Here is a 56,281-nt window from a genome sequence, read left to right as displayed (position 1 = left end):
TTCGGCTTCACCCATCTCAATGACGCTGCCGCCCGTCTCGCGGTTGGCCGCCTGAATAGCCGTCCTCAATTGTGCAAGTGTTATGTCATAGGCACGTAGTTTGTTTGGGTCGACGACGACCTGGTACTGTTTGACCATTCCGCCGATGGTGGCGACTTCTGAGACGCCTTCCACGGCTTGTAATTCGTATTTCAGAAACCAATCCTGCAGAGTCCTGAGCTGAGCCAGATCATGATTTCCGGTTCTGTCAACCAGCGCATACTGATAAATCCACCCGACCCCAGTCGCATCTGGGCCAAGTTGTGGTGACACGCCTTCAGGCAAGCTGCCGGTAATCTGGCCCAAATATTCGAGCACACGCGACCGAGCCCAGTAGAGGTCCGTCCCGTCCTCAAAGACGACATATACAAAGCTGTCTCCAAAGAACGAGAACCCGCGAACGTCTTTTGCACCGGGTACGGCCAATAGGGCTGTCGCAAGTGGATATGTGATTTGGTTTTCGACAACTTGAGGTGCTTGCCCGGGATATGGCGTGCGAACAATTACCTGGACATCCGAAAGATCCGGGATTGCATCAACCGGCGTCTCACGAATGGCCCAAATACCCGCAACTCCTATCATGAATGCGAGGGCCAAGATGACGAACCTGTTGGCAAGAGAAGAACGAATGATGGCCGTGATCACTGCGTAACACTCCCATCAAGCGCGACCTCTAACAGCGTCATCGAAAAGTCGGGATTGCGGCGAAGGATCAAAGAAACATCAATCCCTACAGGCAAGTTAGAAACCTCAATCCCCTCCGCAACCGGGAAATCCATGGTCATGCCCGGCATGCCGATCTCAGTCATCGGACCGTGTGTTACATTCGCGGTCCGCGCGTTTGCGTCGATACTGTTAATCCGGCCAGAAACCTGAAGCGGCGGCGCAATAGGCGTTGCCTCGGCCAATACCATTGTCATGCCATCTGCACGCGCGAAAGTCAGAGTCATTTCAGAACCGACTTCGAGCATGTTAGGGTCCAATGACGGCTCTAATGGGAAATCCATGGTCATCCCCGGCATACCAATCTCAGTCATCGGCCCGTGAGTGATGCTTGCAGTTCCCGCCTCAGCATTAACGAGGTTGATCGTGCCGGTGACCACAATCGGTGGAGCAGAAGGCGTCTTGGTTTCTTCAGGTTCAACAGAATCCGTTGGCGTGGAGCCCTCTTCGCGAATTGCCACAATCGAGAACATCCCCCCTTCTCCCTCAGCCAGATCAAACTCAATTGGCATGCCGATAGGCACGGTAGTGAGATCTACTCCGACAACCGACAAATCCATTGTCATGGCCGGCCAACCGAGCTCGGGGATTGGTCCGTGCTCAAGCGTCAATTTGCCATCGGAAGTGACGGCGCGCGCAACACCAGCTCCAGTTCCGGCAATACCGTCGTCCGGCGCAAGCTCCATCAGGCTCAGAAGCCCATCCGCACCCCGCGCGATCACGAAAGCAACCGCGTCGCCAGCATTCAAACGGTCGAGCGAAACACCAGACCTAACCGGAAACTGCGAAGTCATTGCGGGCCAATCGAGGCTTTCGAGAACATCGTGACGAACAGTTGCCATACGATTTTCGGCATCGAGTGAAACCAGGGTGCCTGCCCCGCGTGCTGGTTCGGTATCCGTTGGTGCCATTCGGGTGAAACCGGCGCTCAAAGCACTTTCACTGTCGATTAGAAACTGTGCGGATGCGACAACTTCCTCACCGGGTTCAAGCCCTTGCAGAACTTCTGTTCGACCCCCCTCGCCGAAACTGTCTCGAAGACCTGTGGTCACCAGTCTCGGGCGAAAAGTACCATCGCCTGTTTTCAAGATGACGCGTTCCGCCGAACCAGTACGAATTAGCGCCTCTGATGGAACAGTGAGAACATTCCGGCTTTCATCCGGTATAAGGCTAACGCTGCCAAACATGCCCGGCCGAAGAACGCCGTCGGTGTTATCGAAACTCAGTCTGACGGGAAGAGTTCGGGTTTGCGGATCAAGCTCAGGGTAAACATAGTCGATTTCGCCTTCGAAGGTGCGACCGGGTAGGTGCTCGAACCTTGCTATTGCGCGCATGTCCTCCGACAAACGTGCAATATCTCGTTCGAAAACATCGACGATCAACCATACTTCAGAAAGATCGGTGACCGAAAACGCAAGCGTGCCTGGCTGCAGGTACATTCCATCAGCGGCATTCAGCGCTATGACAACACCGTTTTGAGGCGCCTCAATTTGCACATTTCGAACCAACTCACCGCCCGCCTCGATCTCTGCAACCTGACGTGCGGACATACCGTGGCTGATCAACTTATTGCGCGCCGCGTCCAAAATCCGCGGGTCACCGGCTTCAACTGCGCGTACAAGATCGCCGGTCGCAGCTGCGATCAATGGTGAAAAGAGTTCAAATAAAACTTGCCCCTTCTCAACCCGATCACCGACCGCGCGAACTTTCAGTTGCTCAATCCAACCTTCAACACGCGTATGAACGTGATTGGTCAGGTGTTCGTCAAAGCCGACGAAACCCACCGTCTCGATGCGAGGTTCGATATCAGTCATGCGTGCAACCGCAGTCCGCACACCAATTGCGTTGATTTCCGCAGCGCTTAGGGTGACTTCTTCAGGGTCGCCGGTAGGTTCCTGCCCAGAATAAACCGGGATCAAATCCATACCCATCGGCGATTTTCCAGGTCCAGGCTGCCGAAAATTCGGATCCATCGGTGCTACCCAATAAAGGACCTCTGGTTCGTTCGACTGGCCCTGATCAATTGGATTCAGGTACAGTCTTTCAAGAATGACACCTCCACCCAGGCCAAACGCCAAGGCAAGTACTGATAGTGCCGCATATCTTCCACGCATAATAATCTCCCGACGGTCGCATTGAATGCTGGAACCGAAACAACATGAATGCCCGCGCTTGCGGGCCTGAGGATGTCAGGAGATTTGAGGAGGACGATCGGGAGTCAGAGGTCCCTGAGACAGATGGGTTTCCGAATCCATGTTTCGGTTTTGCTGCCCGAAAGCTGTAGCCAACACAGCAACACTCACTTGGGTAGGATATTCACCAACGCAGCAGATGCCGGAATGACATTCTCCGCTGTGATTTACGTGGCTATCAGTGTGGATTTGGCCAGTCGTCGGATGCAAACCGCTATGGTCGTGTTTGAAGTCTGATGACTTTGCAGCCATTGAAACGCCGTGAGGCTCAGAGGTGCTACTGTTTTTGACGTCACTGCTCGCGACCACAACAGTGCCGACGAAGGTCATCGCCAAGCAGACGCATGTCAGAAACGTCATTCGCAACACTGAGAAGAACTTCCACTCCATCCCGTGCAGTTAGGACGAACGTAACGTGTGTTCAAGCCAGTCGGAGAAAAAAACAGGTGAGTTGGTGCGCTGCATCGAAATGAAGCTGATTCCCGCGAATACACGTAACAAACTGCCAAAATCGGAGGCAGTTCATACGATGAGCGCATCTAAGTTTGGCCGAGGTTCTTCAGGATCGGGCAGTCAGGGCGGTGGTCGCCAGCACATTCGTCGATCAGATGAGACAGTGTAGCATGCATGGCCTTCAGGTCCGCGATCTTGGCATCTATCTCTTTTAGGTTCTGTTTGGCGATATCCTTCACGTCCGCGCTTGCGCGTTCTTTGTCCTCGTACAACGCCAGTAGTGAACGGCAATCCTCAATGGTAAAGCCCAAGGAACGGGCCCGCCCGATGAAGGCCAGTTTGTGCAGTTCCTTTTCGTCGAAATGTCGATACCCGTTCAGACTGCGCCTGGGTTTGATGAATCCGATATCCTCGTAATAGCGGATGGTTTTGGCAGGCAGACCCGAACGTTCTGCTACATCTCCGATATTCACAGCGGTTCTCCTTTTCTATTCAGCAGGCGCTGATCGCAGCGCCTGCTCTTCATTCTGCGAGATCTGTTCTCGCCCAACTTTGATCGGCTTAACCCAGCGCAACCGCAGCGCGTTGGTCAGGACAAATACACTGGACAGCGCCATGGCACCTGCAGCCAGAACCGGCGACAGCAACGGGCCGCCAAACGGATAGAGCACCCCCGCTGCAACCGGTATGAGCAGCGTGTTGTAGCTGAAAGCCCAGAACAGGTTTTGTCGGATGTTACGCATGGTGCGCTGACTAATATCGAAGGCGTTGACCACGCCTGTCAGGTCGCCTGACATCAGAACGACGTCGGCCGCCTCGATGGCGATGTCAGTGCCTGTCCCGATCGCAATTCCTACGTCAGCCGCCGCCAGAGCGGGGGCATCATTGATGCCATCACCCACAAAGGCCAGTTTTCCGCCATTTGAGCGCAGATCTTGCAACGCGGATACTTTACCTTCGGGCAGAACCTCGGCCACGACATGATCGATGCCAAGCTGCGCCGCGATGGATTTGGCTGTAGCGGTATTGTCGCCGGTAATCATCGCTACTTTCAGCCCCAGTCCGTGCAAAGCTTCAATTGCGTCTGGCGTTGTGGTCTTGATTGGGTCCGCCACGGCGATGACGGCTGCGATAACTCCGTCTACGGAGGCATAAAGTGGAGTCTTTCCGTTGATTGCGAGTTCAGCGCCCCGATCAGACAACGCGCCCATTTCAACCCCTTCGCGACTCATCAGGCGGTCGGCCCCGATCAAGATTGTATGGCCTTCGACCGAGGCGCTTACCCCGTAACCGGTGATCGACGTGAAGTCTTCTGGCTTCGAAAGCTCCAGACCACGGGTTTCAGCCGCGCGCACGATGGCCGTGGCGATCGGATGTTCGGATGTGACCTCAACGGCAGCAACAAGGCGCAGAACCTCATCCTCGGCCAATCCTTCGGCCACAATAAGGTCGGTCAGCTCCGGGCGCCCTTCGGTCAAGGTCCCTGTCTTGTCTACCGCAACAACAGTGGTTTCCTGCAGCATTTGCAAGGCGTCGCCCTTTCGGAAAAGGACACCCATCTCGGCCGCACGGCCGGTGCCGACCATGATTGAGGTGGGTGTGGCCAACCCCATGGCGCAGGGGCAAGCAATGATCAGTACCGCAACCCCGGCTACCAACGCCAGGCTGAGCGCGGGATCGGGTCCGAACAACATCCAAACCAGCACAGTCACAACGGCCACAGCGATCACTACCGGCACGAACCACAGCGTGATGCGATCGACCAGGCCTTGAATCGGAAGCTTGGCCCCCTGGGCTTGTTCGACCATTTGAATGATCTGGGCCAACATAGTGTCTGCGCCGACCTTTTCAGCCCGGTACGTCAATGCGCCCGCGCCATTGACTGTTCCGCCGACCACAGTTGCGCCCTCGGTCTTTTCGGCAGGAACCGGCTCGCCGGTGATCATGCTTTCATCGACATATGACGCGCCGGTCACTACGGCACCATCCACCGCGATTTTTTCGCCCGGTCGAACGTGCACAATATCCCCTACAACGATCTGCTCGATCGGTAGCTCGACAACCGATCCGTCGCGCTCAACTCGCGCTGTTTTTGCCTGCAGACCGACCAATTTTCGGATCGCTTCACCAGTTCGCCCCTTGGCGCGCGCCTCGAGGAACCGCCCCAGCAATATGAGAACCACGATCACCGCTGCGGCCTCGTAGTAGACGTTTGCGGTGCCGGCGGGAAGAACACCCGGCGCAAAGGTGGAAACAAGCGAGAACCCATAGGCCGCCGAAGTGCCCAGGGACACCAGAGAGTTCATGTCCGGCGCGCCTTTGAACAAGGAAGGGAAGCCCTTGGTGTAGAACTGCAAACCTGGCCCAAAAAGAACGATCGTGGTCAGAAGGAATTGCAGGTAATAGCTTTTCTGGATGCCGATCGTGCTCGCTATCAGGTGGTGCATGCCCGGAATAACATGCGAGCCCATTTCAAGGATAAAGACCGGCAAAGCGAGCAAGGCGGCAAAGCTTGTTCGCCGGGCCAATTGGCGAATCTCTTTGGCTTTGCGGTCTTGTGGTTCGGTCTGCGTCGCGGATCGCAGGCTCGCCGGATAGCCAGCAGATGCCGCAAGCGCCGCGATGGCTTCGGGTGTTGTGACTCCCTCAGCATAACGTACAGTTGCACTTTCGGTGGCCAGATTGACCGACGCGGACAAGACGCCATCATCTGCTTGCAATGCCCGCTCAACGCGCCCCACGCACGATGCGCAGGACATGTTCTGAATATCCAGCGTTACCTCTTCCGTCCGTGCCGGATATCCGGCGCTGTTTAACGCATCAGCAATGGCCGCTTTATCGGCTGGATCGCGGAAATCGACCTGAACGCTTTCGCTGGCGAGATTAACCGAAGCGGCATCTACCCCTGGCACATCTTTCAACGCGCGCTCGACGCGCCCTACGCAAGAAGCGCAGCTCATACCCTGAACTTGAAACCGTGCATGTGAAATTTCAGTCATATTGTCACCACAAATGTTCTGCTGACGGGCAACATAAGGGTTCCAGCAAGTGGAAGGTCAAGTGATGGGGTTGACTTTCTTTTCCACTAATTTTGGCGATCCAATTTTCACGACTTGACCTTCCTGTGCTGGAATACTTTAGCCGGGACAACGGAAAACAGGAGCAAACATCCATGACGACCCTAAATATCCCGGATATGAGCTGCGGGCACTGCAAGTCAGCAATCGAAAAAGCCGTTGCCACGGTGGATTCCTCCGCACAGTTGGACTTTGACATGGAAAACCGCAGGGTACGTGTCTTAAGCGCCAATCCACTTGATCAAATCCTTGCTGCTCTGAAGTCCGAGGGATACGAAGCCACGGTCGCATGAGACACTTAGGGGCGCATTCTGTCGCCGCCTTGGTTTTATCTTGCGTCTCTGACTGCCTCGATTAGCCGGGTCATTTCATCTTCGGCGATCAGCCCCGGGGCAAGAGCATCTCCAATCACAAACGAGGGGGTGCCACTGAAGCCAAGCTGTCGGGCCAATTCCATGGACACCTGAATATGTGCGTCGACTTCCGGCGCCTCCATATCTGCGCGCAATTGATCCTCGTCCAGGCCGAGTTCACGGACAACTTTCAGTACACTGGCCTCAGTGGCACGACCGTTCAGAGCCATAAGCGCCCAATGAAATTCTTCATATTTTCCCTGATTACGTGAGGCAAGCGCGGCGCGTGCCGCGAAGTCGGAACCTTCTCCGAGTATGGGCCATTCTCGATAGACAACTCGTACATCGGAATCGCCTGCGATTACGTTTTTCACGACCGGGGCAGCGCGTTTGCAATATGGGCAGTTGTAGTCAAAAAACTCGACCACGGTTACATCGCCTTCCGGGTTTCCGATGACAGGCGCATTCGGATCCTGTTCCAGCAATTCACGCTGATTTTCCAAGACGCTTCCAATTGCTTCGGCTTTTGCCTGATCCTCGCGCTGTTGAAGCAGTTGAATCGCCTGCATGATGATCTCAGGGTTTTCCAAAATGGCTTCGAGAGCCAGCCGTTTTACATCGGAGTCAGACAGCTCGTCGGCGCGTGCCATAGGAATGCCAATCGACATGGCGATAGCGACTAAGCCTGCAAGTATTCGTTTCACATCAGTTTCCTTCCGTTTGTTCTGCTTCGGTGCGTTGCTCTTGCAGCTTGCGTTCCCGATCCGGCCAACTCTCCTTGATGAAGGCGAGGATGTCCCAGATATCCTGATCCGACAGAGTGTCCCCGAAGCCTGGCATGCCGCTTTTGACGTCAGCGACACCCATCTGTTTCAAAGTTTGGTCCCCGCCAAACTTTGTATAGTCGAACAACAGCTTGTCGCCGTGATGCCAGGTGTGCCCGGTTCGGTCATGCGGGGGCGCCCGCAAGACGCCATCCGGATCAGGTGTTTGCCAATCCGGCTGACCCTCCAAATCTGCCCCGTGGCATGACGCGCAGTTTTCGGCGTACAAAACTGCACCACGTGCCGAATCCGCCGATGAACTGTTCTGCGCACGCCCACCCAGGCCCCAGCCAGCGACCGCGACAATGATCACCACAGCAGCCAGTGACACCCATTTCGCCGCGCTCTTGTTCATCACGCCACGCTCAGCCAGGTCTTCATACCAGCGGCCTGATGCGACAGCATGTGGCAATGAAACAGCCAGTCCCCCGGGTTATCCGCAACGAACGCAATCTCCCGCGTTTCTATCCGGTCAACCAGGATTGTGTCCCGCAGCGGCCCCAGGCTGCCGTTCGGCAGAACTTCCTGAAAGTGCGTCCCGTGCAAGTGCATAGCGTGCGGAAAGACGGTGTCGTTCTGCATCTGAATCCGGACTATGTCGCCACGCGAAACGGCAGCAAGTGGGTTTTCAGGTAACCCGGCGACACCGTTGAATGTCCAGATCTGCCCTTCCTGGACCAATTCATTGGTGCTCATGACCCGGCCGTTAAAAGTGCCTTGACGCAGTCCGCCCATCGCCCCGCCTTCCATCACCAATGGAACTGTCAAAGCGTCAGAAACATCTTCGAGAAAAGAAGCAGGGTTGGGTGGCAGGGCTGCGATCACACCGCGGTTAGCAGATGTGCCGCTTCCCGAAACCGGAATCTCAGCGATGACAAACGATTCATCGCGTTCGTGAAGAGTTATTTGAACGGATTCGTTCGATTCCGCTGTGACATCAACAATTAAGTCTGCTCGCTGTGCAGGCCCGAAAACAAGGGTTTCAAAATCCTCTGGCTGCCTTACAGGCATGCCATCATAAGCGACCAGTTTCCCGTTTGCGCCACCTACTGAGACATACATGATCCGATCAGTTGCCACGTTGACCATTCGAATTCGCAAACGCTGGTTCGTCAAAACTTCGGTCATGGGCGATATACGTGCGTGAACGTAGTTACCCATGCGACCTGCATGGGTCCAATCATGCATTGCACCAAAATCATCTACTATTTGAGCGTCCTTACCCAACCGCCAATCATCCAGAAGGATCGTGATGTCATGGTCCGTGTCCGGCGGGTCCGTTTCGTCGACGATGAACGCGCCGTAAAGGCCCCTGGCCACTTGTTCCGTTGACTGGTTGTGAGAGTGATACCAGAAGGTCCCCGCGTCCTTCAGAGGCAAGTCATACTGAAATTCGCCGCCGGTTGGTACAGCCTCCTGCGTAAGGCCCGGCACCCCGTCCATATTGTTCGGAACCCGCAATCCGTGCCAATGGATTGCCGTAGGCTGAGGCAGTGAGTTCAGGAGTGTCCGGCGAACCGTTTCGCCCTGCCTGGCACGAATTTCGGGGCCCGGAACACCGCCATCATATCCCCATATCTCGGTTTCAGGATAGCTGTCGGGGGCAACACGTGCCAATCCTGAACGCGCCTCGATTATTCGGGGGGCGGTAGCCGCCCTCCCGATAGTCGGCACTGCGATTAGTGCCGACGTGCCTGCAACGAATTGCCTGCGATTGAGCTTCATGAGGACTTCCCTCCAAAGAAAATTTGATCTCTCACTCGATTATCCCCCGTCGTGCACATCCAGCAGATAGGTCGCCATTGCCTTCCGGTCTTCGTCTGTCAGAAAGCTGGTGCCATAGTTTACGACCTCTCCCATGGCGCCGCCGAAGACATCGCCATCAGGCATGACGCCGGTGCGCAACGCGTAGGCCAAATCATCTACCGTCCAACCACGCTTTTGCAGGGTCTCAAAGTCGATGGCCGGTGCCTTGTCACCGCCCGGCAGGGAGTCACTTCCTTTGAAGTGTTCCGTGTCCGAATTTCTTGCGCCAGCCAGGTTCCTCCCGGTGTGGCAGGCCGCACAATGCGTAGCACCTTCGACCAGTAGCCGACCCCGGTTCCACACTTCGTCATTGCCCGGCACGGGATCAGTACGGGGTGGTTCCAGAAAAGCCGCGCGCCACAGCTTCAGGCCCCATCTCTGATTGAAGGGGAACGCCATTTCCTGTTCTTTTGACGGTTCCGCTACCGGTGCAACCGTTTGCCAGGCGGCCCAGAGATCGGCGATATCCTGATCCGTGAAATTGGCATAGAACGGATAAGGAAAGGCCGGGTAGTAGGGTTGTCCGCCGGGTGACACGCCTTGACGCACAGCGCGAGCAAACTCCTCGATTGTCCAGTCACCGATCCCGTGATCGGGATCTGTGGTCAGGTTCGGTGAAAAGAGCGTGCCGAACGGGGTATCCAACTCCACCCCACCGGCCAAGGGCGCGCCCCCTTTGGCAAAATCTGTGTGGCAAGCGATACAGCCACTTGCCCTTGCCAGATAAGCCCCGCGGTTAACGTCACCCTGAATGTCGAGAGCTTGTAAGGGCTGGCCAATTGGCCAAGCCATCACGGCAACAAGTCCCGCTGACGCCGTTACGGCGGCAGCAAGGCCCAATCGGAATATCGGTCTCATGACGCATTCCTATTCCGACCGAAACTGCGTGTGACATGCCGAGCATGTCTGGCTCAGCATCATGAACACACCATCTGCCGGCATTTCAGAAAGTTGTGCCTGGTTTGGACTGCCGCCCATCATTCCGGCACCCATCATGGATGCGCCGCCCATCATGCCCGAACCATGGCCCGACCCGGACATCATCAACCCGTTGTCCGCCGCAAGCACAAGGCCTTCAGAGTAGGTTTCCAACTGCCTGGCTAACTCTGCAAATGAACCCCAATCCTGCCAGATCTCCGATTTGGCCTCCGAGGGTTTGCCATCAGATCCCTCTGGAAACAGCTTTGTCATGCTCTCGCCAGCGTGACGCCCGATTTTCTTGGCCTCGCTTCGTACCGTTTGCGCATTGTAGGGCGTTTTCCCCTGCATCATCGGCGTAAGGATCTTCATGCTGTCCTTCATCGCGGACATACCATCCATGCGTTCTTTGACGATGCCGGTTGCGCCACCATGCGCCAGGGCGGCGGCTGCGAACAGAGAAACCAGGGCAACGCCTGTGGTCATTTTCAGAATGTTCATTGTTTTGTCCTTGTCGTCTGCTTCGACGCGCCCAGGTTGAGCGCAATTCGACTGGTCAGATCAGGACACGCGGCGGTGGTGGGTCAAACGCCGCGATACCGAGAACCCGGTATTGGGCTCGAGGGATCGAGTATCTTTGTTCAGTATCTTGGGGGCCAGGCGGTGGTGGACCCATCGAAAATAGACCAACAGCGTTGCAAATCGTTCCGCCATGACAATGTCCGGGATGACCCTGCTTGACATGCTCAACGTCCGCGGAGTCCGTTTGGTCAATCACGTGCTGAGAACCACTGCCATGTGCATGAGCAGAATTGGCCGTCACAAGCAGCCCGCCAATGGTCAGCACCATTGACAGTATGATGTAACGAATTGCACTGCCCATTCGGCTCGTCACCTTCAGAAAATCCCGTTTTCCTGCTGCAGCTCTCTGATATACGCCACGATGCCCTTCACATCCGCACGGGTCAAGCCATCGACCGGCGGCATATTGCCGAACTTCCAATGGTGTGCCCGAACTCCATTCTGGACTGCCACATAAAATGACTCGTCCGAATGGTGGCTTGGTTCATAGATTTTATGCACCAAAGGTGGTGCAAGGCCTTCCAGACCTGTTGCATTCGCGCCATGGCACGCCGAGCATTTGGCGTCGAATGCCACTTTGCCGACGGCCGCAAATTCGCTTAGCTGGTCCGGCAGAGTGACGTTTTCGATTGGGTCTCCTTGCTCCAGTGCTGACGTATCGGGCGGCGTCATCGAGTGACCTGTTGGTTGCTGATTTAAGTTGTAGACGAACGCGGCGGCGCCTGCGATCACTACTCCGCCGATCAAGAGTGTAAGTTTATCCATCTCTGTTCTTCACATGATTGTCAGTTCTTAGGTTCAACGCGCGCAAAAAAAATCGGCCTGACCAAGGTCAGATCAGTTTTACCTGAGTGCCCACAGTGGCCAGTTCGAACAATTCCGCAATCTGCTCGTTGTACAAGCCAATGCAGCCGTTGGAGGATCTTCTCCCGATCTTGCGCGTGTCGTTGGTGCCGTGGATCCGGTAGTATTGCCAGCTCAAATAAAGTGCATGTGTCCCCAGAGGATTCTCCGGACCCGGGCCCACATAATCGGGCCAAGCGGGGTTGCGCTTTTTCATTGCTGGTGTCGGTCGCCAAGACGGCCCTTCGACCTTGCGAGTAACTGTGGTGTAGCCCAGCCTTGTAAGGTCTTCCGTCAGCGGTACGCTGGTTGGATACATTCGGTAGACGCTTTCGTCTTCCGACCAATATTGCAGGACCTTGGACTGTGTATCGGACAGGATCACACCATTCTTAAGCGTATCAAAGTGGTCCTGCCATTTAGCAACGCGGAATGAGGAAACATTGCGGCGCGTCCCCTCAGTTGCCGTTGATTGGGCCCAAACGGCCGGTGCTGGAAAAAGCGTCGTCGCAGCAAACGCGGCAATCACTCCACGTCGCGTAACAACCTTTCCTTCTTTGCTCCGTTTCATGCCTGCCATCCCAAAGTTTATTCTTTTTTTCCGACTCAAATAACTCGTATGCCCGGTTCCTGCGCTGGAAGGTCAACACGCAAATGACATTTCATATGGGATGTCTCGTCTGAATTGTCGTTGCCGTTGGCGCAGGGATATTTCCTTAGAAGGCGGACCCAAATCATCAAGTCATTGTGGAAAAGCAATTTTTCTTGGACGTAACTCCAGGCTGCTTTAAGCAAAACCTGACTTTCTTGAATCAACCGAACACAAAAAAGCAACGCTAACAATTGCTTAGTTCTTGGTGAATTGATGTGATCACCCGTCGATGCGAGGGTAGCAGGCACTACAAATGACAATCACAGTGGACTAAACACCATGTCCTTCAGGAAAGCTTTCCAAGCACTGGCCGCACTTTTGTTCATCGGCGCTTGTACCGAAACAACGTCAATATCTGCAGATAGCGAGCCCGGAACGCTTTCCCAAGTTCCTGACGCCGTAGCCCAGATTGCTGCTCCGGGCCAGGACCTGAACGCAGTGAAAATCATGCCTGAGGACGGTTGCTATTGGTATCGCTATGTTGGGCCAGTTGAAACAACCTACCTACCACTTAGGACTATTGAAGGGCGCCCAATCTGTACGCGCGCCTGACAAGCGCCTGTCAGCTGGTCGCGGTCAGAAGCCGCTCGGGAGGGTAGAGATGAGCCGTGGACCCTGGCCTGACACGATCATAAAGCCCGATGATATGTGGCATCGCCATCCTTACGCAGCCAGAACTTGCGCGACCTCCGATAGATCTTGGATAAGGCGTTCCGTGAATTCGCAGGTATGTGTCGCGACCACCTTCGAACAGATAAAACGCCCTTGATCCCAATGGGTTTGTCGGCCCACCGGGCACACCATCTGCGAATTGCGCATATTCATCAGGGTCGCGCTCAATCATTTCGGCTGTAGGAGTCCAACGCGGCCATTTGGCCTTTCGCTTGATCGTGTAGACTCCGGGCTCGTAAAGATTGCCTCGGGCAATGGCTACGCCGTAACGCATTGCTGTGCCACCGTCTTCGATGAAATACAGATATCGTGCCACCGCGTCGACATGAATGTCACCCGGAGTAAGTGGTCGATTGGTTTGCACACGCTGAGGCAGGAAACGTGGGTGTAAACCCCAGGGATTGGATGTTGCGGGATCAAAATTGGCTGGAGTTACTTGCGCATCCCACTCCGACCATTGCGAGGCCGCCGCCGACGTCACTCCAAAAACCGGCTGAGAGAAAATGGCGAGCGAGGCTGCAACAAAATGTCGTCTGGTCAGCATTGATAGCGCTCCTATTGGCTGGTTGGTGTCTGGAGTTAGTACCCAGGGGATTAGACAATCCGCGACGGGGGAAGATTTGTCCATTCAATTATTCGTTCGATATCGCTTCGACCCACCCGCGAGTTTTCAAGGCTTAAAGTGACCTAGGCAGCTTCGTGTTTAACCTGAAACTTCACCAGGCGTCGGGACGACAATGCCTGCTGTTCATACCCCTAAAAACTTCCCTGTTCCGGCCGTGTCTATGCACCAAGTAAGGCCCAAGCAAATGCTGGACTGGTTTGACAGCGTCAAATTCGCTTCGCGCCAAAACAGCTTGACCTTCCATCGTGGGAAGGCGTTAGCAGAGGTCTCCAATCCAAATTTTGGAGTTGAATGTGAAAGAAAAACAGACTGCAAACGCGCCGCAGGCGTCAGTACCGGTTAGCGGCGGCAAGATAATGAAATGGGGCATGATGGTATGTTGCATTGCCATGATAACGCCGATCGCTCTCTACTTGATCGCCGGCGGGACGGTTGGTGGGCTTTCTGACTCCTTGGGTCTTTTCGCACCGTTGATCCTGTGCCTCGGAGCCCATTTCTTTATGCACAAGGCGATGGAAAAATCCTGTCATTCGAACAAATCTGAATCGGAAAGACCAAAGGCAACAGACGCCGCGGTCGGACCGAACCCAGTACACCGGCAATAATCTTCAATCATGAAGCTTTGGTGCTCAAGGTTGGCCGCCATGTCGCTGGCCGCTCTTTCGCTGGCGGCTTGCGCACCACGCCCTAAACTATGCCCGCTGCAACCGCCGCAGCCTGAATACGCCCTGCCCCAAGGTTGCCGGGTTCAATGGGAGGGCGCGGATGGCGGGGCCTATTTCATCTGCGAAGACGGGCGCGAAGGTTTCGTGAGCTGATCGTGGGGATGTGACATTCCGGCTCGTTGACCCTCCAGCGCTGGAATCTGGCAGAGACGGGTGCAAAACAACCGATGGCAACGCGCAATGGCAAGAACACTCCTAAATTTATGTATTATGATCTTGGGGTTAATCTTTGGCCAGACTTCCGCCGGGACAAGCCTTGCAGCTACATCCCAAGCGTATGAATCAGAGCCCCTGGTCGCACACATAATTACCGCGCAGGACGGGATCGCGCCTGACGTCAAGACGATCACTGCAGGACTGCATCTGAAACTGGGCGAAGATTGGAAAACCTACTGGAAGTCGCCTGGTGAGGTGGGAATTCCGCCCAAGATCACTTGGAACGGCTCGCAAAACGTCAGCGACGTACAGTTTCACTGGCCCGCGCCGATCCGTTTTCGCGCCTTCGGGATCGAGAATTTCGGGTACAAGGACGAAGTGGTCTTTCCGCTGACCGTCACACTCGAGAACCCCGGAGCGCCAGTTGACTTGAAGGCCGCTGTGACAACGCTGATCTGTTCCGATATCTGTGTGCCGGTCGAGTTTTCGCTGGACTTGTCGCTGACTCAGGGAACGGGTCGGGATCAGGACTCGGCCCGGCTTATAAATGCCTTTCTGTCGCGGGTGCCAACCACGGGAAACACAAGCGGAATGAAGTCCGACGCCGCGACCCTGGATACCGAGTCCGAGATGCTGACGCTGAATTTCACCAGCGACCTGCCCTTTGATGCGCCTGATGTCTTTCCCGACATGGGACGTGACACCGCGTTTGGTGCACCCGACATCCGGCTCGCTGGCGACAGGCGTCAGCTATGGGTGCAGTTCCCGGTCCTCGCTCTGGCACAGGACCCCCCCGCCTTGTCCGTCACGGTTACCGACACCAACCGCGTGGCCGAGTTTTCGCCCCGTACCGACGCTCCCCCTACCCCGCCACCATATGAGATCGCGGCCGCCGAAACTTCAGCCAGCGCGCTGGTCTGGATCATTTTGCTGGCGGTGGGCGGCGGGTTGATTCTGAATGTCATGCCCTGCGTACTGCCAGTGCTTTCGATCAAGCTTTCCTCGGCGGTAAAGGCTCGCGACCGCTCTGCGGCTCAGATTCGCGCCGGGTTCCTGGCTTCGGCAGCCGGAATCCTGACATTCATGTGGCTGTTGGCGGCTATCACCATTGCGGCGCGGTCGCTGGGCTATTCCGTCGGCTGGGGCATCCAGTTCCAGAATCCGCTTTTCCTTGCGGTGATGATCGTGGTGCTGGCGGTTTTTGCAACCAGCCTCGCGGGCTTGTTCGAGATCACGCTGCCGCAGTCGCTGAACACCCGGCTTGCCCATGTCGAAAAGGGCCGCGTGTCGCTGGTCGGGGATTTCCTGACCGGAGCCTTCTCAGCAGTTCTGGCGACGCCCTGCTCGGCCCCCTTCCTCGGCACGGCGGTGGCCTTTGCCCTGACCGGCCGACCGGTGGATATCGTGGCGATCTTCACCGCAATGGGGGTCGGGCTGGCCATTCCTTACCTGCTGGTTGCAGTGCACCCGAAACTTACCGCCGCTCTGCCTAAACCGGGGCGTTGGATGGTGGGATTAAAATGGGCCCTGTCGGCGGCACTGCTGACCACGATCGGCTGGTTGGTCTGGGTGATGGTCGGGGTGGCCGGAGACACTGCTGCAACTGCTACCGTGCTGGCTGCAACTGTTCTGGTCCTGTTGATCTGGAAAAGTACGATGATGCCACCCGTTTTGCGCTGGACAGCCCTGTTGCTGACGCTGACCGCAGCGTTTGCCGCACCGGTTGCGATTGCCGGCAAAGACCGGTCCAGGCTGCTTGAACCAGCCGGAGAGATCCCTTGGATTACCTTCAGCCGCCCCGAAATCGCCCGCCTTGTGTCGCGCGGCGAGGTGGTTTTCGTCGATGTCACAGCCGACTGGTGTCTGACCTGCAAGGCCAACAAAGCGCTGGTGCTGGAACGCGGCGAGGTTCTGGCAACACTGCAATCGGACAAAGCAATTCCGATGCAGGCCGACTGGACCCGCCCCGACGATGTGATCGCCCGTTTCCTTGAGGACAATGGACGGTTCGGGATCCCCTTCAACATCGTCTACGGCCCGTCGGCCCCCGAAGGCATCGCCCTGCCAGAGATCTTGACCACGAACGCCATTCTCGACGCGATGGAACAGGCCGCGCCGATTGCGGGCGGAGCCGTGGAAAGCGGATCCTGACCCCGGAGTTCACATATCCCGGACGCGGTTGCTCTGCTGCGCTAAACGCATGGTCTCGTGCTCTTCCATATCCAGTATCGCCTGAAAGAGTTCGCGTGCCTCGGGTATCTCGGCACGCCCGTGCAAATACCGATATAAGTCGATCACCTGATTGTGAAGATCGAAGACCGCTTCGCAGATCTCATCGACGCTCATCTGTGCGAACGGCCTGTCGCAGGCGCGATGTGGGTCGATCGGCTCATTGCCCAAATAGTCATATACCCAGGTGTTGAGCGCTTTGGGATCGGCTCGTTTCACGAAACCATCGACGATTTTCTCCAGAGCAGCCTCATGATCGGCGAGGTAGGTAAGCAACATCCTGGCCAGCTCCTGCTCTGACTGTGTCGAACAGTGGGCCAAACATTCGGCGAGCCAATGATGCATTTCCCGCGTCCAGACAATTAGATCAGAAAACGTTTCAACTTTCATGGTCTCAACCTCCTAAAGATCGGCATGCGATAGCCTAAACCGGAATTTTCCAGATGGCTCACTGGGCATCAGCGCGAAGTCGGCGCCGGCCCGATCCACGCCGGGCTGCGGGAATCAACCCCCCAGTTCCAGCAATGCCCGGTCGATTGCCACCTTGCGCGGATCCCCCTGCGGCAGGTCATCCGCCAGATCCCTTGCCCTGCCATAGGCGTTCCGGGCGCCGTCGGTCTCGCCCAGCACCGAATAGGCGTTGCCCAGCCGCATCCAGCCGTCCAGATCGCCTGGGTTTTCCTGCATCCGGCTCGCAAGCCGTTCGACCATCGAGCGGATGAAGGCCTGCCGGTCTTCGTCTGACATCTCCTCGGCCGCCGCCACCTGATCGGCAGTTGGGCCGGGCATGGAAGGGGCAAAAGCCGCCAGATTCACCGGAGCCCGTCCGATCGACGGGGCGATGCGGTTAAGCTGGGCCACAAAACTCTCCATCCATGGCCGGAACTCCTCTTCGGCGTCCATCCGCGTCTTCAGTAGGTCATAGGCCTTATCAGGCGATCCAGCCTGCTCCAGACCAATGGCTTTGTAGAATGTCGCTGCTGGGTTCGATGGGTCCAGTTCCAAGGCTCGTTCAAACGCCCGATCGGCCTTGGGCGTAACGACACCGTCATCGGCATAGACCAACGCCTCGCCATATTGCGACACCAGCGCTGAATTCGCATTGGGTCGGTCCAGCAACCCCTCGAACGCGTCTGCGGCATCTCCAAAGCGTCCCATACGCATATAGGTCTGAGCCAACAACACCCATCCCTCGGTTGGCCCGCCGGTTTCATCCGCCTCAAGCCGCGACTTCAGGCGCACGGCAAGGTCGGCGATTTCACGGGCTTCGGCCTGCTCCCCCTCGCGTTGGGCAAATGGCTGGCTGGGGATGTAGGGACTACCCAGTTGCCAATAAAGACCGGCTCCGAGCGCTGGAACTACCAGCGCGGCAAGTAAAATCAGCGCACGCCCGGAATGGCCCATTATCGCTTTGTCGTCCGATTGCCGGTCAATCGCCTTCAGGCGACGTTCTATCTCGGCTCTGGCGGCCTTGGCCTCTTCGGCTGAGATAATTCCTCGTTCCAGGTCCTTCTCCACTTCGCCGATCTGGTCGGAAAAGATGGCAGAGGCGCTTTCGCGTCTCGACAAGTCCGAGGTCTTGCGCCCCAGGCCGGAGAGGGCGAGCGTCAGAAACACCGCCACGGCCATGAATGAAAAGATAATCCAGATCATGCGTGCGGCTCCGTGAGTGAATGGTTTTCGGGATTCCGTTCTTCGCTCGCGCCGCGTTCCGTCTCTTGTTTTCGCGACTTCCGATATCGGCGCGCATTTTGGGTCAATACCGCTGCAGTCGCGATACCACCCAGCCCCAGGATGACGATAGGCGCAACCCACAGAATGTAAGTTGATGGCTTCCATGGCGGGTTGAACAGAACATAGTCGCCATAACGCGCAACCAGAAAGTCCATAACCTGCTGGTCCGTGTCGCCTGCCACCAGCCGTTCGCGCACAAGCAGACGAAGGTCGCGCGCCACGCCAGCGTTAGAACTGTCGATGTCTTGGTTCTGGCACACCACGCATCGCACCTGTTTCGAAATCGCCCGGGCCCGCTCTTCCAATACCGGATCTGCAAGTATCTCGTCGGGCTCAACCGCGAATGCCGGCTGCGACACCAGCATCGCCAGAGTGACCGCGGTAATTACAATGCGACGTATCATGACGCCTCTCCTCCGGCCGCCCGCGCCTGATCCAGCGCGGTGCGCATCTTTGAAATTGCCTCGTCGCCCAGCACCGGGCCGACAAAACGGAATACGACCTTGCCCGCGCCATCAATCACAAAGGTCTCCGGCACGCCGGAAATCCCCCATTCGATCCCGGCTCGGCCGTCCAGGTCGGAACCGATGCGCTCATAAGGGTTGCCCAGATCGTCGAGCCATTTCCGCGCGTCCTGCGGCTTGTCTTTGTAGTTAATGCCCATCAGGCGAATGCCCTCATCGCGTACCATACGCGTCAGCACCGCATGTTCGGCCCGGCAGGGCACGCACCAGGACGCAAACACGTTGACCACGATCGGAGCTGACCCGTCATTTTCCACCAGATCGGTACTGGACAGCCCGTGGGTATCCAGCCCTTCGACCGGCGGCAAGTCGAACTCAGGCACCGGCTGCGAGATCAAAACAGACGGGATTTCGTTTGGATCGCGATCGGGATTCAGTCCCCATAGCAGGAAGGCACCCAGGATGCCGGCAATCGTAATTGGGAACAGTGCAAATAGACGTTTCATTGCCCTACTCCGCCGCCACCGCAACGGAGCTCTGCCCAGTCCGTTTTCGTGGTGCACCGACGCGTAGACGCCGATCGGAGAGTGACAAGACACCACCAAATGCTAACAATCCTGAACCTATCCAGATCCAGACCACCAATGGCTCATACAAGATACGCAGGGTCCATTTGCTCTGTTCTGATTCCGCCGCCGGTTCCGATATTGAGGCGTAAAGGTCCCCTGCCAACGTCGTTCGAATTGCTGACTCGGTCGTACTGGTACCCGCCACGAGATAGGCCCTGCGCTCGGGTTGAAGCGTGGTGACATAAGCGCCATCGCGAAATACCGTCAGTGTGGCCGCGCGAGACAGATAGTTCGGACCGCGAAGCTGTTCCACACCGTCAAAACGCACGTCGAACCCTGCTATCTCAATCTGTGTTCCGGGCTCGGCAAAAGTCACGACCTCGGATTTCCAAGCGCTGGACCCGATAAAGCCGATCATACAGACAGCCAACCCCGCATGGGCCACGACCATGCCGTAATGAGAACGCGGTAGGCTGCGGGCCCGACGCAGGGACTCGGCCAACGGTGCCTCACCCAGCTTAATTCGGCTGGCCCACTCTGTCAGCACAGCGCCCAGCAACCAAACCGCAAGGCCGATCGACACTACCGCCAAGGCTGGGCCGCCGGTATCCAGATACCACACAAGCAACGCTACGAGCAGGCTAACCCCGGCCACCCATTTGAGCCGGGACAGAACACCGCGCAAATCCGCCCGCTTCCATGACAACAGCGGCCCAATCCCCATTACAACGACTAGAACCAGCATGATCGGCACGAAACTGGCGTTGTAATAAGGTGGTCCAACCGAAATCTTTTCACCTGTCACAGCCTCAAGCAAAAGCGGATAAAGCGTACCGAATAGAACCGTCGCCGTTGCGGTGGCCAGCAGCAGGTTGTTAATAAGCAAACCGGCCTCGCGGCTGATCGGGGCAAAAAGACCGCCGCCCTCCATCTCCGGTGCGCGTATGGCAAACAGCGTCAATGAACCACCGATCGCGACAGCCAACAGCGCCAAGATGTAAATGCCGCGTTCGGGATCGACCGAAAACGCATGGACCGATGTAAGCAAGCCTGAGCGGACAATGAATGTCCCCAACAAGGACAACGAGAAGGTCAAAACGGCCAGTAGGATCGTCCAACTTTTGAAGCTGCCGCGCTTTTCGGTCACAATGGCCGAATGGAACAGCGCTGTGCCAGCAAGCCAGGGCATAAACGAGACATTCTCGACCGGATCCCAGAACCACCAGCCGCCCCAACCCAGTTCGTAATAGGCCCACCAGCTGCCCAGAACGATACCAAGTGTCAGAAACACCCAGGCCGCCAATGTCCAGGGTCGGACCCACCGCGCCCATGCCGGATCGACCCGCCCCTCAATCAGGGCAGCCACGGCGAAAGAAAATACGATAGAGAAGCCGACGTAACCCAGGTATAGGAACGGCGGGTGCATAGCCAGGCCGACATCCTGCAACAGCGGATTTAAATCCTGACCATCCAGCGGTGCCGGAAACACCCGGTCAAACGGGTTCGAGGTGAACAGCATGAATGACAGGAACCCCGCGCTGATCCAGGCCTGCACTGCCAGAGTGCGCGCCTTGAGTTTCAGTGGGATGTTCCGAGCCAACAGAGACACACCCAGCCCGAAAATCACCAATATCAGAATCCACAACAGCAGCGACCCTTCGTGGCTACCCCAGGTCGCAGCCACCTTGAAAAGCATCGGTTTCAGCGAATGAGAATTGCTGGCCACATTTAGCACAGTGAAATCGCTGACCACGAAGGACCACATCAGAGCGGCGAAGGCGATAGCAACCAGCGCTGTCAGTAGGACCGAGGTCGCAGATGCCGATCGCATCCACATGACATTGTTCCGTGCTGCTCCAATCAAGGGAAATACGCTTTGCACCAAGGACACGGCCAGGGCAAGCGCCAGGGCGAACTGCCCGATTTCCGGTATCATTCCAATCCCTCCGGATTTCCGGTTTTGCGGCCTTGTCCGACAATCCAGCGCTGGAGGGTCAAGCGCATTATTGCCGCACCCCCTTCGGCTGATGCATGCTTGACGAGCGCAAATCTGGCCGGCGGCCTTGACCTTCCAGCGCTGGAGACCCCCACCATTTCGACTTCACCGATGGACGTACCGAACACTTTGTTTTCAGGGCAGGGACTCAGGAAACAAACGAACACGAGGGCATCATGACACGGAGCAACAGCAAGATTACGTGCGTCTGGCAACGCCTCCAGGCTGTAATACTGGCTGGGGGGCTGAGCCTTGGGTCAACTGCCATGGCCCAACCGGAAACCCGTCCGGCTGACAACGTGGCGATGAACCCGCAAGCCTCCAGCAACATGTCAGGTATGGGAAGCATGTCCAGGATGATGCGCCCCGACGCGGTGCCGCCAACGGGTGTCGTTGGCGGTATGCATCCACCCGAGGGTGTTTTGATGCCTGTGTTCTCTTACATGAACATGGAGATGGACGGAAATCGTACCGGAACGCAGTCGCTGTCTACCTCGAACGTTCTGTCGCAGTATCCGATCGCGCCGCTCAGCATGAGCATGAACATGGCGATGGTCGGCCTGATGTACGGTGTGACCGACGAGATCTCGGTGATGGCGATGCTGCCCTATACCCGCAAGACGATGAAGCACCAGACCCGCATGGGCCAGACCTTTAAGACCAGGGCACAGGGGTTTGGCGATCTGAAGATCATCGGCGGATATGATATCTACAAATCCGACGGGCAGGTGCTGGAACTATCTCTTGGCCTCAGTCTGCCGACTGGCTCGATAGACGAGACCGACACCACGCCAGCTGGGCCGGACCAGCTGCTGCCCTACCCCATGCAACTGGGTTCAGGCACCTACGACCTGCTGCCGGGCGTCACCTATACGGGCCAGAACGCGGATTGGTCTTGGGGCGCCCAGCTGGCCGCCGTGATCCGGATGGGTGAGAATGATGCCGGTTACACCTTGGGTGACGTCTATTCAGCAACAGTTTGGGGTGCACGGCGCTGGAATGACCAGTTCAGCTCCTCGTTGCGGGTGGTCGGCGACATCGTGGAAAACATTGACGGGTCGGATGCGCGCCTGAACCCAGGCATGGTGCCCACCGCTGATCCGACCCTGCGCGGCGGCCAGTTTCTGAGTATCGGAATCGGAGTGAATTACCTTGTGCCGGGGTCGGGCGTTTTGGCGGGCACGCGCCTGGGTATCGAGGGCGTGATCCCTGTGTATCAAGATCTGGATGGGCCCCAGCTTGAACGCGATTACGCAGTCTCCTTCGCGATACGCAGGGCGTTCTGACCCTTCAGCCCCAAACCGACTGTAAACGGACAATCAGCGCCGCCGCGGTGGTCAGAACGACCACTGACACCGCCATCAGTAGCAGGGCCAATGTCACAGGTCCGCCGCGCCCAGGTACGCGACGTGCCAGTTGGGCTGCAAATCCAGTACCGTGGGCGATCTGGCTCTGAACGACGGATAGGTATAGCGGCAGCGCTCCGACCAGCGTGGCGTACAGGTAAACGCCTGAGATGTTCTCGAAGTAGGCGGAGCGTACCAGCGTCGGACCGACTACCCGCAACGCCACTACGGGATCACCGCCGAAAGACCCGAACCAGTCTGCCGAAAGCGCGTAGATCAGCGCGTGCAGCGCGATGAACAGGACGGCCCGTAGCAGCAGGTCAATTAGCAGATACCGGGCCGGGATGGCCCCCCTGCCCCGCGCCCTTACCCCAACGGCGAAAAGAAAAAAGCTGAGATAATTTAAAAGGAAAACGACCGGCAACCCATTCGTCACCACCTGACGCAAAAACCGAACAAACGCGGGACCACTGTTCAGGAGGTGCGTCGCAAAGCCCGGCGTGCGCAAAACGAAGATGGCCAACAGCGGAAACAACGCAAGGCAACTGACGATCAGCGTGTTTCTGGCAAACTTCCAGAAAGGCAATTCAGTGGCAAAATATCTGTTCATTTCATTTAGTTTGCCAACGGTTCCAGCGCAATGTCGATGCCAATTGGTTTACAGACCTGCGACAGAACCTCCGATTTTATTATTCCGCAAGCCCTCTACCTACTTTACGCGCAAAATCTGTTACTTTTGCTCGTTACTTTTGTTGCGCTATCAGTTTCAAGTTACACTCGATAAGTATCTCTTATCAAGTATAATTGATTTTGCGGGAAAATGGGCGCAGAGTGGGCCGTATGAGCACCCCTGAGCCCTATCTCCCCGCCCCCTCCCCTGCCCTGTCGCAGTCTGACCAGGACGCCCTGACCGATCTCTATGTCCGCGGCACACCCGCCAACACGCTCAGGGCCTATGAGCGCGATTTGCTCTATGTAACGGCCTGGAAGGCAGCACGGTTCGGAGTGCCGTTGGACTGGCCCGAGAGCGAGGCCACAGCGCTGGCCTTCATTCTCGATCACGCCCGCGATCTGGGAGATGCCGCGCCCGAGGATGTCGCGCGTCAGAGTGCCGAGATGTTGATCGCGCAAGGGCTACGCAAGTCCCTCGCCTGCCCGGCCCCTTCTACGCTGGACCGGCGCATCGCCTCCTGGCTGGCCTTTCATCGAATGAAGAACCTGACCAGCCCTTTTGATGCGCCGCAGGTGAAGCAGGCCCGTGCCAAGGCGCGCCGCGCCGCCGCCCGGCCCCCTGCCCCAAAATCGCAGCAACCGATTACCCGCGATGTGCTCGAGCAGTTGCTGTCCACTTGTCGGGGGTCCCGGCGGGATTGCCGCGACCGCGCCATCTTGATGCTGGGTTGGGCTTCGGGTGGTAGACGGCGCTCGGAGATCACCGGGTTGATGTTTGAAGACGTCTCGCTGAAGGAGTTCGACGAGAAAAGCCTGGTTTGGATTTCACTGCTGGAGACCAAGACGACAACCAAAGGTGAAACGCCGCGGCTGGTGTTGAAAGGCCGCGCAGCCCAAGCGCTGGCCCATTGGATCGAGGTGGGTGAGATTCAGGACGGCCCCTTGTTCCGGCCTGTTTCAAAAGCCGATCGGGTGTTAACCCGCCGCCTCAGCCCGGATGCCATCGCGCAGATCGTCAAGCGTCGGGCGAAACTGGCGGGCCTGCCGGACGGGTTCGCTTCCCCCATGGGCTGCGCTCGGGCTTCCTGACCCAGGCCGCGCTGGACGGCGCCCCGATCCAGGCCGCGATGCGCCTCTCCCTGCATCGCTCCATGGCCCAGGCGCAGAAATACTACGACGATGTGGACATCGCGGATAACCCGGCGACTGATCTACTGGGGTGAGTAGTTACTGACTATTTAATAATCCCCGCTTGAGGGAAACTCCGGCTGCTGTGCCTATGTCTTGTTTCCTGTCGCATCTGTTAACGTGGCCAGCGCGGAAACATGTCGCGGCAGATCGCAACGGGAATGCAGGATATCAACAATGATCACCGCGTCCGGCTGATCCAGATAAACCAGGAAATGCTCTCCTGCGCGCACATATCTGAGATCCGCCGCCTCTTCGACCAATATAGAACAACTTCGGCTGGCCACCCTGCCCTCTGTGATGGCCTGACAGCGCGCTATTAGTTCTTGTTCATAAAGATCGGCTTGATGCGATCCAAACTTGTCGATGGTCCATCGGGCAATTTCCACCAGGCTGGATTCAGCGCGGCGTGTCAGTCGAAAGGGTCTGGTCACGCCTTGGCTCGTGCCCTTGCAAAGGCACGACGGATCGCATCCGAACCCCTGCCTTCTGCCAAATCTCCGGCCTGAGCCTGCGCTACACCCTCCTGCAAGCCTTGTTTGAGAGACTCCAGCCCCGCTTCTTCCCGCTCCAAAAGCCGAAGGCCGGCGCGCAACGCTTCACTGGCGTTCTGATATCGACCGGACGCAACCAGATTCTGCACCAGTTGATCCTGCAATTCTGTAAGTACAACATTGCGGGTTACCATGGCGTAAGCCTCCTTTTTGGCAATATATGCCAACGAGACCGTCTGTTCAACGATTGAGGAGCCCAAAATCACTAATTCGAGCAAGCTGGTTTTATGGACGCTAATGGGACGTGAACACACGGATCATGTCTGTGATCCCATATGAATCCAATGACGGTAGAGACTTGCGTCAAAAGCCGCGCCGCGCAAGCACAGCTGCACTGGATCGAGGACAGTTCCGTGTTCCGTCGCAACTTACAGGCGCACAATTCCCGAAACCCCGCCCTCACGGTATGCCATTTCTTGGGCAATTGGCGAGCGGCTGACTCTAGCCGGAATGTTCGCGTGTTTTCCTCTGCGCACGGGCTGAGCTCGGTGTATCTGACCCAGATCGCCATGCCATTCTCACCGCATCGTACTCCCGTACTGGCGCAGAAGTATTGTTACGAAGTTGGTATCGCAGAAAACTCGATAACGAAATTGTTGGTGAGAGAATTTGACCAATCAGCTCAACTAGCTCCCTGCCCTTCCCAATTGCGCAATTTGCGCCAAAAGCCGTTCGGCCTTCACTCCAACTCCATGCTAGAGGCGTTCTACTCAAAGCGGAGCATAGGGAGGAGTTTTACAGGAATGCCTTCGCATGCCTACGTTAGAACTTCATCGACTGAAAGAACCCATGATCCCGCTCAACCGAGTTTACAACTGTAAACCACCCTGCTCTGATGCAAAGCGTATGTAGTCCTCCGCGTTGGAAAACCTACAATATAGGCGAAAATCCTTGACTTAGTGCTATGAATCACGGCTGTTTATCTCAAGTGGCGCAAAAATGACCACATTCTTTAATTTGAGGCAACTACATGATTCCCGTGACACCACTTGCGGCAGAAAGACCATCGGCACTCGCCACGGAAATATCTGAGAGATTAAACTCGGCTATCCGGGAACATCTACTTGCTGCATTTGCCCCCGACAACACCAAATCACTGCGAAATTTTGCAGCGCCAGAAGCTGCTGAACTCTTAGGAGTCTCAGGTCAATTCATGCGCAAAGTCCACGCAGAGGGAACAATTCCTGAACCGAATGACGTACGCAGCGGTAGGCGTTACTATACTGCCCAAGAACTTTGGGAGGCTCGCGAAACGCTTGAGAAAACCTCACGCAAAAAAGGGCGCTATGTCCCTCGCCGGACTGAAGGAGAAAAGCTCCAAGTCTGGCAGTTGATGAACTTCAAAGGCGGCAGCAGTAAGAGCACCACAACAATTCACTTGGCTCACTATTTTGCGCTTCGCGGTTACCGTGTGCTGGCTGTTGATCTGGATCCTCAAGGCTCTCTTACATCCATGTGCGGCATAAGCCCCGAAATAGAGTTTGACGGGCTGACGATTTACGATGCTATTCGATATGAAGATCCGGTAGATATGGCGGACGTCGTGCTTCCGACGTACTTCCCCGGTCTCTCTGTGGCTCCGTCACGGCTTGTTCTTTCCGAATTTGAGACAGAATCTGCCGTTCACTCCAACCCAGACCATCCGTTCTTTACAAGAATACGGAATGCCCTGGCCCAGGTGGAAGGAGATTTTGACCTTGTTCTGATTGATAGCCCACCTCAGCTAGGATTCTTGACAATTGCTGGGATGGCGGCCGCCAGTTCATTGCTTGTGCCACTTACACCTTCGATGCTGGACGTGTCTTCGACGGCTCAATTTCTCGAACTCGCTGGTGCTTACATGGCAGTCATTGAAGATGCCGGCGCTACGCTCGAATACGACAACTTCAAATTCCTGATAACGCGTGACGAGCCAACAGACGTACCGTCTCAACAACTGGCTTCGTTCATGCGGGCACTGTTTCAGGATCGCGTTATGTCAGCCACAGCCCTCAAAAGCACCGCGGTCAGTGACGCCACAATGCTCAAACAATCAATTTACGAAGTCGTGCGGTCAGAAATGACACGCGCAACTTATGATCGGGCAAAGAACTCAATGGATGCGATCGGCTCTGAGGTAGAGCAAATGATCCATCAAGCATGGGGACGCAGCTAATGGCTAGAAAGTCGCTTCAGGAGATGTCGGGGATCGCAAACACCATCGCGCGCTCTGGCCCCAAGGCCATCGATAAAACTCCAAAACCCAATGCCCCTGCTCTTGGTGCGCTTCAGGGCTCTCTTGCCGCAATCAGGGAAATTGACCCTGCTCTGATCGACGACTGGGGGCCTGCCGATAGGCTCGGTGAGTTTACAGCTGTAAACATTGACGAAGAAGACGATAGTTTTGAAAGCTTGATGTCGAGTATACAAGACGGTGGCCAACAAGTTCCCATTCTTGTCAGAAGATCGAAATCCGACGGTCGATACGAGGCAATTTATGGACGGAGGAGGCTCAAAGCCTGTCGTGAACTTGGTATTAAAGTCCGCGCCAATGTTCAGGATATCGACGATGCTTCAGCGCTTCTCGCCAAAGGGCTTGAGAATGCTGCGAGGCGCAATCTTTCCTTCTACGAGAAAGCACGTTTCGCCGAGGCGATCCTGACTTCCGGGCATGACACGGCAACGGTGCGGCAAGTATTGAACGTTTCGAAATCAGGGCTGTCTCACCTGACAAAAATTACGCAACATGTTCCTGCAAAGATTGGTGACATGATCGGCGCAGCCCCAAAATCAGGCCGCCCAAAATGGACCGTGCTTGCAGAGCACTTCGTTGCAGGCAAGCTAGCGGAAGATGAAGCTGCAAATCTTCTTGCAACCATTGAGCCATCGATGTCGTCAGATGATCGGCTGGAAATGCTCCTAAAAGCAGCTGCCAAACGCGGTGCAAGACAAAGAGAAGGTGCAGCCGAACTCAACCCAATCGAAGGCGTTACAATCAAATCTACCAACGGATCACTAACTGTTTCGGTCAAAAGGACCGGAGCTAACGCTGGCTTCGCTAGCTGGTTGGACGAAAACATGGCTGAAATCATTAAGCGCTCACACGCTGAGTTTACAGCTGTAAACGCCAAGAAAAAGAACTGAGGACGAGCAGAAAGGAGGAAGGCAAACAAACAAAACCCCCGAAACCGGAGCTTCGAGGGCTGCTGCGCAAAGCGCAATTCTTAGATTAGACACCTAGAATCTAGCAGCACCCGAATCGCCACACAAGAAAAAACGCTCTTGAGCGAACGGGTAATTTTTGTCTGCCGATAGATAATCATGAAAACACTAACAGCATTGGCTCCAATTGGAGCGACCTTGTCGGGAACGGCAGGGCAGGGGAACAGTACGCCCAAAAAATGGATACTTCTTCGCGCCGTTGAAGAGGCCAGAGAACCTCTTGGGTTAAAATCCACAACTCTCAATGTCCTGAGAGCGATGGTTTCCTTTATGGGCGGTGATCAGATTGCTGCGGACCAGGATGATCATCACATCTGTTTCGCGTCCAACGCGGCGATAGCCAAACGAACTCATGTCAGCGTGCAGACAGTTGAGCGTCATATCTCGACGCTGGTGGACCTTGGACTTATCCGCCGCGTCATGAGCGCAAACGGTAAGCGATGGGCGCGCCGGGATCGCCAGGGCAGGGTGGTCACCGCAACTGGGCTCTCCTTGATGCCTTTGTCTGAACGGCACGCTGAGTTCATTCAGGAAGCCCAGAGGCATGCTGATCGCGTTCTCGAGTTCACTGTACTCCGTGACAAAGTTTCCGCCGCTCTGGCGCGCCTTAAGGAACTCGTAGCAAATGACACCGCGATCTCTGATTTGGTGACCACCGTACGCAATGCTCTGCGTCGCAAACCAGATGCGAATGTACTCAGCGAGCTGTTGGCAGAAATCTCTGTGGAAATCTCCGAGATAACACAGACTGATACAGAAAATTTGAGGGCCAGTGACAGTGAAATTGAGGGGCACAAAGAGGACTCTTTGAATCCGGAAGTTAAGAAAGAAAAGCTTTCTCAGATTCAGGTTTCTCCAGACCAAATGGAGCGCAGTTTTCCACGGCTATGCTCAGAACTACGCTTTGCAAAAGATCAGCACCACTGTGATCGGCTTATGGATGATATCGCCGAGTATCTACGGCTTGGCCAAACCTGGTATGCAATGAAATCAACTTTTGGCCCAGCTATTCGCTTCATTGTTCTCGGATACATCTTTCAACGTGCTGAGAACATACAATCTCCAGGGGCTTACCTGATTTCGTTGCTGGCCAAGATCGAAAAGGGCGAATTGTCTCCAAAGGCAATGCTCTCGCGGACATCCAATGCTACGTAAATTTGGGGAAACAGGATGAAATTTACCGTTTTCAGATTACACCTCCAAGTGATGACTGGATCGAAGGGTCTGAAAAAGGTGAGCTATAGGATTGACCTCTATAAATCACGCAACCATAAATAGTGAGTTATAGAAAGGAAGCTTATACCTCACGATGTGGAACTGGCAGAACCCTGACTGGCCTACCTTTCGTTACGACGCCGCAAGACTCGAACCATACGAGCAACAGTTCCTGTTGTCCTCAGGGGAAGTTCTTGGAGCGGTTCATCATGTGAACACATCGGATCGAGATCAATTGCGTATCGACCTGCTAAGCGAAGAAGCAATGAAGACCAGCGCGATCGAAGGTGAGATGCTGGATCGTCTCAGCGTGCAATCTTCCTTGCGCCGACATCTTGGACTGGCTCCCGACAGCTATCCATCCAAACCGCGCGAGCAGGGCGTTTCTGAAATGATGGTGGATGTTTATTCCAACTATTCGGAACCACTGTCACACGACACCCTGTTTCGGTGGCATGACATGCTTCTGTCCCATGACAGGCATCTGGAAACGATTGGATCATACCGGAGCCATGAGGATGCGATGCAAATCGTCTCAGGCAGGCTCGACCGCCCAACGGTGCATTTCGAAGCTCCACCTTCACATCAGGTTCCGGCTGAAATGGACCAGTTCGTAGCCTGGTTCAACCGGACCGCACCGGATGGTCCCGAACCATTGCGCGCACTGATCCGGGCCGGTTTGAGCCATCTGTATTTCGAGAGCATTCATCCCTTTGAGGACGGCAATGGCCGGTTGGGTAGGGCGCTGGCTGAAAAGTCCTTGGCCCAGAATATCGGTCAGCCAAGTCTGATTGCCCTTGCTTTCACGATCGAGCGAGAGCGGAAGGCTTACTACGACCAACTCGAACGCCATCAAAAGACGCTGGAAGTCACACCGTGGCTCGTCTGGTTTGCCGAAACTGTCCTTACAGCACAGCAGGTGACGCTTGAGCGGGTTGGTTTCTTTATTTCCAAGACGCACTTCTATGATCGGTACCGTGATCAGTTCAACACTCGCCAAAGCAAGGTAATCGCCCGTTTGTTCAAGGCTGGGCCGGATGGGTTCACAGGGGGATTGAGCGCTGAGAACTATATCTCGATCACGGGAACATCGCGCGCCACAGCAACGCGGGATCTCCAGAACCTGGTAGAGAAGGGCGCTTTGATCCGAACGGGTGAACTCCGGTACACGCGATATTGGTTAAAGCTAGATCGGGACGGGTAGGGGGCTGAAGTACGGCACGAAGCGCGGGAAGCTGCCGTTCTCTGCAGTCGCGAAACCGTTCACTCGAAAATCAAAAAACGGCCATTCCGGTCTAGAATGACGACTTCGATGATGCCGCAGCCGTACCGATGTCAGTAAAGCGCAGAAGTGACCTTTGCAAAGTCAGTTTTGACACTCGAAACTCCCTTACAGGCGGCAGAGTGAATTCCCTGGGTCGGCCCCAAAATGCACCTAGCATCGCTAAGCAGACCTCACTGTGATATCTATGCACTATGCGTCGTCTGCAAAGTGTCCTACATCTCAAGTAATCAAAGAACAAATATCCAACGGCGAAGCACGGTTTATGTCCATTAAAGTCAATCCAGATGTCCTGATTTGGGCACGTGAGACCGCTGGTTTCACGCTGGAAGATGCTGCGCGCAAGCTGTTTTCTGATGGAGTCCGTGAGACGGCTGATCAGAAGCTTGAGGCACTTGAAAGTGGCGACAGAGAACCGTCCCGTGCACAACTGAATAGCTTTGCCAAGTTGTACAAAAGACCTTTGCTAGCATTTTACATGGAACAGCCGCCACGCACCGGACGCAGAGGGCAAGATTTTCGTCAAAGTCCGGACAGCCGCACAAAGCGCGAAAATGCTATGTTGGATGCTTTGTTGCGTGATGTGAAGGCTCGGCAAGAGGCCATAAAAGACATCCTCATAGATGACGAGGATTTTTGGGAGCACAAATTTGTAGGATCCGTCAATCTCAAAACGAGTGTTGAGGCCACGGTAAAATCCATTTCCAACGAACTTGAGTTTGACTACACGGATGTGAGCTTGCGCCGCGGTGACCCGGACAAGCTGTTTAAGCGGCTGCGTATGGAAGTGGAAGACATCGGCGTTTTTGTATTGCTGTTGTCCGATCTTGGTTCCCACCACTCCACGATCCCGTCCAGTGTATTCCGCGGCTTTGCAATCGCTGATGATGTCGCCCCATTTATTGTGATTAACGCAAAAGAGGCCAAACCGTCCCGCTCCTTTACACTGATGCACGAACTTGCCCATATTTGGCTTGGAACAACCGGAGTAAGCGGTCAAGCCTCTACTGCCACCCCGACGAACCAATCCGCCAAGATTGAACGGTTTTGTAATGATGTGGCTGGAGAGTTTCTTTTGCCTTCGGCGCACTTCCGCAAGGGTATGCCTGACTTTGACCCTGACGATAGCAATAGTGCGGAGGCAGTGGTTGATAGTATTGCCTATAAGTGGTCTGTCAGTGGTCCGATGGTCGCCTATCAACTCTATAGAACAGGTGACCTAAGTGGCGATGCCTATGGCCGTCTTCGTGGGGTGTACTCGGCACGTTGGCAGGCTGCTCTCAAGAGCCAAAAAGAAAAGATGAAAGATAGCGACGGACCAAACCCGCACGTTGTGAAATCTCACAATCTGGGCAACGCACTATTGGAGGTAGTTTATCGCTCCGTTCGCGGCAATGCGCTTACCTACACAAAAGCTGCAAACCTTTTGGGGTCGAAACCATCTGCGGTAGAACCGCTGTTGAGAAGGTACGAGGCGAAACGAAAAAAGGGTGATCTGTTCTCCAACGCAAGCGGAGCGCATTGATGTACCTAATCGATGCCAACGTGTTGATAACTGCGAAGAACACCTACTACCCTTTAGAACACATTCCCCAATTTTGGGAATGGCTCGTTGTTCAAGGTGATGCTGGTAGAATCAAGATGCCGCGTGAGATTTATGAAGAAGTGTCAGGCGGTAGCGATGACTTGGCCGACTGGATCAAGGGAGAAGACGCAAAGGAAGCGCTACTTTTAGATGAGGATGCAGACCCCGCCTTAGTGCAGCAAGCGCTACGTGACGGGTATCAAAGCGATGACGCCAAATTCACAGATAGCGAACTGATCAAGGTAGGTCGGGACGCTTTCCTTGTTGCTTATGGCCTTGTTAGTAGCAACAGAACAGTTGTGACGAAAGAAGTCACAAAACGAACCAAGCGCCTTGGCGCGACACGACTACCAGATGCATGTGACGACTGCGCTGTGTCTTGGTGTGATGACTTCACGATGTATCGCACTTTGGACTTCAACTTGCGTTGACAGATATGCCCGGTCGGAAAACACAGTTTAAATTCTGGATTGGCGGCACTCTGCTGCTGAACCGCGAAAGTTCTCTTAACTGTCCAATTCTCGGGAAAAGCATCCTGAAAGAGCTCTAACGTCTGCTCAGGCTAAACTATGCAAATGCAGCGAATGTCCGAGAAGCGGGCTGCGACCGCGGCATCGGTATGTGCAGGTGAACGGCAGGAATGGGCCGATCTCCTAACAAGTTGTGGAAAGAAATTACGGGATCACCTTAGATCTCAGCGTTATCGCTCAGATTGAACCAAGTTGGCTATGCTAGTTCGCTGATCATCGATTTCAGATGGCGCATGTCGGTACCGCAGCATCCTCCAAATACTTGGATCGACGGATTCTGCCTCGCAATCGCGGCAATCTGTTTACCAAGTTCAGCTGGATCGCCTTCGTCCAGCTCATCTGCTTCGTCAAGTTCCGCATGCGAGCAACTCGAAGCGTTCGCCACAAGGCCTCTCAGCCGGGGGTGGTTGCCAAGCGCTCCGGCGAAATGGGTAGGGTGAGCGCAGTTGACCATAAAAAACAGCGCCGCCGAGTCGGTTGCTGCGTCGATCTGGTCAATTCCGTCCACAAGTTTGGTCCCGTCTGCCAGGCACCCGTCTGTCTCAACAACCAGAGACATGATGATCGGCAGTTCAGCGTCCCGGGCGGCGAGGATGCATCCCGCTGCCTCGCTTGGGCGGTTGAATGTATAAGCGGTGACCAGATCGAGGCTTGTGTCTTTCAGGCTGTGCATTTGAGCGGCGTGGTATTGACGTGCATCTTCGACGGGTACCGGCGGGATGTCGGCGTAAGGATCATGGCGCGGGCCGATGCAGGCCGACACCAGTACATCATCGCGAGCGGCAGCTTGGCGCACGTCTTCCATTAGACTGACCGCATCTTTGTTTACTTCGGCGAGCCGCTCTGCATCGTACCCCAAGGGCGCTGCCCGGTCGGCGTTCGCCATCCATGTGGGCGCATCAAGGATGCATCCGACATTCATTTCACGGGCCAGATCGACAAGAGCCTGCATTTGACCGGCCAGTATCACCCTGGTGCCAGGTTCTTCCAGCAATGGAAACGACGCGAAACCGGGAAGCTCAATTCCATGATTGAAAATCAGGTCGGTGCCAGTGCCGGCGTAAACCAGAAAGGGCTTGTTACCTTCGAGTGGGAGCTGTCGCGCCATTCTGATCCACGCCTATTGCCGTTACCTCTGCACAAGAAACCTACTTTGTCTCGGGCCTCCTGTGAACCTTAGGACTGCGACAGGGTGTATTCCGTCACTCTGATCCCCACGCCAGGCCAAACACCAGGTCATGTCTCGGTCGAAATCACCAGTGGCGACCGGCGCGCTCTGATTACAGGTGATGCAATCCATACAACCGCCCAGTGCTGGCATCCCGAGTGGCATTTTATGTTTGATTCCGATGCTGAGATGGCCGTGACATCCCGTCGGAAACTGTTGGAAAGCGCCTCGGAAACGGGATGTATTGTGCTGGGAAACCACTTCGCTTTGCCGTCTATTGGTCGGGTGAAGGCGGACAACGACGCGTTTCGCTGGGAGGACTAGCCCAGGTTGTATTTTGATGTGCGCGGGTCTGTTGTGGGATGGCGGCTGACGTGAAAGTTCGACGCGCCGCGCAGCTTACAGGCAATGATCGGCGAAACTAAATCTCGAACCCATTGGGCTATGTCACATTCCCTTGAATTCTTGTTTCACAAGCTTTCTCTCTTCACCATTTTGTGAAAGCCTGAAGCAGTTATGAGTGACAGAGTGTGCAATTTTCAGAAAACAGTGGTTCTTTCTGAACTCCAATCAGCTCTCTTGGACGGAATTTGTGATCACTGCGAGGTGACAAGTTCGGAACTGGCCAAGAGTGGAGAGGTGCTGGAAATATGTGGACAAGAGTACTGTTTCGATTATGAAACCGGTGTGTCCACGGAGACTGAAATTTTGTTGTGCCCCAGCTGTCACGAGGCAAACCATCTGGACGCGCAGCGACAGCATAACCCTTGCCACATCTCTGCAAGACGCAGCCGGGAAAACATGGGTTAGTCGATGGGTTCAGGAGGCGAAGCTTTGGAACGGTTTTTGCAAGAACCATCGCTGGTCCAATTTCGGTAGTCTGACAGACCAAGCTCGTCCCACATCCAGCCGAAATCATACTCAGCCACCGGAGAGCCGGTCTGGCGCGCGCTGCGGTTTTCGATTGTCTTCAGCCAGTCTATGACTTTCTTCCTGCCCGCCGTGCTGCGAACGGCCTGGCGCGGGGTCTTGCCATCCAGGGCAGGAATCGGCTGGTCAAGCGTATCGCGGTAATGCTGTTCGAGATATTCGTGGGCCATCTGACGGGCAAGGGCACGGGGGATGTCCTCTTCTTCTGCCACTCCGTTACTCGTGCTGTCATCCGCCATCATCTGTTCGGCGGTCTGGATTGATGTCAGCGGAGATTTCACCAGGTCGCCCAGGAGGTCCCGGACCAGGGCTTCGCCGCGTTCAGCGCGCGCTGTAGAGCTCACAGAAAGTGTGAGTGTCCGACCTTTCAGATCTAGGGACCCAAGCACGGAGGCCCCTGACATTGATTTGTCCAACACGAGGCCGGTGCCGTGCTTGGTGCCGGACGGGGTGTCGAGGTCAAGCCAGGTCCAATCCTTCTGGCCTGAGATCACGAGTTCTGCGGACTGTGTTAGCTTTTCAGATACCTGGCTTTGCGTCACTTTGCTGGCGAGGGGGAAGCGCATGTCGTGAAAGAGCAGGTTGTCGCCATCGCTGTTGCTGATTTGTGGTGGTTCCGGATCCAGTAGGTTCGGCAGATGTGCGAAGAGCCAGGCATTGGTGAAGAGGGGTGCGGAACGGTGTAGCTGATCCTGTGTCAGCCTCAGTTCAACGTCGGGGTTCAATTTCAACACGGAGCGGAGCCCGTCTTCAAAAAACGCGACGGTGTCGGGGTCGAATGGGAGCAGCGCCCCCGAGATCACGTTATAATCCCCCTGTGCGACAACCCGAGCTGCGATGCGATCCCATCGCTGCAGCATCTGCGTCGCGCTGTGTTCCCGGACGGTAACCGGCTCTGCGTCCGAAAGCATGTTGCGCAAGACCATGGATCTGCCGGGGTCTACCTCGCTCACCTCATAAAGGCTGACCGACGCGTCCCGCAATCCTTTGATATAGGCGCGGGTCTGCGCACTCTCCTTGGAACCGCTCCCTTTCAGATAAGCATCCGCAGCGTTTTCGGCGTCCGCTCCGAATGTCCTGCCCAGCAAATCTTCCAGGCCACCACCCCACAGGACCATCGGCCAATCCTCGCCCAGCAAGTCGCCCAGATCCTCGAACTCAAGATCGAAGGCCTCGAGCGCTGGCAGAAAATGCTCGTCCAACACATCAGCGAGCCGCTCATGCCAAATCTCGTCACGGGTGATAAACCCGATGAGCCCACCAAGATCGTTCCCCGTTGTCATCTTCAGCTTCTCCCTGTTTGCCGGACAGGGGCGATTTAGCGCAGATTGCAACCGCCAGCCAGCCCACACGCGTATGCAGACCTGCGTTACATGGAGGGACTTGTCATGGCGAATGCTATGTCTTTGGCTCCCGCCCAAAAAGCTCTGTGAAAAGCTTTTCGGAGCGGCGCAGGCCTTCATCGGTCAGTACCACCGATTTTGCCTTTCCAACCGGGTCCAGGATCAATCCGTTACGGTGCAGGCGATCAAGCGCTCCCCAGTCAAAGCCTTAGGGCCGTCCTGAACCCAGCGAATTCGGGGATGTTGCGAGCCGCTTCGACGACGGGTGTGAGCCCAACTAGTGGATTCGTCAGGGCGTTTCCGCCGGTATTCTATGATTGCTAAAAGATGGTGGTGCTGATCGCTGTCGTATTAGATTTTCCGCAAATATGCCCAAGAGACGTATCCCTTAAGCTTGCGCGCGCGCTCCAAAGAGACGCGGCACCAACGGGTGCCACCGGTCTGCTCACAGCCGTGAACTCGTAGTGCGGTTCCATTTGGAAGACCAACGATCACATTGAACCCTGTTCCAGGCCCACTGCGCATTTTTAGCATGTCACCGTCTTCGACGCCAAAAACCTCATATGTTCCGAGTGACGCGGCCGCCGCCGGTTTAACGTCCATGACGACCCCCAGGAACAAAGCCATTAGGGGTAAAAAGATTGCATTGCGCATCGCGATGTCCTGCTTATTGCCTCAACGACAATCGTAGCAACTCGGGTCACCAAGAGGAACAACTCCAAGACAGAAATGTAGGTGATACCAAAGCTTCAAACGCTACATTTCTTCCAAATGGTGGGGAACCCTGGCCCAGTTGGGGGCATCTTTCACAAAAACCTTGCTCGTTGGCTTGAAGTTGTTTGGCTCATCCAATGTCCCAGCCGCAATGCTCGTCAATCCGAAGGCTGTCACGCCCCACAGGCCTGATCCGCAGGTGCCACAAAAATGCTTGATGACAGGTCGACCTTCCTTTGAGGTCTTCTCAAAGGTCCGTGGTTTGCCTTTCAGCAGCTGCAGGTCTTCCGACTTTATCATGTACCCGGCATAACCGTCCGTTCCGGTCATCGATAGGCAATCACTGCAAAAACACATGAGTTGCATTACTGCGCTGCCAGTGACCTGGTATCGAACCTCACCGCAAAAACATCCGCCTTCCAAGATTTCAGCCACGTTGCCTTCATCCTTCTATTTCGTTTTGCAAGATATGAGAAAACCGTACCTACTCTGGCCAGTGGTCACAACGGTTCCAGCAGCGGAATGTGGAATGGTGCCAATATGAGCTCCTGTACCTGGATGGGTACGAGGCAAGCATCAGACAGATTGAGTTGTCGAATGTTTTCATCACGGTTCTGAATCCTTGCCAATTGACTGTTCCAGCAAAGTCATTGGACAGACGAGCTTTATTGATCGACAATCGCGTCATGGAGCTGACAGACACCACACCTGTGCACCTGATCCATGTGGACCCTGAGATCAACATGGCGCGGTTCTATGGCATCGAGTTGCAGCCGACGTTGTTTGGGGAGGTTTCAGTGCTTCGTACCTGGGGGCGTATTGGCACGAACGGGCAAGCCATGATGGTGACGTATGATGACGAAGCCCTGGCTAGTGAAGCGCTCCACAATCTCGAAAAGCAAAAGCTCCGTCGAGGGTATGTTCCGGTCGGTGAGTGACTTCGGGCTGCAGTCTGTTTCTGTGGCAAATCCCGAGCCTTTCGGCTCGTGAGCAGGCTCTAGGTTTCAGCCGACGTATCGGCTTCCACCCAGAACACCCCAGAATGATCTCCCTGTCCCAGTAGCCCCTGACCCGTCTCTTGCGAGCCGGGGCAGGGGCTTTGGGTCATGGTCGGTCCATGCCGTGGTGATCTGCCCATTCGGGTGACGGTCCCTTTTGCGCTCACGCAGGATCAGAGATCCTTTGTCCTTTCCTTGTGGGTCAGGCGGGATTTGGACAAGCCAAACGCTACCTTCCGTAAGGGGGAAGGCGCGGCCTCCCCCCTCGGACAAGACAAATAGACAATACCGTGTCCTCGCGCGCCTGCGCTGCGGGCCGCACCACTCTTGTCGATTGGTCCTGTCTCGCCCCTCTCCGCGTTCGCCACGGGGCAGGTTTTAGAGACGACGCCCTTTCAGGGCTCGGCTCAAAACCAGCACCAAAGGGGATCAACCCCAGAGGTCGCACCACAAAAGGAGAGACGGTTTTGGACATTGAAAAGACAAAAGACATCGACACTGACACCAGCCTGCAGGCGGCAGAGATTGCGACCCAGAATGACCTATTTCGGAAAGCGCTGATCGATCCGACTGCGGCAATCGAGATGCATTCTAAGGGAATTCAGGGTCAGGTATTTGTCACGCCCGGCGTGTCAGGTGAAGGGATGGAGTTCCAGACTGCAGCTTTGGCAGCGGTGGCGTCGGATGACCAGTTTGACGAGGGCAATGACCCCTATGGCGATCACACCTTTGGGGCGGTGACAGTCCGTGACCAGAAGCTGTTCTGGAAGATCGATCTTTACGACACGGACTACACGTATGGGTCCGACCGGCCGTTTGACACGTCAGTGACGCGCCGCGTTCTGACCATCATGTGCCCCAGCGAATACTGATCTCAATCCCAAACCGGAAAGGAGGTGAACACCATGAGCAATGAAATCTTGCAGCAACGTATCGCAGAAGCGTGGGCGCTAATCAGGAAGGGCGACAATTTCCACATCGCGCGCCGCTTCCTGATCCAACACGCAGCCATCTAAACGGCTCCGCTCTACCCCGGAAGGGGTAGGGCACCCTTAACACGATCTCAAACACTCAAACAAGGATTTGCCCCATGAGCAAAGTCGAAACATTCACCGCACCGGAAACCATCGAAACCGTATCCCTGTCCGATCTCTACCTGTCTGACATCAACCCACGACAGGAGGTTGGTGAGGAAGGTATTGCACTTCTGGCCGACAGTTTGGTTATGTGTGGCTTGATCCAGAACCTCAGCGGGTTGCGCGATACCGATGGCAAAGTCGCAATCGTTGCCGGTGGTCGCCGCCTACGGGCTCTGAACATCGCCGTGACTGAGCGCGCTGATCTGGCACAGGTTCCCGTTAAGGTCACGGACAATCCCTTCGTGGCTGAGCAATGGGCCAATGCGGAGAACACCGCCCGTGAAGAACTGGACCCTGTGGACGAGGTCCGTGCTTATGGCAAAATGGCCGAGAAATCTCTGTCTATTGCCAAGATCAGCAATGCGTTTGGCGTGACCGAATCCCATGTGCGCCGCCGCCTCGCGCTTGCCAGTCTGCCCGCCGCCGTTCTGGATGCGCTCAAAGCCGGTGAGATCAGCATGGGGCTGGCCAAGGCCATGACCGTCAGCACCGAAGAAGAGAAAATTCTGGAGGTTCTGGAACGGGCCAAAGAATGTCGGTGGTTCAGTGAGCATGATGTCAAACAGGCACTGACGTCGGAGGCTGTTAGCAGCACTAGCCGCAAGGCCGTATTTGTCGGGCAGAAGGCTTATGTTGAGGCGGGCGGCACCGTCACCGCTGATCTGTTTGCCGATGAAACCCTATTCAATGAAGGCGCGTTACTGGATCGTCTGTTTGCCGAGAAACTGGCGGTAGAAGCGGAAAAACTGCGCGACGCGGAAGGCTGGGACTGGGTGGACACCCATGAGGAAAGCTACATTCCCTATGGGTTCTCGGGTACGAAAGACATGCACCGTTTGGACATGGTGAGCCGGGACTTCACCGAAGGACAGGCCGAACGGTATGACGAACTTGCCGAACTCTATGAGGGTGAGGCTCTGGACGCGGATGGTGAAAAGGAGCTGGCCGCGCTTGAGGACTATACGGCGCCGTTCTATTCTGACGCGCAGCGCAAGCTGTCCGGCGTGTTTGTCTATGTCACCAACAATGGCGAGATCAAAACATCCCCGGCCTATGTCGCGGCGGAACATGTTCAGGCTGCCATTGAGGCTGGTGTTCTGGCCCCGGTCAAAGAACCGGAGATCAAGGAAGAACCAAAACCAGTTTATTCGCAGAAGTTCATCGACGACATGGTGGCGATCCGGCTGGCAGCGGTTCAAACGGCCCTGCTGGACAAGCCTGATTATGTGTTGAGCCTGTTTGCTTTCTTTGCCACCCCGGCCTCCGGTCTGAGCAGCAATCTGTTTGGGTTTGGCTATGGTGGTGCCGAGCGGAACACACCCGAGATCGATGACCAGTTCATCCTCGACCCGCGTCTTGGCGGAGAACGGGATGAAGCGGCACAGGCAGCCTATGACCAGTTCCACGAGATTGCCGCACAAGGCAGCGTGGAAGCGTTCAAAGCGTTTCGCGATCTGGGCAAGAAGACCCGCAATGGTGAGATCACGGGTTTTCTGGCCCGGCGGTTTCTGACCCAACGCCCGGAGTTCATGGCGGAGATCGAGGCTGAGATCGAGGCTGACATGCGCGCGATCTGGACCCCTTCGGCTGAAAACTGCTTCAAGCGTCTGAAAGGCTGGCAGCTGGATGATCTCTACAAAGACCTGCTGGACCTGCACATCGACGCCGACATGTTCAAAGCCTTCGCGAAATCCAAAAAGGGTGCCAAGAACGAGGCGCTGCACAAGCTCTTCAATGATCCAGAGCATCAAAAGGCACTGGGCGTGACCGAGGCACAGAAAGCCCGGATCGATGCATGGGTGCCGGATTGCTTCTGAAACTGGCAGGGCAGGGCGCAACGCGCCCTGCTTTTCAGCAATGATTTTTGATTTTAGTTCAATGGTATAGGTTGTTTTGACTTGAAAGGTTGTAGCCTGTAGGCTACATATAGGTATGATAGAAATTCGTAAGACGGACCTGTTCGACAAGTGGCTCAAGGGCCTGAAGGACCAAAGGGCGAGAGCCAGGATCTTGGTTCGCATCACGCGGTTGAGCCTGGGCAATCCCGGTGATGTGAAACCGGTTGGTGAAGGTGTGAGTGAACTGCGTATCTCCGAAGGGAAGGGGTATCGCGTTTACTATGTGTCGCGCGGTGACGTTTTGATCGTTTTGCTGTGCGGGGGAGACAAGTCATCCCAGCAAGCCGACATCAAAACCGCCAAGGCGATGGCAAGAGAGTTGGAGTGAAAAACATGGGTGTCAAAACAACGAAGTTTGAAGCGGCTGACTATCTGGACAGCCCGGAAGCCATTCAAGCCTATCTTGAAGCGGCTTTTGAAACCAGCGACACGGCGCTGATCGCGTCGGCACTTGGCGATGTTGCCAAGGCCAAAGGTATGTCGAGTGTGGCCGACAAATCTGGTCTGTCTCGGGAAAGCCTCTACCGCGCACTTAGCGAAAATGGCAATCCCGAGTTTGGCACGGTGCTGAAAGTGCTGAGCGCTGTGGGTGTGACGCTCACCCCGAAAATGCACGTGAATTAACCCACTTTAAAGGCTATCCACCATGTCCACCGATGCAGCTCCGTCTACGGTTGAAAAAGCCGCCCGCCGCGTCTGGAAATCCGCGCAGATGTTCGTCGGGTTTCATACAGACCAGAAGGGCAAGCCGCGCACACAGCCGAAGCTCTGGCCGCCAAAAAACGGGAGCGCGTCGATCCATGGTGATCCCAGCGCGCAGGAGGCCATCGTGGTCGTCAAAGCCGCTGATCCGGACGAGGTACAGGACGTGCAGATCAAGCTGCACCCAAACCGCATTGTTGTGCGCCGCGATGCAGATGCCTGGTGGCAGGGTGTCGCTGTAGATGAGCATACCGTGACGGTCCGAATGGCCGACAACACGATCATCGAAATCCGCCATGACGGATCGGTGAAGCGGCGCTCGGCAGAGGACGAAACCCATGTTGAAGCAGATGGCAGCATCTTCAAGTTCACGGAATTTGCCGAGGCGCATATGACGGGTGACGGGGTGGAAATGACCCGCCGCACAGAGGATCGCATTGCCACGATCACAGCTGACGGTGTTGTCGATCGCGCGCGCAAGCGTTAGCCTGTAAAGAATACCTCCAGATTTTCCTTTGGTTAAACTCGTGGCCCGCTTCGGTGGGCCTTTTTCTTGGCGTACTCATCACTGTATCTGCCCGTGCGCCGGTCTCGCCCCGCGACAGCGCTTGAGAGAGTTCTTGCGGATTACCGGGGCGTCCTACCGAACCCGCCAATCCAAATTGAGTCCGGCTGTTTACCTGATCCGCACAAGCACGGACCAGGGCCGGACCGTCCGGTCTTTGGCCTCCGCCAGTTGGATAGGGCGGTTTGCACCGTCCGTCATTCTTCATCCTTTGCGACGACGGTCATACCGACCCAGAAGGGCAACCCCCAACTTAGAACTGAGCGCCGCGCCTGTGTCGGATCGAGGTGATGTTGCCGCCATCAAAGACATCGTTTTGTTCAGATGTTCCGCGCGCAGCGATCCCAGAAAGCCTTGCCTTTCACCAGGTCTGACAGTTTCAAGTACGTTGCCGGAGAAGATCCTCGGCTGCGGTGTTTCTGAAGGGATGAACATAAGCGGGCAGTCGGGGAAGACGCGCGGCGCCCGGGCCGGGCGCCGCGCTTCAACAAGGAATGTCCCCTGCGCCTGCGGCGCATTCCGCGCGGATCAAATTCCCTGCTGACATCCCCTTGATGCCCGCTTTTCCCTTGTTCATCGAAACACGCCATAGCGAGGATCAAACAATGGCAACTCAAACTCTGAAACTGAGCGTCAAGACCGGTGAAAAAGAAGGCAAGACATTCTGGGATCGATGCGGGGTGCTCTTCGTCAATACCGATGAGACCGGCACCATCACCTCGATCCAGGTCAAGCACAGCATGTTCCCTGGCGTTGAGATGGTGGCCTTCCCGAAGCGCACCGATGACGATCCCGTCACCGAATGACGGGAGGGCAGGGCGGCGCAAGCCGCCCTTTCTTCTGCTCCGGCCGCAGGCCGGACCACATATGCGCCACAGGTGGCGCGCGGTCCTAAGACCGGGCAGGGGTGCCGACCTGCCCCAATGCGGCAGCAGACAACCCTGCCACACCCGCCGCGAAAGCGGCGGGACATTGAGCGCGCTGAGGCGCGCGGAAAATGCCATACTGACCTTGAACGTGCCGGTATGTGACGGGCGCTGTTCGGGCAGCTCCCGCTTTGCGTGATTGCCCTGCGCCGGTCCACCGGCACCCACGCCTGCTGGCTGGAAAAGGGGCAGGACCCTTTTCCCGGCGTGGAGATTGCCTCCAAGAGCAAAACTGTTCCGGGGGCAATTTGAGAAAATACGGATTTCTAAAATCACCCCCGGTTTCCTCTTGGAGAGTATGACAGGATAAGGTAGTTGTGTTACAAATTAAAAATGCAACCAGAGGTATACATTGAGCAAGCCCGCCGACACCACCGTCTTTTCCGTGCGTTTGCCTTCGGATGCACTGGAGCGTTTGGAAGCGGCTGTGACCGTGCTGGGAGCCAAGAGCCGCAATCAGATCATCCAGCGTCTGATCTATCGACTGATTGGGTATCTCGACCCTGACCCCGCTGTTGTGGATCTTTGGCAGAAGCATTTGCGGCAGGTTCAGGGTGGATACACCAACCTCAACCAACTCGCGAAATCTTCCAAACGCGGCACGGTGATCTGGACGGATGACGACCGCCGCGACGTCGAAAACCTCCATCGCGCGATCATCCAGCACCGGCAAGACCTGAAGGCGATGATCACAGCGGCCCGCCGAAACCGTGAGCCGGAATTTGCCATTCGCCGGATCTTGCGTGATGACGATTGGGATGCCGCCGCATGAACGCTGCAACCCACGATCTGACAGCAGGTGACTTCTTAGAGCTTGCGTTTCGCGAAGCTCAGAAGGGTGTCGATCGTTCCAAGCAGATCAATCAGCAGTTGCAGACCGCCAAGCGCATGAAGTTCATGGTTTCGCGGGCATCATCCATCAAGGCGCGGCTGGGTGCCGTGGTGGGAAAGCCCGAGGCGGTTGTAAAGCACGTCCGCAAAGGTGGTGTGAAAAACGCGCACGAGCTGCGCCGCCAGATCAACTATCTGACCGTCAGGGCAGAGGGCGTGTTGGACATCCGAGACAATGGCGTGACCCCGCTCGATGCGGATCAGGTCAGTGATTTGATCGAGACCTGGGCCGAGGATTTCAACGGGAAAACCAACTACGGTTACACCCGTCACATGATCGTTTCTTTTCCCGAAGGCACCTATCCGGACGCCGCTCATGAGGCCGGTTTAGAGTTCGCAGATCGGCTATTTGGCAGCGGTGATTTTGGCGATACCTGGGACTACCTGACAGTGTTCCATAACGACACTGACAACCCCCATGTCCACATCGTTGTGAACAACCGAGGCGTCGAACATGGGCAGTGGTTGGCTATGGGTATGAGCAGCGAAATGAACATCGACGTTCAGCGCTCAATCCAGGTCGAGGTTGCTGAGGAATACGGAATTGAGCTGACCGCAACGACCCGCCTCGAGCGCGGATTGCGGCAGGAAGTCGAGACCGATACGTGGAAAGTTCAGGCCGGAATGTCGGTTGTTGAAAGTACCCCGGAAGTCGAAGTTACGGCCCGCGACATGGCCGCCGATGTGATGACTCTATCCATCGCAAGAATGTCGGATCTGTTTGATGAGCGCGCCAACGCCGTCAAAGACCGGATCGAAGAGTTTGCCATCATGCTCGTTGAAGGAGAGGAACCTATGGTATCGAGAATGGAACATCTACTAGACCAAGCCCATCATTTTGATGATTACGGTGAGCCGGGAGACCCGTCTTATGTGTCCCCCGAAGTCATGAGCAACTTGCGGCGACACATCGAATTAGGCGGTTCTGAGGAAACAATCGCGCCCGAGCTGAAGGCTCAGGTTGTTGCACATATCAGCGACGTTCGGGACAACGAACAGAGCCATCCGTATCTGTCTGCCCTTGCTGATATTGTCGATGACAAGGAGTTCCAGGCGTCCGCTGATTATGCCCCGGCAGCACGCCGCTACGAGGTCTATATGCAGGACACCTTGGGCGAGGGTGCCTATGAGGACTTCCAGTCTCAGACCAAAGAATTGCTGCAATCAATCGACAAGATGGAAGGTCTTGCCCGTGAGGTTGACGACCCAAATCTGCGTGTCGCAATGGACATTCAGATTGGCGAGCTGAAGGGCGACGTTGCGGATCTGCGCACCAACGATCCTGACCTTCAAGCCTTCATCATCGAGGACCGCCGCTACTCAACGCTGATGGATACCGCCGAAATGGATACCCTCGACTATCCAGAGGCCGAACAGTGGGCGGAGATCCGCAAGGATGTCACCGACACGGCCAGCAGCTACGGCCTCGATGGTGAGGCGTTTGTTGCCCGCTTTGGCGACCACCAAAACGTCACTTTGGGCACAACAATGGGATGGCGCAGCGACGATATTTCGACCGCAGCGGCTCACTTCCAGGTTCAAGGATTGTCGGACAGCCACGACCGCGCGGAGGCCGTTGTTGACGAACTGCACCAGCTTGCTTCTTCCAGGATCATCGCAATCTCAGAAGAACTCTCAGAGGTTCACGCCCACGCAACGCACCCGCTCTTGCAAGGGCGGTGCGACGATGACGGACACAGCCTATAAGGAGTTCACCCTGTCTGCCTGATGAGCGCGCCAACGCCCCAGGCAGATCCATCACAGAGTTTTCCATCAACTCGCAAAGGAAAAACTATGGTTTCGCGTACAGACTATCTTTTGAACGAAGTCGAACACTTCGCACCCTATTCCCAATTTGATCAATCCGCCCTGCGCGAGGATCGCGTTTCTGAGCAGATCGACATCATCAAGAAAGAACAGCAGGCGATGGGCTTTGATCGTGCCGCCATCGCTTCAAAGAGCTTCGACATCGAGGACCAGGCCAGCCGCCGTGTCGACGAACATACGGCGCAAAAAGATCTGGTCGAAGAACTGAAAATCGAATTGGAGGCTGCGGAGCGGTCAGGGGAGCCGGTTGATCTGAACGATATGCAGGCTTTGGTTTCTCAGCACATGAACGATGCTCAAGAATACGACCTGTATCATCCCTACTATTCGTCCCTTGCCGATCTGTCCGGCGACAAAGGTTTTCAGGATTCCGACGACTACCAGTCGCCCGGTGATCGCTATGTTCAGTATATGCAATCCGCTCTGGGGCAGGCCGGTTTCGAGAACTACGAACAGCAGACCAAGGACATTGTGAACTCCATCGAGAACATGGAGGCACTTGCGCGAGAGGTCGAAGATCCGCATTTGCGTGCCGCAATGGACGTCCAGATCGGAGAGCTGAAGGGCGATGTTGCCGAGCTACGCCCATACGATACCGACCTGCAAGCGTACACTGTTGATGACGACAGATACACCACATCCATGAATGCGGCCGAGTTGGACAACCTGGACCCGTCCGAGGCCGAAAAATGGCTGGCATTGCGTGACGACATTGTTGCAACCGCCAACAGCTTCGGACTCGATGGAAACAAGTTCCTGGCCCGCTACAACGATCATGACAGCGTTTCAGCCGGCACAACGGCGACTTGGCGCGACGCGGACATTTCCACCGCTGCTGCCCACTTTAACCGCCAAGGCGTTCCGGACAGCTACGAGCGCGCCGAGGCCGTTGTCGGTGAGCTGCACCAGGTCTCATCCAGCAAGATTGCCGCCGTTGTTCGGGAAATTGTCCATACCCGCGAGCAGGCCATTCTCATCCATGAAGATGATGGTCACAGCCTTTGACGACGGAAGACATAATAGATGATTGTTCGCATTCTGATCTTGCTCGCCGCCGCCGCTGGAACTTGGTACGCAATCAATATGCACACAGAAAAGCGCCTCTCTACTGAGTGGCGGCTTGCGGTAGTGAAATGTGTTGTCGGGAACAGTGAGATTGCTGAATTGGAACAATGCGTGGTCCGGGTCGCCCGCCCATCGGCTGATACTTCTGGTGCAGGAGGCTAATGATGTTGGCGGCAAACCAAAACGATTGTGGAGCGCATTCAACTGTACATCTTGCGGCGATGATGGGGCACAATAACCCGCCCCCTGAAAAGGTCATAAAACCGCAACCTGACAGTGTATTCGGGCTTCGGGCTGCATGGCTCAGGTTTGCGGAACAGAGGGAAATAGTCCGTCTTGCAAAGCTGCACGGGCGGATTAAGCGAAAAGAAGAAGCTCTGAAGAGACTACGAGCCGAACGCACCACAATCATGAATTGGTGTATCCGGCGAATGCGCCGAGCTTCTGGCAAGAACTGAGTGCGATACATCGCAAATGAAAAAGCCGCCCTAGGGCGGCTTTTCTTTGTTTGGGGTGGTCAACAAATCAGGGAAGCCAGGTTGCACCGGTTTTGTCAGAAACAGCGAATAACTGCAGCTCTACTGTTCTCTGCCGTTCAGGGTCCACCTTATTGAATGCCGCTCTGAGCAGGGGCATACCGCCCTTCTCAATGATTTTCGTCACAGCTTTGTTCACAACAGACGAACCTACTAGCTTCTTTTTTTCATCCGTTTCAGCGTCCATCATCTGAGCGCCCCGGTTGATTTCTGCGATTTGAGGTTTGATTTCTTCGAGTAGCTGGTCCAGCTCGATTTGATCCATTCCTATGCCCTATCCTTAGTCGCGGCTTTGATCTTTTTGTCAGTATTGTACTGGCTGAGCGAATACACGGCCCAAATGGCCGCTGGTATCCAGCCAATCAGCGTCAGTTGCAGGAGCAGGCAGAAAAAGCCCTGAAATGGCCTTCTGATCGTGAAAAACACCACAAACGGAAGCAGTATCGCCAGTATCAATCTCATCAAAAGTCATCCTGTCATTTGTGTTATGTGGAACCGTCGCGGACTCGAACCACGAACATGACTACCCGAGTTTGATTTCCCTCGCCCGTGGGCTTATCTCTCTCAAGACACCTAATGATGGCGGGTGGGCACCACTCTACCGTTGAAATACGTTCCCACATAACGGTTCCACTTAAAGCAGAGATTTACTGAAACAGCACCCCCGTCAAGCGGAGGCACTGCTTTCAGGCCGTTTGGCTCTCATTTTCTCCATCGCGATGTCTTTCGCTGACCGGCTTTTCCGCTTTGCGACCGTGCGCTGCGCATCAAATGCCGCCTGAAGCTCCTGATCTTTTTCCGAAACCTCTCTCGCCGGGGCAGGGGCCGGTTTCGCTTCAGCCAGCGCCTTTGCCGTGTCCCTGGCTTGGTCTGCAGCCAGATCGAGGTGGGTGCCCTTGATCTTCGGACTATCGCCACCCAAGAACTGCATGAAATACGGATCTTCGAAGTATCGGATCTTGTTTGCAATCACCGGCATCTTGCCTTCGCGGATAAGCACAACCTCATTTTCAGGCAATCGGCCAACGTGTTCCGGCCGGAGCAGGCGAATGCCTTCCTCGCGTTCCGATATGCTGCCCATTTCCATTTTGCCGAGCGCCCGAGACTTCGATTTGCTCAATACGGTTTTGTCACCGATGGACCTGGACACGTGTTCGCGTACCTCTGAATCCTCAGAGGCTGCGAACATCTGCGTCCCGGCGTTTGCCAGCATCGCCCGCACACCTTCATGCCCATAAATGTCCTGCAGGCGCGACAGCGTTTGCGAAATCACGATGATCCGGCCACCGAACGATCGCATGGTGTCATACGCTTCAACGACGCGCTCAAGATGGCCGAGGCGCTGAAACTCATCGAGCAGCATCAAAACCTTGAACGGCTCATCTTCGCCCGGCTCAACGGTTTCGATGGTGTTCACCAGATCGAGGAAGAACAGGCGAATGAGCGTCCGGAACTCTTTGACCTTCTTCCCTGGTACAGAAAAGTAGATCGAGGTAGGGCGCCGACGCAGATCCTCAAAGTTGATGTCATTGCCCTGCGTGGCTCTTGCCACTGACGGGTTACGCCAGAGCTGAAGGCCGGAGTTGTTCATAACCGAAATCGTTGACCGCAAGATTTTGGATTCTTCGGCTGCAAGATTCAGAAACTCATCTGCAGCTCGCGCATATCCAACTTCTTCAGCCATTTTCTCATAGTCCTTTTGCTTGGTCGTTTTGACCAGGCGCAGGACTTCGGAAATGTATGGCCGCTTTCTTTTGATCGCCAACATCGCCATTGCGCAGAACATGCCCTCGACACCACCCATAAAGCCCTGTGCGGACGAGCTAGGCGTGTCGAACATCTGGGTTGCAACCTGAATCACTTCTTCCCATCGCCGATCCAGATTGTCGGCACGTGCTGCACGGCGCAGAGGGTTGTAGCTGTGGCTTTTGTCGGGGTTCTCGGGGTCGAACACAAACACCTCGTCGCCCATTGCTGCCCGACGCGCACCCGTGGTCTGGAAAATCTCACCCTTGATGTCCAGGACGACGCAAGAACCATTGAAACGCAGAACATTTGGGATCACAAAACCGCTGGTTTTACCCGAACCAGACGGGGCAATGAACATCGCGTGTGGCTTTTGAACGCCGGGACCGGGCTTATAGTAGATTGCGTTTTTGTCCTTTGGCTCACCAAATTTGGCAAACACGATTTCACTATCCAATTGGTCTTTGAGCTTCAGCACCGAAGCATAGCCCTCCTGGACGAGCTGAGGGGCCTTTGCAAAGGTCGCATCACCGTATTTCGTTGAGGGACCACGCAGCGCAGCCGCCACAAATGCAAAGGTCAAAACACCCACTGCGACCACCGCCACCAGACCCATGATCTGCTGCGTCTCTGCAGGCTGTGCCATGAACTTCTCTGGGATCGCCCAGATGTCCAGCCCGCGAAAGCCTCTGGTGTTGATGTATTCGAGCGCCAGCCCGATCACCAACACCGCGCAAGCCGAGGTAGCGATAAAGCCCATTGTACCGGCTATCGCTACCTTCTTGCCTTTGGGTAGATCCTGAAACTCAGCCATCGACCAGCTCGCGTTTGAAGAAGCACACGATGCCAAATTCAGCACGTGCGACACCAACCATTTCCCAACCTTCTTTGCCCAGCTTTGCGAATTTCTCGCTGGCGTCGTCGCGTTCCGAAAAAGGCACGTCTCGATACTCGAATTGCTTCATCTTTGTACTCCTTCAGATAAGTTGTTCAGCGGTCATCAGCGGCGGAAAAATCACGCCGTTGACCTTCCGTTCGTCCCCGATTTTCTTCATGTGAACGATCATGTGAATGGTCGCTCGGATGTCATCGACCACCTCTGACTTTTGGACGGTCGGAGATCCGCGCCGCACCATTTTACTCATCCGTCCAATGGCATCGACGGGCGAGTTGGCGTGCATGGTGCAGACAGATCCATCGTGGCCGGTATTCACCAGTTCCAGGAACATATTCGCGTCGTCGCCCCGGATTTCACCGCAGACGAGGCGGTCAGGCCGTAACCGCAGCGCCGATTCCAGCAGCTTTGTTGGTGATCGAGGGCCATCTTCTTCGGAACGGTCGGCAAGCAGATCGACAGCATTGGGTTGCTCGATGTCCAACTCGGCCACTTCTTCAATCGTCACGATCCGTTCGCCCGGATCGACGCGCTTCAGCATTGCATTGAGAACGGTGGTTTTGCCAGACGACGTGCCCCCCGCAATGATCACGTTCCATTTGCTAAGCATCGCAAGATCGGCCAGCTCGTCAAAGCTCATCGTGCCTGCTGCAAGGGCAGCACGGGCATTTTCGAGTGCACTGTGATCGTTGCTTTCCGCCAATGCGGCCTCTTTGCTGGCGAAGCTGAACGCGCCTAGATCGACAGTTTTCACGCGCAGGAGACGGATCGCAACGGACCCCACGCCGGTTGTTGCTGGCGGAATCACGACCTGCACCCGCGCTTTACCCTGCTGTGTCGGCACGTTGGCCGTCGCAATCGGCTTCTTTTCTCCGAATGTTACATCGCTGAAACCGGCCACGCAGCGCCCGATGTTTGCTACATCGTCTCTGTTCAGAGTGATGTCTGTCCTGGTCATGTGCGTTGTGCCCATTTCTTCGACCCAGACTGCACCATCAGGGTTTACAGAAATTTCGCTCAAGCTTTCGTCGTGCAACAGATGCGCGATCTTGCCTGTATAGTATTCCAGAAGACTATTACCGTTCCGCCCGCTCATGTTCTTGTCCTTGGTAGAGCACTTTTTGGAACAGTGGAGGTTGCCTTCGCGGCCTCTCGGCTTTGCCTCGAACGCGAACGCACCTACACAAGATTCATTGATTCCAAAAAGTGCTGAATTTGCTCCAAAAAAGGCCGCTACCGCATTTGAATGTGCAGGGAGCGGCCGGAAGGGCCGCTGAGGCGGTCGGCTCATTGGCTCGCGCTCAGAAGCTATCAAACAAAACGTCGCGCTGCAGGATCGCATTGATGCGACTGCCCTGATCGACAAAGATTGTCGGAGTAATGCGCAGGTATTCATCAAGCGCCGCTGCCGTGGCGTTCTGCAGGTTAGACCCCACTTGCGTTGCCAAATCCGTGCGAACCGAGTTGTTGCTATCGCTGTCAGACACCAACGCCACCGGCGCAATGCCGATGATGGACAACAGCGCAGCAGTTCCGAACCGCTTCCCAAAGTGTGTATTCACCCTGCCGGTCGCACCAGTCCGGCCTTGACCATCCGTACCAGCCGAACCGATCTGAGCGGACAGGCCATCAGGTGTAATGACACGGCTCCAAACAATCATGATGCGCGTTTGCGCCAATGTCGTATCCGCTCGATACTCGCCATAAAGCTTCGATCCACGCGGCAGAAGCAAACGAGTGCCGTCCATCGAGTAGACGCCACGTGTGATCGTCGCCACGACGCTACCGGGCAGTTCCGAGCTGACCGCGCCACCGAACACAGCCGATAAAACCGTGCCTTGCGTTAAGGTGCGCGACGGATCGTCAATGATCGCGGCCCCGACGATGGGGGGATATTCTTCAACCAGATTGTTTTGCCATGTCGTGTTTTGGTTTTCCTGATAGCCGCGTTGTTCTTCAGGCAGGCGGGTGTCGTCTGGCTGGACTTGAACCGGCTGCGGGGCAGCAGGGAAGGGTTGGAAAATGACCGGCTGCGATCCACCATTGATCGGCTGGTAGTTTTGACCGGGTGCTTCCTGTGCCATCGCGCTTGACGCCAACGTGACCAGGGCGAGGGTGATTGCTGTTCTGTTCATCGTCAGCTCCATTAGTTTCTGCCGTATGGGTTTTCATCGAACACGATGCCGTCTGACTGGTTTTGGCGCTCGCGCATCCGCTTGAGTTCTTCAAGCCTGCGCCGCTCATCATCAGTCAGACCCGTAGTCTGTAAGTGGCTCACGCTGGCAAGCGCCCGGGCCTCTGCATCTGCGATGGCCTGGGCAAGTTCCGTCTGGAACTTCTTCTCTCGCTCATCATATCTGACCTGAAGGCGTTCGTTGGTCAGGGTCAGCGTTGCGATTTCACCGTCTTTTTCCGACAGCGAAACTTTGGCATCCGTCAGCTCATCTTGCAGATCGGAAATCCGGCCATTTTGTTGCTCGATTGTTTTCAAGGCTTTATCAAACCCAATGAATTCAACCGGCTGTGGAGTTGAGTCGGGCGTTGCCACCGCAATTTCCTCGGGCAAAGCCTCTGGTTCCGGCTCATCGGCCTCTGGTCCCCGTGCGGTCAAAAGCCCGTATCGCTCGCCACCACCTTGTTGCAAAGCGTCAACGCGGACACCCGTGTTCGTGCTTTTGTTTTCATCGCCCATGACATACCATACAAAGCCCAGGAACACCGCTCCTGCGATTGCAACGGTCATCAGCTTCTTAGGGTCGAACTTCTTCCGGACACGTTGCGACGGCTGTTCAGCCGCCGCCCGTGCCGCAATTGTCTGATCGCGGTTCATTACTTGCTGCCCCCCGGTTTAACTGTCTGTGAAGTGACGGGCCGACCGCTCACACTTGCCTGCTGAAACTCGTCGCCATCGTTTCGAACACAGATCGAAGTGTCCTCGATGCGCAGTGTCCAAAGATCGGAAAGGCCCTGCACCTGGATAATGCCGCGCTCTTTGACTGTGGTGTTCACCATCAGCTCACGTCCATCCGGCAGGACACGGAAGATACCCGGCAGCTCCGCATCTTGTGGGATCTGCATATAGGTGTGAACGCCATCGTCCCAAACGGCGGTAGGCGCAAACTCCGCTTTGCCCGAGCGCGAGTAGTTTTGGTTGACGAAGCGGCCTGTTGGTTTCGGCTCGCTACGTGCCACCGTGCCACGGCGCGTTGTGGTCCCGCCGCTGTTGTTCTTGTTATAGAACGTGACCCGGAACGGTACTCGTTTACGTTCGGCGGCGCTCTCGGCCGGAACCAGATAGAAGTTGTATGTCCCGCGATTGGTCAGCACGGTCAGGTTCGAATCCGAGTTCAGGATTTCCGGCTTGAACGCAATAACACGACCTTCCTGCAGGCGGGTGATCTGAAAACTTTCCGTGTCGCCCGCACCAATGCTGCGGACGGTTTCGCCCTGCGGAAAGTGAACATATGTAATCAGGCGTTCACCCACAGGGATGCGGTACACCTGGTTCTCGACGTAATGAAAATGCGTGATGCGGTGATCCGCGTTTTTTCCGTCTGGCGTCGGTGTGATTTCAGCGAGTAGAGGCGTAGAGAATGCCAAAACTGCTGCTGCGGTGGCGGTGAGTGTTTTGAAAGAACGCTGCATCAGATGTCTCCCATTGCGTCTACGCGGTAGTTGGTGACGACGAAGCCGAATGGATTTTCCAGAAGCTCATCCATCGATGTCACGATTTTTTCCTCAAACCCGTAAGTCACTGTGACCACGTAGCGGGCTGAGGCCGTTGCCTGGTTTGGCACGATCAGGGACTTGCGGATCTCGACCTGCACCGTCTCATCGTTGACCGGCGACACGCCCAGAATTTCGGTCTGCACCTTTGTTTTGGGCGTATAGATTTCGTCCGGATGGTTGTCGTTCGACCCATCCCACAGTTCGCGGTAAGACGTTTCGGCCAGCTCATCAGAACGACGCAGTACCGATTTCAGGCGATCGTTGTTGTCCTGGACATCATAGGTTTCCCGGTCGCGCACATAATTTGCGACTTCCCGGAAGGCCATCGCCTCAGAAGGTTCCAGTTCTTCGACCTTTTCAGTCAGCAGCACCGGCAGTTTTGTGTCCGGATCAATGGAGAATGGCACCGCGCGGATTTCCTTCAAGGGAAGGAGCAGCGCCCAGCCGATTATAGAGGCCACGCCCATTGCCATACCAGCCATGCCGAACACCTGCCATTTGAAGGCATCGCGGCGTGCGCCCAGAAAGAGTTCTTTTTCGTGATCTGTCACGTGTGACATTTGCTCTGTCCCTCGGATTAAGATGATTTTTGTTGCGGTTTTTCTCGGGCCGCCCGAATGCTCTGCCGATAACGATCAGCTGCGTAGCTCTGGCGCGCCGCTCCATCCTGATTGCGGGCTCTGTGTGCAATGTCCCGACGCGCCTGCATGGCACGCGATGCACTGTCTCGCATTCCGGTCCCGTCGCGTGCTGCGGAGGCCATCGCAGCGGCCGTTTTGCCCCCAGCAACTGTGTTGCGCCCAGCACCAGCAGCCGTGCCCAATGCACTTCTTGCGGCAGCGACGGCACCAGTTGCCACGGCAAGACCCGAGGACGCCGACACGATTGCACCCGACATTCCCCCAGCGAGCGACGGGATCTGCGTGAGCATGACAATAGCCACGATGCAGATTGCCAGAAAACGCCCGCTCGCTTCCATGTCATTAACATCAGACAAGGAACCAAGCTCCGAAGCGAAAAGCGCCTGAATAAGAGAAACGATGCCTGTAAGAACGACGATGACCATGATCAGGCCAACGGTCGTTTTCGCCCAGGCTGCGAAGATATTGGCTGTTGCCGAGCTGAGCAGCGTTGCGATGAAAACTGGCGCTAGACCCAGCAACACCGCCAGACCGCCTTTTGCAATGAGTGCCATGCCAGTGCCAAAGGCAACGATGACGGCACCAACAACCCAGAGAATAGCCCCGGTGATGCTCAGGCCCCAAGTCGCGTTTTCAATGGCCTGCTGGCCCATCAAGAAACACTGAAGCGCAATCTCATCCAACGCTTGCCATACATTAGTGGTTCCAGTGAGTGCCCCGGCAATACTGTCCGGCAAGGTTTGGACGCCTTGATAGATTGGTTGGAAAAAGGACCAGCTCGACGCCATTCCGATGATTATCGTCGCCCGAATGATCCAGCCTACATAACCACCAAACCCAATTTCTCTGATCTGAAGTACGCCGTTGATCAGCATCGCTACAAAGATCAGCGCAGCAATAGCCCAGAGGGCGGATGCGAGATCCGCCGCAAGGCTGGTGTATGCTTGCTGAGAAAAGTTGCTGATTGCTGATTTAATCGAGCTGACGAAATCCTGAATCACGGCCCACAAGCCTCCTCAATTACAGGGCGCAGCGCTTCCAAGCGTTCTTGCTGCGTTTCTTTGAGCGATTTGAGTTCGCTGGATGGCTTCGACCAGAAATCGCCTTGGTCTGCGCCCACCAACTCGATTGCAGCTTCGCGGCTGAGATTGCCGAGCGGGCATTCAGTGCTGAATGCTTCATCGGCTTTGCGCAGTCGGCATTGCTCAATGGCAAATTCATGAGCAGCTATCACTTGCTCATTCAGAATGGCATCGGTCCAGTTGCCAACGACATACTGTTGATCCGAGCCCTGACCAGCGTTAGCGAGCTGTTCAACCCCGTATTCCTTCAGGGGTTTTTTGAACGCTCGCACGCCCGAGTA

The 56,281-nt window shown here is 55.7% G+C and carries 59 protein-coding genes and 1 pseudogene (1 of these 60 cut by a window edge); 23 read left to right on the top strand and 37 right to left on the bottom strand.

Going from position 1 to position 56,281, the window contains the following annotated elements; translation table 11 throughout:
* The 4 genes from ACXADZ_RS18120 to ACXADZ_RS18105 all read right to left on the bottom strand — a co-directional run.
* On the bottom strand, window positions 1–684 hold the beginning of the coding sequence (locus tag ACXADZ_RS18120; RefSeq protein ID WP_170602099.1) for an efflux RND transporter permease subunit. It extends 2,496 nt beyond the left edge of the window; 684 of the gene's 3,180 nt are visible here — the first part of the coding sequence; its start codon is at window positions 682–684; its stop codon lies off the left edge, out of view.
* Window positions 681–2,876, bottom strand: a complete 2,196-nt coding sequence (locus tag ACXADZ_RS18115; RefSeq protein WP_170634709.1) for an efflux RND transporter periplasmic adaptor subunit — start codon at window positions 2,874–2,876, stop codon at window positions 681–683. Before ACXADZ_RS18115 ends, ACXADZ_RS18120 begins: the two co-directional genes overlap by 4 nt.
* A 617-nt stretch (window positions 2,877–3,493) precedes the next feature.
* Window positions 3,494–3,880: a Cu(I)-responsive transcriptional regulator gene (gene cueR / locus ACXADZ_RS18110; RefSeq protein ID WP_152460772.1), complete on the bottom strand. Its 387-nt coding sequence runs from the start codon at window positions 3,878–3,880 to the stop codon at window positions 3,494–3,496.
* Between the two features lie 15 nt (window positions 3,881–3,895).
* The gene (locus ACXADZ_RS18105) at window positions 3,896–6,406 is read right to left on the bottom strand and encodes a heavy metal translocating P-type ATPase (RefSeq protein ID WP_475198678.1); all 2,511 of its coding nucleotides are present in this window, start codon (window positions 6,404–6,406) and stop codon (window positions 3,896–3,898) included.
* Between the two features lie 173 nt (window positions 6,407–6,579).
* On the opposite strand from ACXADZ_RS18105, the gene ACXADZ_RS18100 reads away from it, so the two are divergent.
* Window positions 6,580–6,777, top strand: coding sequence for a heavy-metal-associated domain-containing protein (locus tag ACXADZ_RS18100; RefSeq protein ID WP_170634714.1), 198 nt, complete (start codon window positions 6,580–6,582; stop codon window positions 6,775–6,777).
* 35 nt (window positions 6,778–6,812) lie between these two features.
* Here ACXADZ_RS18100 and ACXADZ_RS18095 read toward each other — a convergent pair whose 3' ends face one another.
* From ACXADZ_RS18095 to ACXADZ_RS18055, 9 genes are all read right to left on the bottom strand, one after another.
* Window positions 6,813–7,541, bottom strand: coding sequence for a DsbA family protein (locus tag ACXADZ_RS18095; protein ID WP_475190680.1), 729 nt, complete (start codon window positions 7,539–7,541; stop codon window positions 6,813–6,815).
* A 1-nt stretch (window position 7,542) separates the two neighbouring features.
* Window positions 7,543–8,016, bottom strand: a complete 474-nt coding sequence (locus tag ACXADZ_RS18090; RefSeq protein WP_170634716.1) for a c-type cytochrome — start codon at window positions 8,014–8,016, stop codon at window positions 7,543–7,545.
* Window positions 8,016–9,386: a multicopper oxidase family protein gene (locus tag ACXADZ_RS18085; RefSeq protein ID WP_170634718.1), complete on the bottom strand. Its 1,371-nt coding sequence runs from the start codon at window positions 9,384–9,386 to the stop codon at window positions 8,016–8,018. The genes ACXADZ_RS18090 and ACXADZ_RS18085 overlap by 1 nt, the downstream gene beginning before the upstream one ends.
* Window positions 9,387–9,425: 39 nt before the next feature.
* Window positions 9,426–10,325: a c-type cytochrome gene (locus tag ACXADZ_RS18080; protein WP_050605716.1), complete on the bottom strand. Its 900-nt coding sequence runs from the start codon at window positions 10,323–10,325 to the stop codon at window positions 9,426–9,428.
* 9 nt (window positions 10,326–10,334) lie between these two features.
* Window positions 10,335–10,886 carry a c-type cytochrome gene (locus tag ACXADZ_RS18075; protein WP_475198676.1) on the bottom strand — a complete coding sequence of 184 codons (552 nt, stop codon included), beginning with the start codon at window positions 10,884–10,886 and terminating at the stop codon, window positions 10,335–10,337.
* Between the two features lie 60 nt (window positions 10,887–10,946).
* Window positions 10,947–11,129, bottom strand: a complete 183-nt coding sequence (locus tag ACXADZ_RS18070) for a hypothetical protein (protein WP_157054267.1) — start codon at window positions 11,127–11,129, stop codon at window positions 10,947–10,949.
* Between the two features lie 153 nt (window positions 11,130–11,282).
* A complete protein-coding gene (locus ACXADZ_RS18065; protein ID WP_170417891.1) occupies window positions 11,283–11,732 on the bottom strand; it encodes a c-type cytochrome in 450 nt (149 codons plus the stop codon).
* 67 nt (window positions 11,733–11,799) lie between these two features.
* A complete protein-coding gene (locus ACXADZ_RS18060; RefSeq protein WP_170417888.1) occupies window positions 11,800–12,390 on the bottom strand; it encodes a L,D-transpeptidase in 591 nt (196 codons plus the stop codon).
* Between the two features lie 634 nt (window positions 12,391–13,024).
* Window positions 13,025–13,678, bottom strand: coding sequence for a L,D-transpeptidase (locus tag ACXADZ_RS18055; protein WP_050605720.1), 654 nt, complete (start codon window positions 13,676–13,678; stop codon window positions 13,025–13,027).
* A 374-nt stretch (window positions 13,679–14,052) separates the two neighbouring features.
* Between ACXADZ_RS18055 and ACXADZ_RS18050 the strand changes: the two genes are divergently transcribed.
* From ACXADZ_RS18050 to ACXADZ_RS18040, 3 genes are all read left to right on the top strand, one after another.
* Complete coding sequence (locus ACXADZ_RS18050) at window positions 14,053–14,364, top strand: DUF2933 domain-containing protein (RefSeq protein ID WP_255612174.1); 312 nt, start codon at window positions 14,053–14,055, stop codon at window positions 14,362–14,364.
* A gap of 39 nt (window positions 14,365–14,403) precedes the next feature.
* Window positions 14,404–14,577, top strand: coding sequence for a hypothetical protein (locus tag ACXADZ_RS18045; RefSeq protein ID WP_170417885.1), 174 nt, complete (start codon window positions 14,404–14,406; stop codon window positions 14,575–14,577).
* An 87-nt stretch (window positions 14,578–14,664) separates the two neighbouring features.
* The gene (locus ACXADZ_RS18040) at window positions 14,665–16,791 is read left to right on the top strand and encodes a protein-disulfide reductase DsbD family protein (protein WP_253285959.1); all 2,127 of its coding nucleotides are present in this window, start codon (window positions 14,665–14,667) and stop codon (window positions 16,789–16,791) included.
* Window positions 16,792–16,800: 9 nt separating this feature from the next.
* Here the strand turns inward: ACXADZ_RS18040 and ACXADZ_RS18035 are convergent, their stop codons facing one another.
* The 5 genes from ACXADZ_RS18035 to ACXADZ_RS18015 form a co-directional block, all read right to left on the bottom strand.
* Window positions 16,801–17,259 carry an ATPase gene (locus ACXADZ_RS18035; protein ID WP_170417881.1) on the bottom strand — a complete coding sequence of 153 codons (459 nt, stop codon included), beginning with the start codon at window positions 17,257–17,259 and terminating at the stop codon, window positions 16,801–16,803.
* A 114-nt stretch (window positions 17,260–17,373) separates the two neighbouring features.
* Window positions 17,374–18,522, bottom strand: coding sequence for a c-type cytochrome biogenesis protein CcmI (gene ccmI / locus ACXADZ_RS18030; protein WP_170417878.1), 1,149 nt, complete (start codon window positions 18,520–18,522; stop codon window positions 17,374–17,376).
* Window positions 18,519–19,007, bottom strand: a complete 489-nt coding sequence (locus ACXADZ_RS18025) for a cytochrome c-type biogenesis protein (protein ID WP_170417876.1) — start codon at window positions 19,005–19,007, stop codon at window positions 18,519–18,521. Before ACXADZ_RS18025 ends, ccmI begins: the two co-directional genes overlap by 4 nt.
* Window positions 19,004–19,573 (bottom strand): DsbE family thiol:disulfide interchange protein, encoded by a 570-nt coding sequence (locus ACXADZ_RS18020; protein WP_170417873.1) that lies wholly within the window; start codon window positions 19,571–19,573, stop codon window positions 19,004–19,006. The genes ACXADZ_RS18025 and ACXADZ_RS18020 overlap by 4 nt, the downstream gene beginning before the upstream one ends.
* 4 nt (window positions 19,574–19,577) lie before the next feature.
* Window positions 19,578–21,572 (bottom strand): heme lyase CcmF/NrfE family subunit, encoded by a 1,995-nt coding sequence (locus ACXADZ_RS18015; RefSeq protein ID WP_170417870.1) that lies wholly within the window; start codon window positions 21,570–21,572, stop codon window positions 19,578–19,580.
* Window positions 21,573–21,808: 236 nt separating this feature from the next.
* On the opposite strand from ACXADZ_RS18015, the gene ACXADZ_RS18010 reads away from it, so the two are divergent.
* On the top strand, window positions 21,809–22,918 hold the full coding sequence (locus ACXADZ_RS18010; RefSeq protein ID WP_170417865.1) for a transporter: 1,110 nt from the start codon (window positions 21,809–21,811) through the stop codon (window positions 22,916–22,918).
* A 4-nt stretch (window positions 22,919–22,922) separates the two neighbouring features.
* On the opposite strand, the gene ACXADZ_RS18005 is transcribed toward ACXADZ_RS18010, so the two are convergent.
* Window positions 22,923–23,588: a hypothetical protein gene (locus ACXADZ_RS18005; protein ID WP_050605729.1), complete on the bottom strand. Its 666-nt coding sequence runs from the start codon at window positions 23,586–23,588 to the stop codon at window positions 22,923–22,925.
* Window positions 23,589–23,818: 230 nt separating this feature from the next.
* Here ACXADZ_RS18005 and ACXADZ_RS18000 point away from each other — a divergent pair, with 230 nt between their 5' ends.
* Complete coding sequence (locus tag ACXADZ_RS18000; RefSeq protein WP_475198671.1) at window positions 23,819–24,739, top strand: tyrosine-type recombinase/integrase; 921 nt, start codon at window positions 23,819–23,821, stop codon at window positions 24,737–24,739.
* 188 nt (window positions 24,740–24,927) lie between these two features.
* Here the strand turns inward: ACXADZ_RS18000 and ACXADZ_RS17995 are convergent, their stop codons facing one another.
* Window positions 24,928–25,272 (bottom strand): type II toxin-antitoxin system RelE/ParE family toxin, encoded by a 345-nt coding sequence (locus tag ACXADZ_RS17995; protein WP_170417859.1) that lies wholly within the window; start codon window positions 25,270–25,272, stop codon window positions 24,928–24,930.
* Window positions 25,269–25,526: a type II toxin-antitoxin system ParD family antitoxin gene (locus tag ACXADZ_RS17990; protein WP_475198670.1), complete on the bottom strand. Its 258-nt coding sequence runs from the start codon at window positions 25,524–25,526 to the stop codon at window positions 25,269–25,271. Before ACXADZ_RS17990 ends, ACXADZ_RS17995 begins: the two co-directional genes overlap by 4 nt.
* Before the next feature lie 836 nt (window positions 25,527–26,362).
* Here ACXADZ_RS17990 and repA point away from each other — a divergent pair.
* The 6 genes from repA (at window position 26,363) to ACXADZ_RS17960 (ending at window position 33,106) form a co-directional block, all read left to right on the top strand.
* On the top strand, window positions 26,363–27,547 hold the full coding sequence (gene repA, locus ACXADZ_RS17985; protein ID WP_170417853.1) for a plasmid partitioning protein RepA: 1,185 nt from the start codon (window positions 26,363–26,365) through the stop codon (window positions 27,545–27,547).
* Window positions 27,547–28,515 carry a plasmid partitioning protein RepB gene (repB, locus tag ACXADZ_RS17980; protein WP_170417850.1) on the top strand — a complete coding sequence of 323 codons (969 nt, stop codon included), beginning with the start codon at window positions 27,547–27,549 and terminating at the stop codon, window positions 28,513–28,515. Before repA ends, repB begins: the two co-directional genes overlap by 1 nt.
* 177 nt (window positions 28,516–28,692) lie before the next feature.
* On the top strand, window positions 28,693–29,748 hold the full coding sequence (locus tag ACXADZ_RS17975) for a helix-turn-helix domain-containing protein (protein ID WP_170417847.1): 1,056 nt from the start codon (window positions 28,693–28,695) through the stop codon (window positions 29,746–29,748).
* Between the two features lie 154 nt (window positions 29,749–29,902).
* On the top strand, window positions 29,903–31,012 hold the full coding sequence (locus ACXADZ_RS17970; protein ID WP_170417844.1) for a Fic family protein: 1,110 nt from the start codon (window positions 29,903–29,905) through the stop codon (window positions 31,010–31,012).
* 343 nt (window positions 31,013–31,355) lie between these two features.
* Window positions 31,356–32,615, top strand: a complete 1,260-nt coding sequence (locus tag ACXADZ_RS17965; protein WP_170634624.1) for an XRE family transcriptional regulator — start codon at window positions 31,356–31,358, stop codon at window positions 32,613–32,615.
* Window positions 32,615–33,106, top strand: a complete 492-nt coding sequence (locus ACXADZ_RS17960) for a DUF4411 family protein (protein WP_170634626.1) — start codon at window positions 32,615–32,617, stop codon at window positions 33,104–33,106. The genes ACXADZ_RS17965 and ACXADZ_RS17960 overlap by 1 nt, the downstream gene beginning before the upstream one ends.
* Window positions 33,107–33,401: 295 nt before the next feature.
* Here the strand turns inward: ACXADZ_RS17960 and ACXADZ_RS17955 are convergent, their stop codons facing one another.
* Window positions 33,402–34,313: a homocysteine S-methyltransferase family protein gene (locus tag ACXADZ_RS17955; RefSeq protein WP_170417800.1), complete on the bottom strand. Its 912-nt coding sequence runs from the start codon at window positions 34,311–34,313 to the stop codon at window positions 33,402–33,404.
* 84 nt (window positions 34,314–34,397) lie between these two features.
* Between ACXADZ_RS17955 and ACXADZ_RS17950 the strand changes: the two genes are divergently transcribed.
* Entirely contained in the window at window positions 34,398–34,697 is a 300-nt protein-coding gene (locus ACXADZ_RS17950) for an MBL fold metallo-hydrolase (RefSeq protein WP_170417797.1), read from the top strand.
* 482 nt (window positions 34,698–35,179) lie between these two features.
* Here ACXADZ_RS17950 and ACXADZ_RS17945 read toward each other — a convergent pair whose 3' ends face one another.
* From ACXADZ_RS17945 to ACXADZ_RS17930, 4 genes and pseudogenes are all read right to left on the bottom strand, one after another.
* Complete coding sequence (locus ACXADZ_RS17945) at window positions 35,180–36,586, bottom strand: DUF7986 domain-containing protein (RefSeq protein ID WP_174819503.1); 1,407 nt, start codon at window positions 36,584–36,586, stop codon at window positions 35,180–35,182.
* Between the two features lie 115 nt (window positions 36,587–36,701).
* Window positions 36,702–36,842, bottom strand: a pseudogene (locus tag ACXADZ_RS17940) (DUF6429 family protein); the annotation flags it as partial.
* Between the two features lie 155 nt (window positions 36,843–36,997).
* Complete coding sequence (locus ACXADZ_RS17935; RefSeq protein ID WP_152460662.1) at window positions 36,998–37,300, bottom strand: SH3 domain-containing protein; 303 nt, start codon at window positions 37,298–37,300, stop codon at window positions 36,998–37,000.
* Window positions 37,301–37,402: 102 nt separating this feature from the next.
* On the bottom strand, window positions 37,403–37,795 hold the full coding sequence (locus ACXADZ_RS17930; protein ID WP_152460663.1) for a GFA family protein: 393 nt from the start codon (window positions 37,793–37,795) through the stop codon (window positions 37,403–37,405).
* A gap of 233 nt (window positions 37,796–38,028) precedes the next feature.
* On the opposite strand from ACXADZ_RS17930, the gene ACXADZ_RS17925 reads away from it, so the two are divergent.
* From ACXADZ_RS17925 to ACXADZ_RS17880, 10 genes are all read left to right on the top strand, one after another.
* On the top strand, window positions 38,029–38,298 hold the full coding sequence (locus tag ACXADZ_RS17925) for a WGR domain-containing protein (RefSeq protein ID WP_245220702.1): 270 nt from the start codon (window positions 38,029–38,031) through the stop codon (window positions 38,296–38,298).
* A 527-nt stretch (window positions 38,299–38,825) separates the two neighbouring features.
* The gene (locus tag ACXADZ_RS17920; RefSeq protein WP_152460664.1) at window positions 38,826–39,230 is read left to right on the top strand and encodes a DUF3768 domain-containing protein; all 405 of its coding nucleotides are present in this window, start codon (window positions 38,826–38,828) and stop codon (window positions 39,228–39,230) included.
* 218 nt (window positions 39,231–39,448) lie between these two features.
* Complete coding sequence (locus ACXADZ_RS17915) at window positions 39,449–41,314, top strand: ParB/RepB/Spo0J family partition protein (RefSeq protein WP_170417794.1); 1,866 nt, start codon at window positions 39,449–39,451, stop codon at window positions 41,312–41,314.
* A gap of 115 nt (window positions 41,315–41,429) precedes the next feature.
* Window positions 41,430–41,723, top strand: a complete 294-nt coding sequence (locus ACXADZ_RS17910) for a type II toxin-antitoxin system RelE/ParE family toxin (RefSeq protein WP_170417791.1) — start codon at window positions 41,430–41,432, stop codon at window positions 41,721–41,723.
* 5 nt (window positions 41,724–41,728) lie between these two features.
* On the top strand, window positions 41,729–42,019 hold the full coding sequence (locus ACXADZ_RS17905) for an addiction module antidote protein (RefSeq protein WP_152460667.1): 291 nt from the start codon (window positions 41,729–41,731) through the stop codon (window positions 42,017–42,019).
* Between the two features lie 22 nt (window positions 42,020–42,041).
* Window positions 42,042–42,584, top strand: coding sequence for a hypothetical protein (locus tag ACXADZ_RS17900; RefSeq protein ID WP_170417788.1), 543 nt, complete (start codon window positions 42,042–42,044; stop codon window positions 42,582–42,584).
* 683 nt (window positions 42,585–43,267) lie between these two features.
* Window positions 43,268–43,468 (top strand): hypothetical protein, encoded by a 201-nt coding sequence (locus tag ACXADZ_RS17895; RefSeq protein ID WP_170417785.1) that lies wholly within the window; start codon window positions 43,268–43,270, stop codon window positions 43,466–43,468.
* A 472-nt stretch (window positions 43,469–43,940) separates the two neighbouring features.
* Complete coding sequence (locus tag ACXADZ_RS17890) at window positions 43,941–44,360, top strand: hypothetical protein (RefSeq protein ID WP_475198658.1); 420 nt, start codon at window positions 43,941–43,943, stop codon at window positions 44,358–44,360.
* Window positions 44,357–46,186 (top strand): relaxase/mobilization nuclease domain-containing protein, encoded by a 1,830-nt coding sequence (locus tag ACXADZ_RS17885; RefSeq protein WP_267366497.1) that lies wholly within the window; start codon window positions 44,357–44,359, stop codon window positions 46,184–46,186. Before ACXADZ_RS17890 ends, ACXADZ_RS17885 begins: the two co-directional genes overlap by 4 nt.
* Window positions 46,187–46,273: 87 nt before the next feature.
* On the top strand, window positions 46,274–47,311 hold the full coding sequence (locus ACXADZ_RS17880) for a hypothetical protein (protein WP_267366499.1): 1,038 nt from the start codon (window positions 46,274–46,276) through the stop codon (window positions 47,309–47,311).
* A gap of 585 nt (window positions 47,312–47,896) precedes the next feature.
* On the opposite strand, the gene ACXADZ_RS17875 is transcribed toward ACXADZ_RS17880, so the two are convergent.
* From ACXADZ_RS17875 to ACXADZ_RS17825, 11 genes are all read right to left on the bottom strand, one after another.
* Entirely contained in the window at window positions 47,897–48,172 is a 276-nt protein-coding gene (locus ACXADZ_RS17875) for a hypothetical protein (protein ID WP_209251527.1), read from the bottom strand.
* Between the two features lie 2 nt (window positions 48,173–48,174).
* The gene (locus ACXADZ_RS17870) at window positions 48,175–48,369 is read right to left on the bottom strand and encodes a YqaE/Pmp3 family membrane protein (protein ID WP_209251525.1); all 195 of its coding nucleotides are present in this window, start codon (window positions 48,367–48,369) and stop codon (window positions 48,175–48,177) included.
* 205 nt (window positions 48,370–48,574) lie between these two features.
* Window positions 48,575–50,467 carry a type IV secretory system conjugative DNA transfer family protein gene (locus ACXADZ_RS17865; RefSeq protein WP_267366667.1) on the bottom strand — a complete coding sequence of 631 codons (1,893 nt, stop codon included), beginning with the start codon at window positions 50,465–50,467 and terminating at the stop codon, window positions 48,575–48,577.
* Window positions 50,460–50,618 (bottom strand): hypothetical protein, encoded by a 159-nt coding sequence (locus ACXADZ_RS17860; protein ID WP_267366665.1) that lies wholly within the window; start codon window positions 50,616–50,618, stop codon window positions 50,460–50,462. The genes ACXADZ_RS17865 and ACXADZ_RS17860 overlap by 8 nt, the downstream gene beginning before the upstream one ends.
* A gap of 12 nt (window positions 50,619–50,630) precedes the next feature.
* Window positions 50,631–51,644 carry an ATPase, T2SS/T4P/T4SS family gene (locus ACXADZ_RS17855; RefSeq protein WP_475190799.1) on the bottom strand — a complete coding sequence of 338 codons (1,014 nt, stop codon included), beginning with the start codon at window positions 51,642–51,644 and terminating at the stop codon, window positions 50,631–50,633.
* Between the two features lie 205 nt (window positions 51,645–51,849).
* On the bottom strand, window positions 51,850–52,683 hold the full coding sequence (locus tag ACXADZ_RS17850) for a TraB/TrbI/VirB10 family type IV secretion system protein (RefSeq protein ID WP_475190796.1): 834 nt from the start codon (window positions 52,681–52,683) through the stop codon (window positions 51,850–51,852).
* 11 nt (window positions 52,684–52,694) lie between these two features.
* Window positions 52,695–53,378 (bottom strand): hypothetical protein, encoded by a 684-nt coding sequence (locus tag ACXADZ_RS17845; protein ID WP_475190791.1) that lies wholly within the window; start codon window positions 53,376–53,378, stop codon window positions 52,695–52,697.
* Window positions 53,378–54,193 (bottom strand): TrbG/VirB9 family P-type conjugative transfer protein, encoded by an 816-nt coding sequence (locus tag ACXADZ_RS17840; RefSeq protein WP_475190786.1) that lies wholly within the window; start codon window positions 54,191–54,193, stop codon window positions 53,378–53,380. The genes ACXADZ_RS17845 and ACXADZ_RS17840 overlap by 1 nt, the downstream gene beginning before the upstream one ends.
* The gene (locus tag ACXADZ_RS17835) at window positions 54,193–54,837 is read right to left on the bottom strand and encodes a VirB8 family type IV secretion system protein (protein ID WP_475190782.1); all 645 of its coding nucleotides are present in this window, start codon (window positions 54,835–54,837) and stop codon (window positions 54,193–54,195) included. Before ACXADZ_RS17835 ends, ACXADZ_RS17840 begins: the two co-directional genes overlap by 1 nt.
* A gap of 17 nt (window positions 54,838–54,854) precedes the next feature.
* Window positions 54,855–55,919, bottom strand: coding sequence for a TrbL/VirB6 family protein (locus tag ACXADZ_RS17830; protein ID WP_475198655.1), 1,065 nt, complete (start codon window positions 55,917–55,919; stop codon window positions 54,855–54,857).
* A partial coding sequence (locus tag ACXADZ_RS17825) for a hypothetical protein (protein ID WP_475198654.1) occupies window positions 55,916–56,281 on the bottom strand: 366 nt, incomplete at its 5' end. The genes ACXADZ_RS17830 and ACXADZ_RS17825, both read right to left, overlap by 4 nt.

The organism is Ruegeria sp. ABM4_193 (assembly GCF_056158705.1).
This window is presented reverse-complemented; position numbering and strand designations above follow the sequence as displayed.

Excerpts from the sequence above, each read along its gene's own strand:
- ACXADZ_RS18115 (WP_170634709.1), bottom strand. The coding sequence starts at position 2,876 with ATGCGTGGAAGATATGCGGCACTATCAGTACTTGCCTTGGCGTTTGGC.
- ACXADZ_RS18105 (WP_475198678.1), bottom strand. The coding sequence starts at position 6,406 with ATGACTGAAATTTCACATGCACGGTTTCAAGTTCAGGGTATGAGCTGC.
- ACXADZ_RS18100 (WP_170634714.1), top strand. The coding sequence starts at position 6,580 with ATGACGACCCTAAATATCCCGGATATGAGCTGCGGGCACTGCAAGTCA.
- ACXADZ_RS18090 (WP_170634716.1), bottom strand. The coding sequence starts at position 8,016 with ATGAACAAGAGCGCGGCGAAATGGGTGTCACTGGCTGCTGTGGTGATC.
- ACXADZ_RS18085 (WP_170634718.1), bottom strand. The coding sequence starts at position 9,386 with ATGAAGCTCAATCGCAGGCAATTCGTTGCAGGCACGTCGGCACTAATC.
- ACXADZ_RS18080 (WP_050605716.1), bottom strand. The coding sequence starts at position 10,325 with ATGAGACCGATATTCCGATTGGGCCTTGCTGCCGCCGTAACGGCGTCA.
- ACXADZ_RS18075 (WP_475198676.1), bottom strand. The coding sequence starts at position 10,886 with ATGAACATTCTGAAAATGACCACAGGCGTTGCCCTGGTTTCTCTGTTC.
- ACXADZ_RS18070 (WP_157054267.1), bottom strand. The coding sequence starts at position 11,129 with ATGTCAAGCAGGGTCATCCCGGACATTGTCATGGCGGAACGATTTGCA.
- ACXADZ_RS18065 (WP_170417891.1), bottom strand. The coding sequence starts at position 11,732 with ATGGATAAACTTACACTCTTGATCGGCGGAGTAGTGATCGCAGGCGCC.
- ACXADZ_RS18060 (WP_170417888.1), bottom strand. The coding sequence starts at position 12,390 with ATGGCAGGCATGAAACGGAGCAAAGAAGGAAAGGTTGTTACGCGACGT.
- ACXADZ_RS18055 (WP_050605720.1), bottom strand. The coding sequence starts at position 13,678 with ATGCTGACCAGACGACATTTTGTTGCAGCCTCGCTCGCCATTTTCTCT.
- ACXADZ_RS18045 (WP_170417885.1), top strand. The coding sequence starts at position 14,404 with ATGTCGCTGGCCGCTCTTTCGCTGGCGGCTTGCGCACCACGCCCTAAA.
- ACXADZ_RS18040 (WP_253285959.1), top strand. The coding sequence starts at position 14,665 with ATGGCAAGAACACTCCTAAATTTATGTATTATGATCTTGGGGTTAATC.
- ACXADZ_RS18035 (WP_170417881.1), bottom strand. The coding sequence starts at position 17,259 with ATGAAAGTTGAAACGTTTTCTGATCTAATTGTCTGGACGCGGGAAATG.
- ccmI (WP_170417878.1), bottom strand. The coding sequence starts at position 18,522 with ATGATCTGGATTATCTTTTCATTCATGGCCGTGGCGGTGTTTCTGACG.
- ACXADZ_RS18025 (WP_170417876.1), bottom strand. The coding sequence starts at position 19,007 with ATGATACGTCGCATTGTAATTACCGCGGTCACTCTGGCGATGCTGGTG.
- ACXADZ_RS18020 (WP_170417873.1), bottom strand. The coding sequence starts at position 19,573 with ATGAAACGTCTATTTGCACTGTTCCCAATTACGATTGCCGGCATCCTG.
- ACXADZ_RS18015 (WP_170417870.1), bottom strand. The coding sequence starts at position 21,572 with ATGATACCGGAAATCGGGCAGTTCGCCCTGGCGCTTGCCCTGGCCGTG.
- ACXADZ_RS18010 (WP_170417865.1), top strand. The coding sequence starts at position 21,809 with ATGACACGGAGCAACAGCAAGATTACGTGCGTCTGGCAACGCCTCCAG.
- ACXADZ_RS18005 (WP_050605729.1), bottom strand. The coding sequence starts at position 23,588 with ATGAACAGATATTTTGCCACTGAATTGCCTTTCTGGAAGTTTGCCAGA.
- ACXADZ_RS18000 (WP_475198671.1), top strand. The coding sequence starts at position 23,819 with ATGAGCACCCCTGAGCCCTATCTCCCCGCCCCCTCCCCTGCCCTGTCG.
- ACXADZ_RS17990 (WP_475198670.1), bottom strand. The coding sequence starts at position 25,526 with ATGGTAACCCGCAATGTTGTACTTACAGAATTGCAGGATCAACTGGTG.
- repA (WP_170417853.1), top strand. The coding sequence starts at position 26,363 with ATGATTCCCGTGACACCACTTGCGGCAGAAAGACCATCGGCACTCGCC.
- repB (WP_170417850.1), top strand. The coding sequence starts at position 27,547 with ATGGCTAGAAAGTCGCTTCAGGAGATGTCGGGGATCGCAAACACCATC.
- ACXADZ_RS17975 (WP_170417847.1), top strand. The coding sequence starts at position 28,693 with ATGAAAACACTAACAGCATTGGCTCCAATTGGAGCGACCTTGTCGGGA.
- ACXADZ_RS17970 (WP_170417844.1), top strand. The coding sequence starts at position 29,903 with ATGTGGAACTGGCAGAACCCTGACTGGCCTACCTTTCGTTACGACGCC.
- ACXADZ_RS17965 (WP_170634624.1), top strand. The coding sequence starts at position 31,356 with ATGTCCATTAAAGTCAATCCAGATGTCCTGATTTGGGCACGTGAGACC.
- ACXADZ_RS17960 (WP_170634626.1), top strand. The coding sequence starts at position 32,615 with ATGTACCTAATCGATGCCAACGTGTTGATAACTGCGAAGAACACCTAC.
- ACXADZ_RS17955 (WP_170417800.1), bottom strand. The coding sequence starts at position 34,313 with ATGGCGCGACAGCTCCCACTCGAAGGTAACAAGCCCTTTCTGGTTTAC.
- ACXADZ_RS17945 (WP_174819503.1), bottom strand. The coding sequence starts at position 36,586 with ATGACAACGGGGAACGATCTTGGTGGGCTCATCGGGTTTATCACCCGT.
- ACXADZ_RS17935 (WP_152460662.1), bottom strand. The coding sequence starts at position 37,300 with ATGCGCAATGCAATCTTTTTACCCCTAATGGCTTTGTTCCTGGGGGTC.
- ACXADZ_RS17915 (WP_170417794.1), top strand. The coding sequence starts at position 39,449 with ATGAGCAAAGTCGAAACATTCACCGCACCGGAAACCATCGAAACCGTA.
- ACXADZ_RS17910 (WP_170417791.1), top strand. The coding sequence starts at position 41,430 with ATGATAGAAATTCGTAAGACGGACCTGTTCGACAAGTGGCTCAAGGGC.
- ACXADZ_RS17905 (WP_152460667.1), top strand. The coding sequence starts at position 41,729 with ATGGGTGTCAAAACAACGAAGTTTGAAGCGGCTGACTATCTGGACAGC.
- ACXADZ_RS17900 (WP_170417788.1), top strand. The coding sequence starts at position 42,042 with ATGTCCACCGATGCAGCTCCGTCTACGGTTGAAAAAGCCGCCCGCCGC.
- ACXADZ_RS17895 (WP_170417785.1), top strand. The coding sequence starts at position 43,268 with ATGGCAACTCAAACTCTGAAACTGAGCGTCAAGACCGGTGAAAAAGAA.
- ACXADZ_RS17885 (WP_267366497.1), top strand. The coding sequence starts at position 44,357 with ATGAACGCTGCAACCCACGATCTGACAGCAGGTGACTTCTTAGAGCTT.
- ACXADZ_RS17880 (WP_267366499.1), top strand. The coding sequence starts at position 46,274 with ATGGTTTCGCGTACAGACTATCTTTTGAACGAAGTCGAACACTTCGCA.
- ACXADZ_RS17875 (WP_209251527.1), bottom strand. The coding sequence starts at position 48,172 with ATGGATCAAATCGAGCTGGACCAGCTACTCGAAGAAATCAAACCTCAA.
- ACXADZ_RS17870 (WP_209251525.1), bottom strand. The coding sequence starts at position 48,369 with ATGAGATTGATACTGGCGATACTGCTTCCGTTTGTGGTGTTTTTCACG.
- ACXADZ_RS17865 (WP_267366667.1), bottom strand. The coding sequence starts at position 50,467 with ATGGCTGAGTTTCAGGATCTACCCAAAGGCAAGAAGGTAGCGATAGCC.
- ACXADZ_RS17860 (WP_267366665.1), bottom strand. The coding sequence starts at position 50,618 with ATGAAGCAATTCGAGTATCGAGACGTGCCTTTTTCGGAACGCGACGAC.
- ACXADZ_RS17855 (WP_475190799.1), bottom strand. The coding sequence starts at position 51,644 with ATGAGCGGGCGGAACGGTAATAGTCTTCTGGAATACTATACAGGCAAG.
- ACXADZ_RS17850 (WP_475190796.1), bottom strand. The coding sequence starts at position 52,683 with ATGAACAGAACAGCAATCACCCTCGCCCTGGTCACGTTGGCGTCAAGC.
- ACXADZ_RS17845 (WP_475190791.1), bottom strand. The coding sequence starts at position 53,378 with ATGAACCGCGATCAGACAATTGCGGCACGGGCGGCGGCTGAACAGCCG.
- ACXADZ_RS17840 (WP_475190786.1), bottom strand. The coding sequence starts at position 54,193 with ATGCAGCGTTCTTTCAAAACACTCACCGCCACCGCAGCAGCAGTTTTG.
- ACXADZ_RS17835 (WP_475190782.1), bottom strand. The coding sequence starts at position 54,837 with ATGTCACACGTGACAGATCACGAAAAAGAACTCTTTCTGGGCGCACGC.